Here is a 56,646-nt window from a genome sequence, read left to right as displayed (position 1 = left end):
ACTTTTCGGCCTCGGACCGGGATTGCTGGCTCGGCTTGGGACCGACGTCGGGATTCATGTTTTCCAGCCTACGCGAGCCGCCCATAAGCTAGTGCAATGCGCATTGTTGTCCTCGTCTCCGGTACCGGTTCCAATCTTCAGGCAGTCATCGACGCCGTGAAGTCAGGTGAACTGGATGTCGAGATCGCCGCTGTGGGCGCTGACCGGCCCGATACCTACGGCGTGGAGCGTTCCGACGAAGCGGGCATTGAGACGTTCGTGGTGAACTTCAACTCCTTCGAAACCCGCGCCGAGTGGGACGCGGCCTTGCGCGACAAGGTGCTTTCCTACAGCCCGGATGTGGTGGTTTCCTCCGGTTTCATGCGGATCGTGAGCGCCGACTTCATCGATGCCTTCGGCGGCAAGTACGTCAACACCCACCCGGCGCTGCTCCCGTCCTTCCCCGGCGCCCACGGTGTCCGCGATGCGATGGCCTACGGCGTTAAGGTCACCGGCTGCACCGTGCACTGGGCCGACGCCGGCGTGGACACGGGCCCCATCATCGCCCAAGAGGCCGTCTCTGTGCTTCCGGATGACACCGAAGAAACCCTCCACGAGCGCATCAAGATCGTGGAGCGCCGACTGCTGGTCCAGACGCTGCGGGACCTCGCGGCCCACTAGCCCGCCCCCGCCCGGGTCAGGAGAGCTCGCGTCAGGAGAGCTCGCGCTGCTTGGTCTCCGGGGCGAAGAACGCCATCCACAGCACCGACAGGAGCACCAGGCCACCGGCGAGGGCAAAGGACGTCGCCAAACCGAACTCCGGCCAGAAGAATGACGCAAACACCAAGGGCCCAAAGCCCGCGCCGATGCGGGAGAACGTCGAAGCCCACCCGAATCCGGAGCCGCGAAGCTCGGTGGGATACAGCTCGGACACGTAGGCGTACAGCACCGGGATGGCCACCTGGACCACGAACCCGAACACCAGCAGCCAGAACACCGCAGCCGAGGGAACGTCCACCACGAGCGCCACAATCACCAGCGTCACCGCGGACAGGGGACCGGTGATAGCCAAGATCCACTTGCGGCCCACCCGTTCCACCAGGAGCGCAGCAACCACCACGCCCAAAAGCCCGACGGCGGCCATACCCGCCGTCGTTACGAACGCTTTGTACTCCTCGAACCCGGCGCCGATGAGAATGCGCGGCATCCACGTCAGCGACAGGTAGTAGACCAGGAGCACGGAGAAGAACAAGGCCCAGGCCGTGGTGGTGATCTTCCAGTTGAACTGCCAGATCTTCTGAAGCTGCGACCACGCACTGCCGGCGGAGAGCCGGGGTGCGGCCTCCGGCTCGGGCAGGCTGTAGGCGCGGGGTTCAGCCCCTGTGGCGTCGACCAAGCCGTCGATCACAGCCGCAGCTTCAGCGCGACGACCCTTCCGGATCAGGAACAACGGCGATTCGGGGACCGATCGGCGCACCCAGAACACGAGCAACGCGGGCAGCACCATGATCAGCATGGTGAGCTGCCAGTCTCCGAAAGCCGCCACCAGCCAGGCGGACAGGAAACCACACAGTGCTGCCCCCACCGGCCACCAACCATCCATGGCGGTAAGGACTTTGCCTCTTTGCTTGCGGGGCGTGAACTCACCCACCAAGGCGTAGTCCACGGGGATGCAGCCGCCCAAGCCAAAGCCGGCCATGAAACGGAAGATGCAGAACCACACAATGTCCGGCGAAAACGCGCCAAGGACCGTAAAGATGCTGAAGATCAGGAGGGTGGCCGTGAACGCCTTCTTGCGACCGATGGTGTCGGCTATGGTGCCCCATGCGAACGCACCTACAGCCATGCCAATCAGGTTGGCCGTGCCGATCCACGCCGCGTCAGCGGGTTGCAGGGACCAGTGCTTGGACAGCAAGGGGATCAGGATGCCGTTGAGGGTCACGTCCCAGGCGTCGAACATGAATCCAAGGCCGCCGATGACGAAGATCTTGCCTTGAACCTTCCAGCGCCATGGCAGTTCCTGCACCACTTGTTCGCCGCTGGGCACGGTTGTGTACGTATTCATAGGGCCTCCTGCATGCAACTTTAGGCCCTGCCGGGCAACACCTTTGGCCTGGCGGCCGACGTTACTTCTGGTTCTCGATGGCCCTTCGCAGGAAACCGCCCGCTTCCTCAAGCGCGCCCTTCGCTGCGGAGGCTTCGATTCCCGTGAGGAGCACCAGGATTGCCGCCTTAACAGAGCCGCCCACGGAGTCCAACGCCGCTGCCGCTTCCGCCGCGGAAACACCGGTGGCGTGCTGCACGGTCCGCTGTGACCGGGCCAGCAATTTCTCGTTGGTGGCACGCAGGTCAACCATGAGGTTCCCGTAGGTCTTGCCGAGCTTGACCATCACCAACGTGCTGATCATGTTGAGGACAAGTTTCTGGGCGGTGCCCGAGTTCAGCCGGGTTGAGCCGGCGATGAACTCCGGACCCACAACAACCTCGATCGCAGCATCGGCCACATGGCTCACGGCCGATCCCTTATTGCAGGCCAGCGACGCCGTGAACGCACCGCGCTTACGTGCCTCCTCAAGCGCGCCGATCACGTACGGCGTCCTCCCGGAGGCAGTGATACCGACGACGGCGTCCGCTTCCGTCACGTTGATGTCGTGCAGGTCCCGCGCGCCGGCCGTTGCGTTGTCCTCGGCGTACTCCACCGGGTGCTGGATCGCTTTGGTGCCACCGGCGATCAATCCGACGACGAGTCCCGGCGGTGTGCCGAACGTTGGCGGGCACTCGCTCGCATCGAGCACACCCAGCCGCCCGGCGGTCCCGGCGCCCACGTACAAAAGGCGGCCGCCGCGCTGGAGCCGCTCCGCAACGGCGTCGACCGTTTGGATAATCGCGGGACTGGCCGCTGCAACGGCAGCGTGCACGCCTGCCGTGTGGGCCAGCATTGCGGCCACGAGTTCTTCGGTGCCAAGGATGTCCAGGTTCTCCAGGCCCTCCGCGGTGGCTTCGGTCTGCAATCCGGCGAGTTCCGTGCGCAGGCCCGCAAGTTTGTCGGCGTCAGTCGGGCCAGTTTGTTCCGTCACGGTGGATGTACCTTTCCTGGATGAGCCCGCGGCGCGTCGCAGCGAGGGCGGCGCCGTCCAGGCCATCGCCCAGCGGGGCCACCACCTCAATCCCAGCCGAAGCGAGGGACTTCCGCAAGAGCGACGCGAAGAAGTCCGACCCCACCACGCCGCCCAGCAGCGCCACCCGTTGCGAGGTGTCGTCGCCGGAGGCTCTTTGCACCGTAGCCGTCAGGATGCGGCACGCCTCACCAACGATGTTAAGTGCGACGGCGTCACCCGCCTCCGCTGCCTGCAGAACCAGCGGTGCGAAACGGGCCATCGCCCGGTAGGGGTTTTCCTGGTCGGCCAGCCACCCCGGGAGCATCTCCGGCGACTCAACCAAAGCCCCGGCCGCAACGGACAACGAGGTGGCCGGGCCGCCGTCGTGCGCTTCAAGAACTGCCTGCAGACCCTGCTGGCCTATCCAACGGCCGCTGCCGCGATCACCCAGGTAAGGTCCCCAGCCGTCGGCCCGGTGCAGGACACCGAGCTCGTCGAAGCGGAAAGCGACGGCGCCGGTGCCCACGATCAACGTCGTGCCGGGGGCGCCCTGGAGTGCGCCGAGTTGGGCGGCTGTGGCATCGGAGAGGACCGCCGCGGGAACTCCGAAGCGTAGGGACAACATGGTGGCAAGCTCCTGTGACTTCTGCGCCGAAGCCTCGACGCCGGCCACAGCAGCGCCGATACCCGTTACCGTCGTCAAGGGCAGGCCCGGCGGCAGCAGCGCAACGGTCTCAAGCAGGAGGTCGAACGCGAGGGTAGGGCCGTTGTCCACGTGAACTCCCGGGAACCCGTGCTGGTCCGCGGCACCCAGCAACTCCGAACCGCGGCGCAACTCCACGCGGCACCGGCTCTTCCCTACATCGGCAACAAGAACCACATCCTGGGGGTCTTCCATGGCACAACCCTATGTTGCGGGGCCCGCTGTGCGTGTTTGGTTGTGGGTTTGCCCCGCAGAGCGGGCCTCCCCCAGTGCTGCGATCACGCGTTGTGGGGCCTGCTGTGCGTGGCACTTCGGGTGTTTGGGGCGCAGAGTGGGCCTCACAACAGCTGTGGAGGAGTAGACAGAGATGCCTCTGGCAGCGTCTTCTGTGGATAACCGAATGTGAGCCATCGTTTCCGGCAACTATGGACCCATGCGAAATCTCACCCCTTTGCCGCCGGAGGTCGATCCCCGAGGTTTTCTCGTCGCAGACGCATATGCCGTCGGTGTGCCGCGATGGCGGCTCCAGACGAAAGGGCTCCTAACGCCGAGTCGGGGCCTTCGTGTTGCAGAGGCAAACGAACGCGACCTCGAACTGCTCGGACGGCTGCACACCACAGTCACACCCCGCTGCGCAGTGAGCCATGTCACGGCGGCACTCTTGTGGTCTATTCCGCTTCCTATCTACCTCGAGGAAGAGGGGAGGGGCGGGCTGATCCACGTGACGCGTCGGCAAGAAATTGGGAGGGTCAAGCGTCGCGGAGTGATAGGTCATCGGGCACCTCTGCTCGCTCGGGATGTGCGGGTGCTAAACGGAGTTCAACTGACGTCGCCGGAATGGACATGGGTAGATTTGGCCAGGCATATGGGCAGGTCATCTCTGGTGGCGGCAGGGGATTCGCTGCTGGCCAGGAAGAATCCTTTGTCCTCGATCGAAGCGCTCCAAGAAGTTGTTGATCGGCGCCCGAAGGTCAAGGGGATCCGTATGGCGCGGGAAATTTTGCCATTGTTGCGGTCGGGCGTCGACTCGCCGCAGGAGTCAAGGCTGCGCCTGAAGATAGTCGACGCCGGGCTGCCGGAGCCAGCAGTAACCCAACCAATCTTCGATGATCATGGCCGTTATGTCTCAACGCCCGACCTCCAGTACAAGGAGTACAAAATTGCCATGGAGTATGAGGGGGACCATCACCGCTCCGACCCTGTGCAGTGGGGCAGGGACATTGAGCGCGACGATCGGCTTCGGGCCATGGGATGGATTGTTCTGAAATTTTCTGAGGTCCAAATGAAGGCCGGGTGGGCCAACGCAGAACGCAAAGTACGAGACGCGTTGACATCGCGCGGTTGGCGAGGGCCGTCTGCGTAAGTCACGTCTGGGCGCGCACTGGGGCGCGGAGCGGGCCTCGCAACGTGGGGCAACGCGGGGCAACGATTTGTGGGGCCTGGTGTGCGCCTTTCGTGCTCGGGGTGGCACGCAGAGCGGGCCTCGCAACGCGGGGGCGCACTTGTGGGGCCTGGTGTGCGTGTGAGGTCCGGAAGTTGGGGCGCGGAGCGGGCCTCGCAACGCGGGGGCGCACTTGTGGGGCCTGGTGTGCGTGTGAGGTCCGGGAGTTGGGGCGCGGAGCGGGCCTCGCAACGCGGGGGCGTGATTTGTGGGGCCTGGTGTGCGTGTGAGGTCCGGGAGTTGGGGCGCGGAGCGGGCCTCGCAACGCGGGGGCGTGATTTGTGGGGCCTGGTGTGCGCGCTTAGGTGCGCGAGTGGCACGCAGAGCGGGCCTCGCAACGCAAGGGTCCCCAAAGACGCAAAACGAGCCAACCAACGAAACACGATAAACTGCCCGTATCCCACCACCCGCGATATCTACGCGAACTAAGACGGAGACTTTTGTGAGCTTGACGCAGCTTGACCGTGTTCCCATCCGCCGTGCACTGATCTCGGTTTACGACAAGACGGGACTGGAGGAGCTCGCGAAGGGCCTGCACGCAGCAGGCGTCGCAATCGTCTCCACCGGATCCACCGCCAAGAAGATCGCCGCCGCAGGCATCCCGGTCAAGGAAGTCGAAGAAGTCACCGGCTCCCCGGAAATGCTGGACGGCCGCGTCAAGACCCTGCACCCGCGCGTGCACGGCGGCATCCTGGCTGACCGCCGCGTCCCGGCCCACATGGACACCCTGGCCGGCATGGAGATCGAAACCTTCGACCTCGTGGTGGTTAACCTGTACCCGTTCGTCGAGACCGTGAAGTCCGGCGCAGCGCAGGATGACGTTGTTGAGCAGATCGACATCGGAGGCCCCGCCATGGTGCGTTCGGCTGCGAAGAACCACGCCGCCGTCGCCATCGTCACGGACCCGAACTTCTACGGTGCTGTTGTCGACGCCGCAGCCCACGGCGGTTTCGACCTGAACACCCGTCGCCGCCTGGCCGCCAAGGCCTTCGCGCACACGGCAAGCTATGACAACGCTGTTGCTTCCTGGACCGCCAGCCAGTTCCTAGACGAAGACGGCGACGGCATCATCGACTGGCCCGCATACGCCGGCCTGGCACTCGAGCGCTCCGAGGTCCTCCGCTACGGCGAGAACCCGCACCAGCAGGCTGCACTTTACGTAGACAAGGCTGCTCCGGCCGGCATCGCCCAGGCTGACCAGCTGCACGGCAAGGCCATGAGCTACAACAATTTCGTCGACGCCGATGCCGCCCTCCGCGCTGCGTTCGACTTCGCCGAGCCCGCAGTTGCGATCATCAAGCACGCCAACCCGTGTGGTGTTGCTGTTGGTTCTGCAGACTCTGCGGACCCGATCGCCGACGCACACGCCAAGGCCCACGCCTGCGACCCCGTCTCCGCTTTCGGCGGTGTGATCGCGGCGAACCGTACGGTTACTGCTGGCATGGCCCGCACGGTTGCGGACATCTTCACGGAGGTTGTCATCGCCCCGGACTTCGAGCCCGAGGCCGTGGAGATCCTCTCCAAGAAGAAGAACATCCGCCTGCTCGCCCTGCCCGAGGGCTACGGCCGCTACCCGTCCGAGATGCGCCAGGTTTCCGGCGGCGTCCTGGTCCAGATGTCCGACAAGGTGGACGCCGACGGCGACAACCCCGCCAACTGGACGCTCGCTGCCGGAGAAGCTGCTGACGATGCAACCCTCGCTGACCTCGCGTTCGCGTGGACCGCGTGCCGCGCGGCCAAGTCCAACGCCATCCTCCTAGCCAACCACGGTGCTGCTGTGGGCATCGGCATGGGCCAGGTCAACCGCCTCGACTCCTGCCGCCTCGCCGTCGAACGCGCCAACACACTTGGCGTCCAGGTGGAGTCCGACGTCGAAGGTGCTGGCGGCGCGTCCAACGCCAGCGGTGCCGACGCACCCGAGCGCGCACGCGGCGCCGTTGCAGCGTCCGATGCGTTCTTCCCGTTCGCCGATGGACTGGAAATCCTGATCGAGGCAGGTGTCCGCGCAGTGGTCCAGCCCGGCGGTTCCGTCCGTGACGAGGAAGTCATCGCCGCAGCCAACGCCGCGGGCATCACGATGTACTTCACCGGCGCACGCCACTTCTTCCACTAGGAACCCAGGTGCGTTCCACTAGGAACCCAAGCGTGTCGAAACCACGCGCCCTATAAGCACCACAACGCAACGGCGGCCGCCCCCGGTAGGGGACGGCCGCCGTCGTACTTAACAGGGACGTGCTATTGAGGAACCGTTACGAAGCCGCCGCGGTGTTGTAGGTGGACTGGATCACGGTGCCCCAGTAGGGGCCGTACATGGTGGTGGAGTTGCTGCCGTAGCCGTAGCTGTTGATGGAGTTCTGGTAGCCGGTGGAGCTGTTGCCGATGAACCACGGACCGCCTGAGGAGCCACCGGTCATGTTGCAGGGGATGCCCTGGGTGTTGAACTGCGGGTTGTTGGGATCGTTGGTGGCAGTGCCGGAGCAGCTCTTGAGTGATTCGCCGTTGAACGGGGAAGCTGCCGGGTAGCCGAAGGACTTGTAGCTCAGGCCGCGTGCGGCGTTGAACTGGACTCCGGAGGAGCCCACGACGTCTGCGAGCTTCTGGCCGTTGAGGGTGTTCATGACGGCGAAAGCGGTGTCGTACTGCATGTTGCCGTTGGAGGCCCACTGGGTGGGGGAGTACAGCGCCTTTGCCGTCCACTTCCCGTAGGGTGCTGCGCCGTTGAGGTAGGCCGGCACGAAGACGAAGTTGGTGGCGTAGGCGCCGGGTCCTTCGTTGACGCAGTGGCCGGCGGTGGACACCGTGCTCTTATTGGCGGCGGTCACGGAGTTGCCGGAGCAGACGTAGTTGGAGCCACCGAGGGTGAAGAAGATCTTGCCGATGTGCTTGACCGGGGTTTCGCTCTGGTTGACCTTGCGGTCGATCGTGGTGGAGTCGGCGGCTTGCTGCCCGGGAATGCTGCTGACAGCGCCCGGGGCTTCGGTGACCTGGGCTTTGCCGAGGTTGAGGAGCTTGCCGCGTTCCAGTGCCTTGACGCCGAGGATGTCGCCGGACTTGGCGTTCTTCATGCGCTCAGGCGTCCAGTAGTCTGCAGCGCCGGTGTCGGACGCTGCATGGCTGCTGACCGCAGCGCCGCTGGAGTCTGTGGTGTTCACCGGTGCCGCGTTGGCACTGGTGGTTCCAACCAGCGCCAGGATTGCGGCAGCGGACAGACTCAGCAGGCTTGTGGCCAGGGTCTTGGTTTTCGTCACGTTGTTCCTACCTATCGAGGGAGTGAGGCGGCCAGTGATGGCGACCGCCGACTGACGGAATCGAAGGTATCGCGCGTATGACAAGTTTGTAAAGAGATGTTTCAGAGTTTGTGATATTTGGCTGTCACTTCTTGTCGTGCTACTGGAGGGGGCGTACGACGGCGGTGCGCAGCGGCGGCGGGCAGGTCACCGCCCGGCATAAATCGTTTTCCCGGCCGGTAACCAAAGGAGTGATCCCGGACACGAAGAGCCGCCAAAACGGCCTACTCGGGTAAGTTAGGAGATGTTGAAATCTGCAGACTTTCAGGGAGAACCCCGCCAATGGCCAAGATTATCTATACCCACACAGACGAAGCGCCGATGCTGGCAACCTACTCATTCCTGCCGATTGTGGAAGCGTATGCCTCGACCGCAGGTGTAGAGGTGGAGACCCGCGACATTTCGCTGGCCGGCCGCATCATCGCCGTCTTCGGTGATTTCCTGACCGAGGAGCAGCGCACGGGCAACGCCCTGGCTGAACTTGGCGAACTGGCAAAGCAGCCGGAAGCCAACATCATCAAGCTGCCCAACATCAGCGCCTCCGTGCCGCAGCTCAAGGCTGCCATCGCCGAGCTCCAGGCCCAGGGCTACGCCCTCCCGGACTACCCGGACAACCCCTCCTCGGACACCGAGACGGACATCCGCTCGCGCTACGACAAGATCAAGGGCTCCGCCGTGAACCCGGTACTGCGCGAAGGCAACTCCGACCGCCGCGCACCCCTGTCGGTGAAGAACTACGCCCGCCAGAACCCGCACTCCATGGGTGCCTGGAGCGCAGATTCCAAGACCAACGTTGCCACCATGGGCGAGAATGACTTCCGCTCCAACGAGAAGTCCGTTGTCCTGGACAAGGATGACTCCCTCACCATCCAGCTCGTCCGCGAAGACGGCTCCGTCAAGGTCCTGAAGAAGGGTTTCCCGGTCCTGGCTGGCGAAATCGTTGACGGCACAGTCCTCCGCGCAGCAGCCTTGGACGAATTCCTCAAAGCACAGGTTGCCCGCGCCAAGGAAGAGGGCATCCTCTTCTCCGCGCACCTGAAGGCCACCATGATGAAGGTCTCGGACCCCATCATCTTCGGCCACGTGGTCAAGGCCTACTTCTCCGAGCTGTTCGAGACCTACGGCAAGCAGCTCGCCGCAGCTGGCATCAGCCCCAACAACGGCCTGGCCGCTATCCTCAACGGTCTCGAAGACCTTCCGGAAGACGTCCGCGAAGGCGTCAAGGCTGCCATCACCAAGGGCCTCGAAGATGGTCCGGCGCTGGCCATGGTGGATTCCGACAAGGGCATCACGAGCCTCCACGTCCCTTCCGACATCATCGTGGACGCTTCCATGCCCGCCATGATCCGCCAGTCCGGCCACATGTGGGGCCCGGACGGCAAGGAAGCCGACACGCTGGCCGTCCTCCCGGACAGCTCCTACGCCGGTGTCTACCAGGTTGTCCTGGACGACTGCCGCGCCAACGGTGCGTTTGATCCCACCACCATGGGCACCGTTCCCAACGTGGGCCTCATGGCGCAGGCTGCCGAAGAATACGGCAGCCACGACAAGACCTTCGAAATCGAGGTTCCGGGCACGGTCCAGCTGGTCAACGGCGCCGGCAAGGTCCTGATCGAGCACGAAGTTGCCCCGGGCGACATCTGGCGCGCCTGCCAGACCAAGGACATCCCGGTCCGCGACTGGGTCAAGCTGGCCGTCACCCGTGCCCGCGCGTCCCAGACTCCGGCCGTGTTCTGGCTGGACAAGACCCGCGCGCACGACGCCAACCTGATCGCCAAGGTGAACGAGTACCTCAAGGAACACGACACCGAAGGCCTGCAGATCGAGATCCTCTCCCCGGTTGAGGCCACGGCCTTTACCCTGGAGCGCATCCGTAAGGGCGAGGACACCATCTCCGTTACGGGCAACGTCCTCCGCGACTACCTCACGGACCTGTTCCCCATCCTCGAGCTCGGTACCAGCGCCAAGATGCTCTCCATCGTTCCGCTGATCAACGGTGGCGGGCTGTTCGAGACCGGTGCCGGTGGCTCCGCTCCGAAGCACGTCCAGCAGCTGGTCAAGGAAAACCATCTGCGTTGGGACAGCCTGGGTGAGTTCCTTGCCCTGGCAGTGAGCTTCGAGCACCTTGCCACCACCACGGACAACGCCCGCGCACAGGTCCTGGCTGACACGCTGGACCGCGCAACGGGTACGTTCCTGCTGGAAAACAAGTCCCCGCGCCGCAGCGTCGGCGAGCTGGACAACCGCGGCAGCCATTACTACCTGGCCACGTACTGGGCCCAGGAACTGGCCAAGCAGACCGAAGACGCAGAGCTGGCCAAGGACTTCGCAGCAATCGCTGAAGCCCTGACCTCCAACGAGGACACCATCGTTGGCGAGCTCGCCGCAGTGCAGGGTCACGGCGTCGACCTGGGAGGTTACTACCGTCCGGACGCTGCCAAGGCCGCTGAGATCATGCGCCCGTCGGCGACGTTCAACAAGGTTCTCTCGACCTTGGGCTAAGCCAAGCGAAAAGACCCCGCAAGCGTCAAGCTTGCGGGGTCTTTTTTGCGTTCGTGCCCCGGTTGGCGGTCGGCTTAGCGGTCGGCGTGGAACCTGGCGGGTGCGGTGCCGCCGTCGACGATGTCCTTCAGCACCCGGCCAATGGCCGGCGTGAACTTGAAACCGTGACCCGAGAAACCGGCGCCCACCACCAGCGGCCCGAAACTGTCCAGCACGAAGTCTTCGGTGGGGGTGGTGGTGTAGGTGCAGCTGATGGGAACCGCAGTGGAGGGGTCGACGCCGGGAAGCCACTCTTCTGCGTACCGCACCAAGGCTTCGAGCTGCTGGGGGATGGGTTCGAATGTGCGCTCATCGGGGTCCATGACGGGGCCAACGCCATGCCAGCCCGCTTTGACGCCTTCGCCCGGTGTGAGCATGCCGTACACGGGGCTGAACCAGTATTCGTAGAGCTCGTTGTTGGGGTCGGGGTCCGGGCTGTGGTTGAAGCTGGGCCACACCAGGGTGTTGTCCGTAGGGGTGAAATGGGCAGGTTGCTCCTGCGTGACCACCAGGGACGGAAGCTTGGCGAGGCCGTTCAGGACTTTGGGGGTCCACGCCCCGGCAGTGACCACCACCCGTTTGGCTCTGTACTCGGTTTCCTCGGTCACCACGACCACAGATTCCGCGCCGTCCACGCGGATGTCCCGGACCGGCGTCGAATACTTGAAAATGGCTCCCCGGGCCTCGGCACTGTTCCGGAGCGCCACCAGGGCATCTGCTGAGCGGATCCGTCCGGAACCTGGCACGAACAGGACGTCGGTGGCGAAGTTCATGCCCTGCCAGCGATTGGCGGCCTCGTCCGCGGAAATGAAGTAGCTCTCGATGCCGCGTTCCTGGTGGGCTTCGCGGACCTTTTCCAGCTTGGGGATGTTGCCGTGGTTCGCCAGCCCCACCAGGTCCAGCAGGGGTGCGCCGTGCTCTGCGGCGAGTTCGTCCCAGAGGGTCTTGGACTCAGCCAGGAGGTCCAGGTAGTCGGCCTCGGCGTAGGCGGTGTTGAAGTTGCGGGTTGCGCCATGGGATGCGCCGATGTGGTGGCCGGCCTCGAACCGTTCCAGGAGGACCACTGAGCGTCCGGACCGGGAGAGTTGCCACGCGGCAGCCGATCCCATGGCTCCTCCACCAACAACTACAACATCAACTTCCATGCCTGCTCCATCCACCGTGGCCCTCTTGAAACGCGGCCCCGAACAGGGCCACCTCCCATTCTGCCCCCAAGCGCCCGACCAAGTGACGGTTCGCATCGTTCTGCGCGTTGGGAACGCCCTGATGCAGGCCCTGGTTGGCGCCTGACACGCGGACGTGGAAGATTGGGACGGTGAAATTCCTTCACCCCACTCCCCAGTCCTCCTCCCGCGGTGTCGCCATCCTGCGCGTGGTGTTCGGTGCGCTCATGGTGGTCCACGGCCTCCAGAAGCTCATGGCCGGACACGCAGCTTTCGCCGCGTCCGTGGCCGCCATGGGTGTCCAGAAGCCCGAACTCATTGCCTGGTTGGTCATCGCGGGCGAGCTTGGCCTTGGCACGCTGTTGGTCCTGGGTGCGCTGACCCGGGTGGCCGGGTTCCTCGCGGCGATCCTGTTTGCCTCGATCTGGTTCGTGACGGAGGCGGGCAAGCCGCTGCTGACCGACGCGGCCGGGGTTACGGCCGAGCTCCTGATTATCTATTTCGCCATTTCCGTGGCGTTCGTGTTCCTGGGCCCCGGCGCGCTGTCCTTGGACCGCAAACTGGCGCGCCAGCCGGCTCGCGGTCGCTAGCGCACGTGACGTTAGCTCACCTGGGTTAAATCACGCCGGCGGTTCTCGTCGAGGGGCGACGTCCCGGCGCTTGAACCCAATGCCAAAGCCCCGAGAGCTAACCCCTCACGACGGCGGCACTCACCGTGCGTCGTTCGGGTACCGGATACCCAGCTGTGAGCGCACTCCGTCAAACAAGCGCATCACGTTGACCGAGTCCTCCAACGGCATCACGGGACTTTCGGTGAGGCCTTGCTGGACGCATCGCGTCACTTCGCGGAGCTCGTACGTGTAGCCGATGCCCACCACGTCGAAGTGCTCGTGCCGGGGCTCGTCCCAGCCAACCCTGATGAGCAGTTCGCGGGGGTTGTTCACCGACCCGACCGTTTGCAGGAAGCCCAATCCGCCGGCAACTGTGGCAGTCCGTGGCCCGTGCGCCATCAAGGACGACGTCAGCTGGGCCTGCGCGCCGTCGGCGTACCCGAGTGTCAGTGCGTTCTGGGTGTCCACGCCGTCCTCGTTCAACGATCCGATGGCAGTGACAGAATGCGGAAAGCCAAGGGTTCCCAGCGCCCAGAGCAGGGGATAGACGGTGATGTCCAGGAGCGCCCCGCCGCCATCGTTCAAAGCCCAGATCCGGGCGGCGGGATCATAGGGCGCCGGGAAACCCAGATCTGCGCTGACCCACTGGATGCTCCCAAGCTCACCTGAACCGGCGATCTCGAACGCGCGCTGCATGCTGGGCAGGAACCGGCTCCACACGGCCTCCATGAAAAACACCTTGTTTTCCTTAGCCAGCTTCACCAATTCCGACGCTTCGCGGGCGTTGATGGTCAGGGCCTTCTCGCAGAGGACGTGTTTGCCGGACCGCAGTGCGGCGGAGGCGATCTGGAAGTGCTGGGCATGCGGAGTCCCGATGTACACCACGTCCACCGCGGGGTCGGCGAACATCCGCTGGTAGCCGGGAACACCGCCGTCGTCCCCGTAACCCTTGGCGAAGCCGAGTGCACTGGCGAAAGCATCCGCTGCCTCTTGAGTCCGTGAACTTACGGCGTAGAGTTCCGCGTCTTCCAGCATCGCCAGGTCCTGGGACACGCTGTTGGCGATGTTGCCCGTGGACACCACGCCCCACCGCAACGGCTGTCCGGTCGCTGCCCGGGGATCTTGGTTGGTTTGCTCGAACAGCCACGGCCTGGCGATGGGGAGGGTCATGAGTGCCATCCTCTCATTTGGCACAAGTCATTCGGCGCAAGGGTTGGGCGGCCAAGCCGCTGCGGTGCGCACCCTTTCGCGCCGCTCGCTCCCGGAACCTCTGGTGCGCCGGGCGGGAACGGGTGCGGCCGCCGGGAACGTGGGGTGCGCCCGGCGGCAACGGGTGCGCTGTGCACGATGCAGCCAGGGCTCGGCCTGGGAGAGTGTGGGGCTTGGAGTGTGAGGGTCTCGAGCGTGGTTGGTGCCGCACCCTTTTGCCCCGCTCGCACCCGGAACCTCTGGTGCACCGGGCGGGAACGGGTGCGCACGCGCGGAACAAAGGGCCCGACACGGTAAGCCTTCTGTCAAGTCACACGAATGCCCGGAGCCGTGGATTTCCTCGCCTAGGCTTAGGCCATCATCCCTCGCAGAGGTTCTGTGGGGAGTTACCGAAATGGAGCAGGGATGGGTATTTTTCGGCGCGTCATTTTGCCGGTTGCCTGGTTGGCCATATTCGCCGTTATCGCGGTGGCCTTGGTCAAGATCGCTTTTGTCGATGGCATGGAGTCAGCGGCATCGGAGCCGGCACCGCTGGCCCAAGTGGACATTCCGGTGGTCCCGGCCACCCGGGCCACGGTCACCAACACCGTCCAGATCAAGGGCACCGTCCAGAGCGACGCAGCCGCCATCGTCCGCAGCACCTCGGCCGGAAAAGTTATCAAGGTCTTCGTTGATCAGGGTGCCACCGTTGCCAAGGGTGACGCGCTGTTCCAGGTCAAGGCCGAGCGCGCTGTCACCGGCGCACCGTCCAAGGACGGGACCCCGCCGAAGCCTGTCTACGACTACTTCGACATCCTTGCCCCCAGCGCAGGAACCCTGCAGTCACTCTCCACACTCGTTGACCAGCAAGTGACCGTTGGTGAGCCCGTGGGCAAGATCGATCCCGGAACCTACACTGTGGCGGGTTCAGTTACCGCCGCCCAGCAGTACCGGCTGCTCGGCAAGCCCGGTCCGGCAGAAATCGCCCTGGTGGGCGGCCCGGCGCCGTTCCAGTGCACCGAAGTGACGCTCAAGAACAACGCGTCCGACGACGGCGGCAGCGGCTCCGGCGGTTCTGTCGCCAGCGGTGGAGGTGCTGGAATGGGCGTGGGCATGGCTGTTGCCGGCCCGGGGGCGCCGAGCCAACCGGAAGAAGGCGGCAGCCCCACAGGAACGTTGAGCTGCCCCGTCCCGTCGGGCCAGCAGGTCTTCCCTGGTTTGGGAGCCACCATGACGGTCAGTGCGGGCGTCGCACCGGATGTGGTGACCGTTCCGTTGACGTCGGTGAAAGGAAGCGTGAAGGACGGGATCGTCTGGATCGCAGGGCCGGGTGGGGCAGCGGCCGCACCCGAGCAGCGCACGGTCCAATTGGGCCTTAATGATGGCTCCGTGGTGGAAGTGACGTCTGGCCTGGCCGAGGGCGAGCAGGTCCTTGAATTCGTACCCGGCGCGCCGGCTGTCCCAGGGCCCATGGGTCCTGGACAGGTTGCCGTCGCCCCGGCGGGTTAGCGGCAATGGAGCAACCCAAGGAAACACTCGTCAGCCTCCGCTCGGTCACCCGGTCCGTCACCTTGCCGGACGAACAACAACTTCACATCCTCAAAGGCATCGACCTGGAGGTCCACAGCGGAGACCACACTGCGATTGTGGGCCGTTCAGGGTGCGGCAAATCCACCCTGCTCAACCTTTTGGGCCTGTTGGACGTTCCGACGTCGGGGGAGCTGGAGTTTCTGGGCCAGCCCGCTGACAGGCTGGGCAACAACGCCCGCGCCCGCCTCCGCGGATCCACCGTGGGCTTCGTCTTCCAGCAATTCAACCTGTTACCGGGACGCAGCGCGTTGGACAACGTGATCACCCCGCTGTTTTACGCCAAAGGCCGGGAGTTCTGGCGTCGAAGGGAACTGGCCATGGATATGTTGGAGCGGGTGGGCCTCGCGGCGCGGGCCAACACCATGCCCAATATGCTCTCCGGCGGTGAGCAGCAGCGCGTTGCCATCGCGCGGGCCTTGGTCCGCCGGCCCCGGCTCATCCTTGCCGACGAGCCGACAGGCGCCCTGGACGTTGAGACCGGCCAGTCGGTCATGGCGCTGCTGGATACTGTCGCCACGGAAACCGCCGCGGCCCTGGTCACCATTACCCACGACACCAACGTGGCAGCGCTGGCCCGGGCTTGTTTCCGCCTGGATGCCGGGGTCCTCAGCCCGCTCGCGCCCGCCGACACGGGGGTGTCCGCATGACGGGCGTGATCTCCACGTTGGTGGAAGCCTGGCAGGAACTCCGGATCAACAAGGTGAGAATTCTGTTGGCGCTCATGGGCGTTGCCCTGTCCGTGGCTGCCCTGACCTCCGTAGTGGGCGTGGGAAACCTGGCCCGCGAAGGCTACAAAGTGCAGTCGGAGCGCAACGGGGGACGTGTTGCCACGCTGGCCCTCAGCGTCAACGGCCCCACCCCTCCGGACCCGGAGAAGATCGAGAAGGTGTACCAAGGGATCCAGCAGCGCTACGGCATCAGTACCTCCACCCACATGGGCCAGACCCAGGCGGGTTTCCAGTTTCCCCGCGGAGTGACCCCGGTCAGCATGACCATCGTGGACATCGGATACGGCACCATCCACCGCGTACCGCTTCTGCAGGGAAGCTGGTTCGCTGCCGACGACGGCCAAAGGCTGGCCCCCGCCGTCGTGGTTTCCGAAGCGTTCTACAACCAAGCGGGCAGGCCCAACCTGACAACCCACCCCACAGTCACCATTCCAGGTGACCAGCCGGCAACGGCCGTGATCATCGGCGTGGTGCGGGACGTTTTTCCGGACATGCCTCCGGCTGCGTTCATCCTCACCGAGGGTGCGGCCGTGACGGGGATGAAACCGCAAATGTCGGAGTTCAAACTGTGGGTGGGCGAGGAGCAGGCTGATGTCGTCATGGCCGCGATCACCGCAGACCTGCAAGGACAATTCCCCGGCTACTACGCCCAAGCCAATCGTGTCGACTACGCGGCCTGGGGCGACCCGCTTGCTCCCGTGCAGTTGGTGGTGGGCGGAGTTGCCGGGCTGGTGCTGCTCCTCGGGGCGGTCGGCATGCTGAACATCTCCATGGTCACCGTGCGCTACCGGGTGCGGGAAATCGGCATCCGGCGGAGCTTCGGAGCGACATCGGGCCGCATCTTCGTTGGCGTCATGATGGAGTCCGTGGTGGCCACCGCGGTGGCGGGCATCGCCGGAGTGATGCTCGCCGTCGCGGTGGTCAAACACCCCTGGATCGAATCTAAGGTGGCTCCGGGACTCACTGAATATCCGGCCTTTCCCGTCAACGCGGCCCTTCTGGGCTTCGGTGCCGCCGTCCTGGTGGGTGCGCTCGCCGGAGCAATCCCCGCCCTGGTGGCGGTGCGCGTCAAGGTTATCGACGCGATCCGCTTCTGACCTCCTCCGTGAGCCGGCCTTGCTGAAGCCGGAAGCAGCGTTCGGTTTTCTGGGCCAGGCTGCGGTCGTGGGTGACCACCAGGATGGTGGTGTTGTGGTCGCGGCTCAGCGAGCTGAGCAGCTCGATGATGTGCTCACCGGTCTGCTCGTCCAGGTTTCCGGTGGGCTCATCGGCGAGGATCAGCTTGGGTTCGTTGGCCAGCGCACGGGCTATGGCCACCCGCTGCTGTTCGCCGCCCGAGAGCCGGTTGGTCCTGCGCGCGTGCTTTTCCGGATCCAGTTGAACCTGCTCCAAGAGCTCTTTGGCCCGCTGCAAACGGGCCGACTTGCGGACACCGGCGAACTCCATGGGCAGCATCACGTTGTCCACGGCGCTGAGGTTGGGGATCAGGTTGAACTGCTGGAACACGAAGCCGATGTCCCGGCGCCGGTATTCGGTCAGTTTGCCGTCCGGCAGGCCCGCCAGGCTGACGCCATCCACGACGACGTCTCCCGAAGTGGGCTTGTCCAGCGCGCCGAGGAGGGACAACAGCGTGCTTTTGCCGCTGCCGCTCTTGCCGACGATGGATGCGAGCGAACCCTTCCCGAGTTCAAAGCTGACGCCGTTGACCGGCTTGATGGTCCGGTCGCCGGACTTGAACTGACGGACCAAATCCTTGACTACAATCACGGCTATTCTCCTCGGAGTACTTCGATGGGGCGGATACGTGCAGTCAGCAGCGCGGGTACCAGGGCGCCGATGATGGCTACAGCGAACACGGCTGCGATGCCTGCAGCGAGGACGCCGGGGGAGACGCTGGCCGTAACGGACGTCAGCAGTTGGGAAGCGCCGCCGAATGGACCTCCCTGACCACCACCCTGGAAGCCGCCACCACCGGGTAGTGAACCGTTCGGTACGGCCCCGGCCAGGCCGCCACCCCGCTGGGTCCTGGTGGCCGCCGTCGTGGTGGTGTTGGAACTGATCAGCGCCGAAGCGATGCCGCCGCTGGCAAGGGAGGCAATGACGGCACCCACTACGCTGCCGAGGGCCACGAGCACCAGGGACTCCAGCACAAATTGCAGGCCGATGGTGCGGTTCGGGGCGCCGATCGCCTTGAGGACGCCGATCTCGCGGCGGCGTTCGCGGACCAACATCACCATGATGAGCAGGATGATGATGCCAGCTGTGGCCAGTGCGGCGATGAAAGCGATCAGTGAGATGTTCTTCACGCTGTTCAGGGAGCTGACGGCTGTTTCGAGGTTGCGCTGGCCCTGCGTGACGTCTGCTTTGTCCGTACCCAGAGCGTTTTGGACGGCGGTCTTGGTGCTGTCCACGTTCTCCATGCTGTTGACCGTGACGATCATGGTGGAGAGTTCATCCGGGGTTGCGGCAAGGGCCTGGGCTTCGGGCAGTGTCACGTAGACGGCGTTGTTGCCGAACGTGGTTCCTGCGTCGAAGATGCCAGCTACCGTGAACGTTTTGTCCTGGACGGTGAAGGTTGAGCCCACGGTGAGGTTGTTCTTCTCGGCAAGCGAGCTGCCCACCAGGGCTTTGGCTTCGGCCGCGGTGTAGTCGCCCAGGCCGGTACCGCTGGTGATGTTCAGCGCCTTACCCGTGCTGTCCACCTCGGCGCCGGTCCCTGTTGCGGTGATGGGCAAGGTGCGTGTCGGCTGGGTGGTGGAACCGGTGGAGCCTGTTGTTCCGGTGGAGCTGTTGCGGTTGCCAAGAGTTCCGGCGTCGACGGCGGCCGTCAGGTTGGTGCTCACCGTCGCCTGCTGCCCGCCCGGACCAAACCCGCCACCCGGGCCGGCCTGCTCGGTAGTGCCGGTGGTCGCACCGGTGCTTCCCGTCGTCGTGCTCGCGGTTTGGAGCCGCAGCGCCTTGGTTCCCACCACGGACGTGACGTTGGCTACCGAGGCCACGGTCTGGGCTTCCGTCGTCGTGAGCGGTTCGCCGCCGCCTTCAAAGCCCTGGCCGCCTGCAGGGTTGACGGTCAGGGTGGTCCCCACGGAGGCGTTCAGCTCCTGGACCTTGGCACCCACGGCCTGGTTGGCCACGAGCATGGCCAAAGCCAAGCCGATGGCTACGGCCAGGACGGCAACAACCGCCGCCGTTCTGATCTTGTTGCGGAAGGCATTGCCTACGCTTCGGGCAAGGACGCTCACGTTTCTCCTCTGGACCTGCAGATTGTCCGGCCCGCTCAGGCGCGGGCCGCAGGTCCAACATTGCTCAGCACTGCTGTGCGGCGCACCAGCCGAAGCTATGTGTGGGCTGTGAAAGCGTGTTGGCAAAGCGTGGGTTGCAAAGCAAAAGCCCGGCCCGCCTGTTTGGCGGACCGGGCTTGCTGTAAAGAGGTGTTACTTGGTGATCGGGCCCAATACCGGATCGTCAACGTAAGCCGTCTTGACGTTCTCCTTGGTCACGATCTGTGGCGGCAGGAGGAATGCCGGAACGGTCTTGACGCCGTTGTTGTAGGAGTCCTTGTCGTTGATCTCCAGCTGCTTGCCTGCCTGGAGGTCCTTCACCATGGTGATGGCGTGCTCAACGAGCTTGCGGGTGTCCTTGTTGATGGTGGAGTACTGCTCGCCAGCCATGATCGACTTGACGGACTCAACTTCGGAGTCCTGGCCGGTGACAACGGGGAGCGGCTTGCCGGCGGCCTTGACGGACGTCAGCACTGCACGGGCCAGGGTGTCGTTCGGGGACAGGACGCCGTCCAGTGAAGCGGTGCCGTAGCTGCCGGTGAGCAGCGTGTCAGCGCGACGCTGGGCGTTTTCAGCCTTCCAGCCCTGGGTAACAGCCTGCTCGAACGAGGTCTGGCCGGAAACTACCTTCAGGGTGCCATCGTCCATCTTCGGCTTCAGGACGCTCATGGCGCCGTCGAAGAAGACCTTGGCGTTGGCGTCGTCGGGGGAACCGGCGAAGAGCTCAATGTTGTACGGGCCGGACGGCTTCTTGGCCTTCATGCCGTCCAGCAGGGCCTGGCCCTGGAGGACACCAACCTTGAAGTTGTCGTAGGCCACGTAGTAGTCCACGTTCTCGGTGTTCAGGAGCAGGCGGTCGTAAGCGATGACCGTTGCGCCGGAATCCTTGGCCTGCTTGAGCTGCGTACCCAGCTGGGCGCCGTCGATGGCACCCACAATGATCACCTTGGCACCCTTGGTGACCATGGCACTGATCTGGTTCTGCTGCTCGGACACGCCGCCGTTGGCGAACTGGACGTCGGCCTTGAAGCCGGCGCCGGTGAGGCCGTCGTTGAACAGCTTCTCCGCCAGGACCCAGTTCTCACTGGTCTTCTGCGGAAGTGCGACGCCGATCAGCGAGTCCTTGGGGAACGCTTCCCCGCCAGCTGTGCTGCTGCTTGAGCCGCTGTCAGTGCGGCCGCAGGCCGTCAGCGCCAGTGCCGCGATGGCAGCGACTGCTGCTGCCTTTCCTGCTTTACCAAACATTCGCATATCTTGGTTCACTTTCTGTGTGGGTGGGGTGGAGCGAGTCGTGCGGAAACCGGTCAGGCTTCCTTGGAAATGACCTCTTTGGTGGAGGTGGCTTCTTCGGGCTTGAGCTCGTTGTTGCGCTGGAAGTTCTTCATCAACAGTCCGGTGATGGAGCGCTTGCCCTGGGACTTGTTGTAGACATCGAAGGCCACGGCGGCCAGGAGCACCAGGCCCTTGATGATCTGGGTGAGGTCGGCGCCAACGCCGAGGAGCTGGAGGCCGTTGTTCAGGACAGCCATCACCAGGCCACCGACGATCGAGCCGATAACCGTACCAACACCACCGGTGACGGCAGCGCCACCGATGAAGACTGCGGCGATGGCATCCAGTTCCCAACCGACGCCGTCGAACGGACCCGATGCGGTAGAGCGGGCTACGAAGATCATGCCGGCCAGGCCAGCAAGGATGGACATGTTCATCATGACCATGAAGTTGACCTTCTTGGACTGCACACCGGACAGTTCCGCTGCGTGGCGGTTGCCACCCACCGCGTAGACGTGGCGGCCGAGGACGGTCTTGTCGGCGATGAAGCCGTAGATGAGGACCAGGACAGCCAGGATCAGGCCGGGGATGGGGAAGGAGGTCCCGGGACGGCCTGTGGCGAACAGGTACGTTGCGTAAAGAATGGCGCCACAGATCAGGACCAGCTTGGTGACCTCAACCCAGAGCTCCGGAACTTCGGCGCCAAGGGCCTTGGCGGCGGCACGGGCACGCAGGGACATGATGATCACGAATGCGACGGCTACCAGGCCAATAAGCAATGTGAGGTTGTTGAAGCCGGTGTTCGGCCCAACCTCGGGAAGGTACCCCGAGCCAATGAACTGGAATTCCTTGGGGACTGGAATGGTGTTGGACTTGCCCACGAACTGGTTGAAGCCACGGAAAAGCAACATGCCGGCCAGTGTCACGATAAAGGCAGGTATACCCACGTAGGCCACCCAGAACCCTTGCCAGGCACCGATCACCGCGCCCAGGAACAGGCCGAAGAGCACCCCGACCCACCAGGGGAATCCCCAGTCCCGCATCGCGAGAGCCACGAAGACGCCCACGAAAGCGGCTACCGAGCCCACAGAAAGATCAATGTGGCCGGCGATGATGACCAGCACCATGCCGATGGCCAGAATCAGGATGTAGGAGTTGCCGTTGAACAGGTTGATCACGTTGCCGGGGGTGAGCGTGCGTCCCTCGGTGAAGATCTGGAAGAAGACGATAAGTGCCACCAGGGCGAAGATCATGCCGAACTGGCGGGTATTGCCACCAAATAGCTTCTTGAGCGCGTTCATTGTTTTGGTCCTTGTGTCAGGAAGGGGTAAGTCTGGGCCAACGGGTCAGGCGGTCTTGCGGGCGGAAGTCATGAGTTTCATGAGGCTTTCCTGGTCTGCTTCGTTCTTGTCCAGGACGCCTGTGATGGCGCCTTCGAAGATGGTGTAGATACGGTCGGACAGGCCCAGGAGCTCAGGAAGCTCAGAGGAAATGACAATCACTCCCTTGCCCTGGTTCGCGAGCCTCTGGATGATGCCGTAAATCTCGTACTTGGCGCCCACGTCGATTCCGCGGGTGGGTTCGTCCAGGATCAGGAGGTCCGGATCGGTGAACATCCACTTGGCCAGCACCACCTTTTGCTGGTTACCACCGGAAAGCTTGGCTACGCCTTCCTCAACCGAGGGGGTCTTGGTGCGCAGTGACTTGCGGTATTCCTCCGCGACGGAGAACTCCTTGCGGGTATCCACCACCGAGTAGTTGCTGATCTTGTCCAGCGCCGCTGCCACAGTGGTGGTCTTGATGTCATCCAACAGGTTCAGGCCCAGGGACTTGCGGTCCTCGGTGACGTAACCGAGTCCAGCGTCGATCGCCTGCTTGACGCTGCGGAGGTTCACCGGCTTGCCGTCCTTATAGACCTGGCCCTTGATGAAGCGGCCGTAGGAGTGGCCGAACAGGGAACGGGCCAGTTCGGTCCGCCCCGCACCCATCAGGCCGGCGAAGCCGACAATCTCGCCGCGCCGTACGTAGAAGTTGGAGCCCTTGCAGACCAGGCGTTCCTGGATCTGCGGGTGGCCCACGGTCCAGTCCTTGACCTCGAAGAAGACTTCGCCGATCTTGGGCTCGTGGTCCGGGAAGCGGGACTCAAGCGTCCTGCCCACCATGCCCTTGATGATGCGGTCTTCGTCCACGCCGTCGCGTTTGACGTTCAAAGTCTCGATCGACTTGCCGTCGCGGATGATGGTGATCTCATCGGCGATCTGTTCGATCTCGTTGAGCTTGTGGGAAATGATGATCGAGGTGACGCCCTTGCCCTTCAGGCCAAGGATCAAGTCGAGCAGGTGCTGTGAGTCGGATTCGTTCAGCGCCGCCGTTGGTTCGTCCAGAATCAGGAGCTTTACCGACTTGTTCAGCGCTTTAGCGATTTCCACGAGCTGCTGCTTGCCGACGCCGATTTCCTTGATGGGGGTATCGGGGTCGTCCCGCAGGCCTACGCGGGCCAGCAGTTCCAAGGAACGCTTGCGGGCTTCGGCCCAGTCAATGACGCCCCACTTGGTGGGCTCGTTGCCCAGGAAGATGTTCTCCATGATGGACAGTTCCGGGATCAGTGCCAGTTCCTGGTGGATGATCACGATGCCTGCGGCCTCGCTGGCACGGATGTCCTTGAACTGCTGCGTCTCGGCTTGGTACACGATGTCGCCCGTGTAGCTCCCATAAGGGTAAACGCCGGAGAGGACCTTCATGAGGGTGGATTTCCCTGCTCCGTTTTCACCACAGATGGCGTGGATTTCGCCAGCCATCACCCGGAGGCTCACATTGGACAATGCCTTCACGCCCGGGAATTCCTTCGTGATCGAACGCATCTCCAAAAGGACGGGATCACCTTGCGTGTCGAGGGATGTCATCAGCCCTTACGCCTCCAATGCATGACTTCGTTGTCGGCCCCGCAAACGGCGGAGCTGTCTGATGAAAAAGTAAACTGGATCACCCGGCTTGTCGTCAAGACTTGAACGCATCATCCAGCTAACGATTTCGTTACCTGCCAGTAATACCCGCGTGTTGGAACACCAAAGCGGCCGCTCCGAGTGCCTCTGCACGTGCCCCCAGCGAGGACATGGCCAGATGTGTCGTCTCGCCCACAACGGGCACTGCGTGCCTGACGAGTCCGCGGCGGATAGGGTCCAGCAGCAGGTCACCGAGCCCCGCGAGAGGACCACCCACCACGATCACCTCCGGGTTGATCAGGTTGGATACGTTGCCCAAAGCGCGGCCGACCGCCAGCCCGGCGTCGTCCACCACCCGCTGCGTCGCGGAGTCCCCGGCGAGGCAATTGCGGACAATATCCTGGGGTGTCAGGAGCGACTCTTGCCCACGCCCCAGCAACTCGATCATGGTGGTTGTGGAGGCGATCGTTTCGAGGCAACCCCTGTTCCCGCACCGGCACACCAGTCCATGCTCGTGGATGGTTGCGTGGCCGATCTCCCCGGTGATTCCCACGTTGCCGTAATAGGGAAATCCATTCAGGATCAGGCCCGCGCCGATGCCGGATCCGATCTTGAGGAACATCAGGTTGGAGACGCCGCTGTGCGGTCCCCATGTCACTTCGGACAGCGCGCCCAAGTTCGCGTCGTTATCAACGAATACGGGGCAATTGAGTGCTTCCTCCAGCCGGTGGAGGATGTCGATGCCCACCCATTCAGGCAGGATGGCACCTTGGGCCACGGTGCCTGTGCGCCGGTCGATTGGTCCTGGAATGCCGGCGCCCGCTCCCACCACGGCAGTGCGGTCGATACCGTTTTCGCGGAGCAGTTTTTCCAGCAGTTGGACGGCCGCTTCGATGCCTTCCTCTGCCTGGTGACCCAGCGGCAGTTCGATGTAATCCTCGGCAATGACGTGATAGCCCAGTGACGCCAGGACCACCCGAAGGTGGCGGCGCCCAAAGTCGATTCCGACGGCGACCGCACCGTTGCTGTTCAGCCTCACGTTGGTGGCTCTGCGGCCGGAACTGGTGGTGGGTTCCGTCGAGACCAAGCCGGCGTCCTGCATGATTTTGACGATGTTGGACACCGTTGCCGTTGAGAGCCCGGTCTGACGCGAGAGCTCTGCCTGCGTGGATGGCCCGCTCAGCAAGCACTCGATGATGCGCTGTTGATTAAGGTGGCGGAGCGCCGACTGCGAGCCGGGTTTTCGAGGGTGGCTCTTCGTTGAGCGCTGTGTAGCGGGCATGACAAGAAGATTGCCCCACAAGCATCCTTGTAGTCAAGAAGTGAACACAGTGAGTCAACTTTCACCGAGATACTCCAACACAAGAGCAATTGCTATGTACCCCTTGTGAAGCCCTCTAAGCATTGCGGGGCCCGGTTTGCAGGGTTAGTGCGCGCCATACCGTGCAGAGCGGGCCTCACAACGCGACGGGGGCGGGCAATGCGTCCCATTTTGGAAGTGTGCGGGTCCAATTGCCTCAATCATCAGGACGGGTCCCGGCCTAGGCTTGAATCAAGAAACTTCCCGGCCTTGAGATGAGCCTCCGGGATTTAGCGAAAACCTAGGTGGTAATGATGCTGCTATCCGTCCTGCAGGCCAACGCTTCCGTCATGGATGTCGAAGCGAACCTGCGCACCATCGACGACGCCGCGCAGCGAGCCGCCCACGCCGGTGCCGGGCTGCTCCTCACGCCGGAGCTGTTTCCCGTTGGATACGCACCACTGCGGCTCCATGCTGAACTTGATCCCGCCACGCTGCCAGGCATCCGCGCACGGCTGGCGGCGATTGCGCAGTCCCACGGCATTGGCTTGGTCTACAGCCTTCCTGCCGTAGCGTCGGGCCAGGAAACGCACGACGGCGCAGAGTCGCCTGCAACTCATGGCGCCTGGAACATCACGGCTACTTTGCTGGACGCAACCGGCTCAGAGGTCCTCAACTACGCCAAGGTCCACCTTTTTGGCCAGGATGAACACAAGGCGTTCGTCGGCGCCAAAGAACCTCCCGCCGTCGTGGATTTCAATGGAATCCGGACGTCGATGCTGATCTGCTACGACGTCGAATTCCCGGAAGCCGTCAGGGCCGCAGCAACCAGGGGTGCCGAGCTTCTGCTCGTGCCAACAGCCCTGTCCGCCGGATTCGAGAACGTCCCGCAGGTCCTCATCCGGGCCCGCGCTTTGGAAAGCCAGTTAAACGTGGCCTACGCCAACCACTCCGGACACGAGGACGTCTACAACTTCCTGGGCGGCAGCGTGGTGGCCGGACCGGACGGCTCGTTGCTTGCCGCCGCGGGGGAGTCCGCGACGCTGCTGTTCGCCGAGGTGGGCACGGAAGCCGTTAAGGCGGCACGGGACGAAGTCCCATACCTGCGCGAACGACGGCCGGACCTTTATGGCAGCTGGGAACACTGAAGTTCGTCTGTGATGCCCTCGGTAGGCAGCAACTTATCCATGGCTTGCCCCTAGGCGAGCAACTCGAGGTATTGAGGCCGGCATTTCATGGCGTGGATCAGTTCTTCACTCTCGTCGTCCCATACCAGCACGAGGAGTTCCAGAAGCCGACCGTGCGTATCGAAGCCGAGACGGAGGAACCGCCGCGGATCCTCGTCATCAAGCGGAACTGAAACCAAGGGCCAGGTCGCTGCCTCGATGCCGTCCTCGGTACTGATCCCATGCTTGCGTGCGGAGCTGCGCGCAATCACGCTGCGTTTGCCCAAGCCGCGAGGGCGGCCCGGAATGCCTCGGACCGGTTCAGGTGCTCGCGCTCGGCTCGAGCCATGACCGCAGCCAATTCGTCGACTGTCAGTCGAACTGGAACCACCTGCGAGGCCTCGGCGCCCCGGGCAGGCCGCCCCATTCGTGCCTTCAGTTCCTTGACGTCGAAACCGGCTTCGGCCTCGTCAGCCCATTGGTCGATCTCAGTATCTGAAACCTCACGTCCGTGCATCTTTCGTTCCATGCGGTCTATCGTATTACGAAACTGTTTGCTGCGGCTAGATAGACGGACGCCCAGCATCCGGAAAAGTGCGCTTTGCGATGCGCCCCACCTGTAGGCAGCCGCGCGGACTAGTAGCCCCCGCCTGTGCCGTCACTCGGGTTGGCGTTCCTGTACGTACCGCCGTCCCGGTAAACCCGGCCACGCTGGGATTGGAACGTCCCCCTGTGGGCGGGTGGCTTGTCCTTCGCCTTCCTCTTTTGGCGGAAGCTTCTCCAAACGACGCCGAGGGCAAGGGCGATCGGCACCGCTATGACAGCCAAGGTTTCCATAGGGTTGAGCCTAATCTGAAGCGGTGGCGCCCGCTGTCAGGAGATCGTCCACGTACTGCAGCGCAAACCACAACTCGGCCCGTACCTGTGCCTGGTTGAGGTCCATCTCCAGGAGTTCCCCGAGGACGCCGATCTGGCGACGCACGCTGTTGCGGTGCAGTCCCAGGAGTTTGGCCGAACCGTCCCAGCTGCCATTTTCACTGAGCCAGCCGCGCAGGACGCTCAACAGCGGGTCCCTGCGGTCCGGCTCCAGCGACAGCACGGGAGACAACAGCCGTGACGCCAACATGGTTCCCGCATCACGACCCAAGAGACCAGCCACGGTCCACGAAATCTCATCCACGCGGGCACTTACACCGCTTGTCACGACACGGCTCCGCAACGAGCTTGCCCGCTGGTACGCTGCCGTGAGCCCGGTCAGTTCCGTTGGCTCTCCGATCACCAGCCGCCAACCGAGTTTCTCGACATCTGCCAGCAAGGAATCGTCAACGCGCAGCCGGGTGATGGCCGCGAAACCATAGTCGGTAATCTCCACGAGTTTGGTGTCGAACAGCCGCCTCCATTGCAGCAGCTCCCGCACGGGCCCTTCATCCGCCGCGCCGTCCACCCGGACCCCCTGCACAACCCGCATTTGCGCGGATCGCGTGGAGGACAGGCTCTGCGCAAGCAGGTCCTTCAAACCGTTGACATGCTTGGTCCCGCCCGTGGCCAGCGATTCCGGGTGCAGGAGGACCGCTGTGGCCAATTGGCTCGGGGCGAGGGAGCCGCTGGTCCGCTGCCTCACCAGCAGCTCCAGCAACCCCACCGCAGCTTGCACAACGTTGTTCTGCGCAGGGGTCAGGGGCGTGTCCGAGCCGAGGATCAAGGCACCCAGGTTCGCGTCCTTGGTGCTGCGCAGCGGATGCCCGAACACCAGTGCCGACCCCGGCTGTTCGAAGCCGTCCATCTCCACCCGCGGCCCGCTTCCGGACAGCAACCTGCCCAGCATCGGTTCCAGGAGGGAATGTTCGACGCCGGTGCTGCCGCCGGCATTGTGCCCGCGCGCCCGGACCCGTCCGTCCGCGCCCACCAGCACGGCCCACACCGGCACCCGCTGCACGAGTGCGGCGAGCAGTTCGTGTTCGGGCCTGGGGGAGAGGACGGCCCGCATGAGTTGTCGGTTGGTGTCGGCCAGATGGCGGAACACCCGTGCGTTGTCGCTTTCCAGGAGCTGCGAGAACTCCAAGCCGATCGCCGCGAAGGGAACGGATTCGGGCACCTCGAACAGGGTGAGGTTGTGCCTGCGGCAAGCGTCCAGCAGCACGTCAGGAACGCCGTCGAAATAGGGCCTGATCCCGAATCCAAGTGCCGCCACCTTCGCTTCCACCAGCCGCTGGACGTAGGCGTCAACCTTCTCCGCCGAGCCGCCCTCCCCAAGGAAAGGCAGCCCGGCAGTCAGGAGGAACTCGCCCTCGGGCAGGTAGGGCGTGGGGTCCTCAAGCTCACTCGGTTCCACCCATCGCAGCAGCGAGGAGCCGCTGCCGCCGTCGTGAAGCATTTTCAACTCCGGCGGCAGTTGCTCCAGGAACTGTTCCAGCGTGACGAAACTCAGGCGGGCGGTGGCGGGCTCAGGCGACATTGCCCGGCCCGGCGGCAGCCGGCTCCTGGTAGTCGGGGCACTGGTAAGCGGCTGTGGCGTAGGCCCGCGGCAGGCGAGGGGCGATCCTGTTGATGATTTCGTCCCCGTGGCTGCCGATTGCGGCGCCCCAATCGTCGGCGCTCGCCGCCCCGCAGGCAGGGTCCCCGAACAGCACAGCTGTATCACCGACGTCGATTCCGGTGGCGTCCGGGCCCAGGTCGACCATGAACTGGTCCATGCAGACCTTGCCGATCACCGGTACGGCGCGGCCTGCGATATTCACCACCGAGCGTCCGCTGATGCCTTTGGGGATGCCGTCCGCGTAGCCGAGCGGGATCAGTCCGAGGTAGCGGGGTTCGTAGGTGATGGCCTGGTGTTCGTAGCTCACGCCGGTGCCGGCCGGGACTTTTTTGACCATCACCAGCGGGGCAGTGACGCTGAGTGCGGGACGCAGCCCGAAGTCTGCCGGGTTCAGGTGGTCGGCGGGGGCGAGGCCGTAGATGGCCAGCCCTGCCCTGACCATGTCGAAGTGGAATTCGGGCCGGTCCAGGATGTTGGCGGAGCTGGACACGTGCCGGAGATCGGGGGTGAGCCCGGCTTCCCGGGCCTGACGTACCGCGTCTTCGAACTCGGCGACGGCGGTGGCGTTGCCGGGGTGCGCGGGAACATCGGCCCAGGCCAGGTGGGTCCAGAGGCCGCGAACGCGCAGGGTCCCGTCGAGTTCGGCCTCCCGCGCCCGGGCCACCAGTTCGGCCCAATCCTCCTTTCGCGCGCCACCGCGGCTGAGGCCGCTGTCAAGCTCCAAATGCACGACGGCGGGCCGGCCAAGGCGTCCAGCGATGCCTACCAGCACCTCCAGTTGGCCGACGCTTCCAAGCGAAACATCAACGTCGTTTTCGAGGGCTTCAAGAATGGTGGCGCTTGTCTGGGATGCCAGATAGAGCCAGGAAAGGATGGGGACGGTGACTCCTGCTTGCCGTAGCGCGATGGCTTCGGTGAGCTGGGCGGTTCCCAGCCAGTCCGCGCCCGCCGCAATGGCTTCGCGGGCCACTTCCACGAGTCCGTGACCATAGGCATTGCCCTTCACGACGGCCATGAAATAGGGCGCTTCGCTGCGCTCTTTCAAGGACCGGACATTGTCTGAAATTGCGGACAGGTCTACGGTGACCTGTCCGGAAAGGGCGGCCGGGGCTGCCCCTTGATACTGTGCATTACGTCTCATGGTTGAACACTATAGGTCATTTTGCACCGCAGTGAGAGGTGGCTCACATGCCAGTCTTGTGGAGGGGAAATCGAAACTACTTTGAAGGGACGTCAAGGGTGACCGTGCCTGTGAACACCGAAAACGAAGCGGCGGTGAGCGTGACGAGGCCGAGCCTCGGTGCGCAGCTCCTGCGCCGCAAGCCCATCGGCCAGATGGTCGATGAAGCCGGAGGCGGCGAGGGCGGTACGCCGTTGGTCCGCAGCTTCGGCGTACTCCAGCTGACCATGATCAGTGTTGGTGCCACGCTTGGCACCGGCATCCTGGTGATCCTGGGTGAATCCGTGCCGTTGGCGGGACCGGCCATTTGGATCTCCTTCGTCATCGCCGGCGTGGCCGCGCTCCTCTCAGCTGTTTCGTACGCCGAAATGGCCGGCCTCGTCCCCGTGGCAGGATCCAGCTATTCATATTCCTACGCCACCATGGGTGAGGGCATGGCCTGGATTTGCGGGTGGTGCCTGGTGCTGGAGTATGCGGTCTCTGTCGCAGCTGTAGCCGTGGGTGCGGGGCAGTACGTCAATGAGACGTTGGCAGCGTTTGGGCAGGTCCTGCCTGATGCCATCAGCCAGCCCCCGGGCGATGGGGGCGTTCTCAACCTCCCCGCGCTGATCATCGTGGTGCTTGCCATGATCCTGCTGGTGCGGGGTGCACGGGAAAGCGCCTGGATCAACACCACAATCGTCATCATCAAGGTGGGTATCCTGATCTTCTTCTGCGCTGTGGCCTTCACTGCCTTCAACGCAGGGAACTTCGAGCCGCTCATGCCCATGGGCGCAGCCGGTGTTTCTGCCGCAGCGTCGAGCGTCTTCTTCTCCTACATCGGCTTTGATGCCGCCTCCACCGCCGGCGAGGAAGCCAAGAACCCCAAACGTGACCTTCCCCGCGCCATCCTGCTCTCCATGGTGATCGTCACCAGCATCTATGTCCTGGTTTCCGTCGCCGCCATCGGAGCCCGTCCCTGGGGTTGGTTCGATGGGACCGAAGCCGCACTGGTTCAGATCCTCCACGAAATCACCGGCCAGCCGTGGATTGCACTGGTCTTCTCGGTGGGTGCCGTCCTGGCGATCGCCAGCATCGTTCTCACCGTCCTCTACGGACAGACTCGCATCATGCTGTCCATGTCCCGCGATGGCATGGTGCCCAAGGTCTTTGGCCGCGTCTCCCGCCGAACCGGCACCCCGGTGGCCGGGACCCTGATCATCGGCTCAGTCGTCGCCCTCACCGCCGGGCTTGTCCCGCTCGGGGCCCTGGCCGACGCCACCAGCATCGGCACGCTCTTCGCTTTCGCCCTGGTCAATGTCGCCGTCATCTACCTCCGGCGCAACCGCCCCGACCTTGAGCGCAGCTTCCGGGTTCCGCTGTACCCCATCACGCCGATACTGGGCACCCTGATGTGCGCATACTTGATGCTCAACCTCGGCGCCGACACCTGGGTGACATTCGGCGTATGGATGTTGGTGGGCATCGCCATCTACTTCGGCTATGGACGCCGGAACTCCAAGGTAGCCGCGCTCAGTGAGCAGGACTACCGTGAAATGACCACCAGGGCCGTCCGCCCGGAACCTGTGAAAGCAGTCAACCCATGACCATTGCCACCGAACTCCCTCACGTCGATGACGCCGGAGCGCCCGGAGAAGCACCGATCACCATGCTGAATCCGGACTTCCCCTTCAGCTACGACCACTACCTGGCCCACCCGGACGGGCTGGGCTCCGTTCCAGAAGAGCTGTACGGCACCGAAGTGGCCATCATCGGTGCCGGCCTGTCCGGACTGGTCACTGCCTATGAACTGATGAAGCTCGGCCTCAAACCGGTCATCTACGAGGCCGACCAGATCGGTGGCCGTCTCAGGACAGCCAGCTTCCCGTCCGCCCCGGGCGTCACAGCCGACCTTGGCGGCATGCGCTTCCCGGTCTCGGGTAAGGCGTTCTACCACTACGTGGACCTGCTGGGCCTGGACACCAACGACTTCCCCAACCCCATGGCCCCGGCCACGTCCAGCACCGTCATTGAGCTCGCCGGCAAGAAGCACTACGCCACCACCGCTGATGAGCTGCCGGAGTTCTTCCGTGAAGTCGCCGATGCCTGGAAGGCCGCAGTGAACGACGGCGCGGCCTTCGCCGAAATGCAAGAAGCCATCAAGGCCCGCGACACCCGGCGGATCAAGGAGCTGTGGAACGCGCTCCTGCCGGAACTGGACGAGCAGACCTTCTACGGCTTCATCGCTGCCAGTAAGTCCTTCAAGGAAGCCGGCTTCGCCCACCGTGAAGCGTTCGGCCAGGTGGGCTTCGGCACCGGCGGCTGGGACACGGACTTCCCCAACTCCATCCTCGAAATCCTCCGGGTTGTTTACACCGACGCCGACGATCAGCACCGCTCCATCGCGGGAGGAGCGCAAAGGCTCCCCGAGGCACTTTGGAACCACGCGCCGTCGGGCATTAAGCACTGGCCGGAAGGAACGTCCCTTTCGTCCTTGCACTCCGGCTCGCCGCGCGGAGCGGTGGACAACATCCGCCGCGCAGAAAACGGCGACCTCCTGGTCCGGGAGAACTGGGGACGCGAAGCGACGTACCAGGCCGTAGTGACCACCTGCCAGTCGTGGCTGTTGTCGACGCGCATCCACACCGAGGAAGCGCTGTTCCCGGCCGAGCTGTGGACGGCGATCGAGCGCTCGCACTACATGCAGTCGTCCAAGACGTTCGTCATGGTGGACCGGCCGTTCTGGAAGGACATCGACCCGGAGACCGGGCGCGAAGTTTTGTCGATGACACTCACCGACCGCCTCAACCGGGCCACGTACCTGCTCGACGACGGCCCGGACAAGCCCGCTGTCATCCTCCTGTCCTACACCTGGAACGACGATGCCCTGAAGTGGCTGGCGCTCAGCGCCGAGGAACGCGTGAAGCTGATGCTGCACTCCTTGGAGCAGATCTACCCGGGCGTGGACATCGCGAGCCACATCGTTGGCCAACCCATCACCGTGTCTTGGGAGGCGGATCCCAACTTCATGGGCGCCTTCAAAGCCAACCTGCCCGGGCACTACCGGTACCAGCAGCGGCTTTTCACGCACTTCAAGCAGGACAAGTTGCCCGAGCACCAGCGCGGCATCTTCCTTGCCGGGGATGACGTGTCCTTCACTGCGGGCTGGGCCGAAGGAGCTGTGACCACCGGCCTCAACGCTGTGTGGGGCGTGGTGAACCACCTCGGCGGTTCGTCCGTTGCCGGCAACCCGGGCCCGGGTGACCTCTTGGATGAGCTCGGTCCGATCAGCCTGGATTAGGCTCTGTTGCGAGGCCCGCTTTACGCGCCAAAACCCTTGGTTGGCGCGTAGAGCGGGCCTCGCATTCGCGTTTAAGCCGAGTGCATGTCCCGGTGCGCCGCCGCGAGTTCCTTGTAGTGGGCTGCGTTGTGCTTGACGCCCTCAAACTCGTCGTCCGTCAGTTCCCGCCGGACCTTCGCCGGGACACCCGCCACAAGTGAGCGCGGGGGAATGACCGTGCCCTCCAATACGACGGCACCGGCGGCAATAAGGGAGCCGGTACCAATCACGGCGCCGTTCAGGATCGTGGCGCTCATGCCAATCAGGCAGTCGTCCTCCACAGTGCAGCCATGGACCACAGCGCTGTGGCCGACGGAGACGCGCTCGCCCACGGTGCAGGGGAACCCGGGGTCGGCGTGGAGGACTACGTTGTCCTGCAGATTGGACCCTGCGCCGACCTTGATGGCGGCAGTGTCAGCGCGGACGGAGACGCCGTAGAAGGCGCTGGAGTCCTCGGCCAGCGTGGCCTTGCCAATGATGGACGCAGTGGGTGCCACAAAAGCAGATTCATGGATGTCCGGGGTGTCCCCGGCGAACGTGTAGGAAGGAGCCATGCGCCCAGCTTAGTTGGGCGCGGCGGGCCCTTAGTTGAACACTACGGTCCGGGTGCCATCGAGCAGCACGCGGTGTTCGGCCTGCCACTGCACCGCCTGCACCAGCGTACGGCCCTCGACGTCCCGGCCCATCTGGACGAACTGCTCCGCCGTACGGGCGTGGTCAACGCGGATGACTTCCTGCTCGATGATCGGGCCCTCATCCAGGTCGGCTGTCACATAGTGGGCCGTGGCGCCAATGATCTTCACACCGCGGGCATGGGCCTGGTGGTAAGGCTTGGCGCCCTTGAAGGACGGGAGGAAGGAGTGGTGGATGTTGATGGCCCGGCCGTTCAGCTCCTTGCACAGGTCATTGGAGAGGATCTGCATGTAACGGGCCAGGACCGTGAGTTCAACATCGTGTTCGGCGATGAGCTTGAGCAGCGCGGCCTCGGCGTCTGCCTTGGTATCGGCCGTCACGGGAATGTGGTGGAACGGGATGCCGTAGAACTCCGCAAGGGACTCCAGGTCACGGTGGTTGGACACGATGGCCGGGATCTCAATGGGCAACGTCCCGGCGCGCTGTGCGAACAGGAGGTCGTTCAGGCAGTGGGCGTCTTTGGAGCACAGGATCAGGGTGCGCACCTTTTGCCCGACGGGATTGATCTGCCACGTCATCCCGAACGATTCAGCCACCGGCTGCAGCGCGGCTGTCAGTTCCGCCTGCGTGCTCGACGTCGTTGCCTCCACACGCATGAAAAAGTTGCCGGTGCTGGGGCTTCCGTATTGCTGGGAGTCAGCGATGTTGCATCCCGCCTCGAGCAAGGCGCCGGCTACCGCATGAACGATGCCGGGGCGGTCAGGGCAGGACAGTGTTACTACGAAAGCGGTGGATTCAGTCACACGATCAAGCCTACCTGTGCTGCCTTGTTGTACTGTTAACGGGTCGCAACTGGCGTTGGGTGGACTACCACCAGGGAGCGGCAATCATGAAGACCACGGATCGTACGCCTGGGCCGAGGGTCATGTCTTACCGCTGCACGCACGTGACCAATCCCTCTGTAATTTACGGGACGCGGGAATGCTGCTGCCGGTAGCCTGACCTGTAGCACCACCGTTGCCTAGCCAGGAGATCTCCGTGACTACCACAACCACTTCCGCGTCTGTCAGCAACCAGTCGCTCGCCGATCTCGATCCCGAGATCGCAGCAGTCCTCAACCAGGAACTTGGCCGCCAGCGCGGCACCCTGGAAATGATTGCGTCCGAAAACTTCGCTCCCCGCGCCGTCATGGAAGCCCAGGGCTCTGTCCTGACCAACAAGTACGCCGAGGGCTACCCGGGCCGCCGCTACTACGGCGGTTGTGAATACGTCGACGTCGCCGAGCAGCTCGCCATCGACCGCGTCAAGGAACTCTTCGGCGCAGAGTACGCGAACGTCCAGCCGCACTCCGGTGCTCAGGCCAATGCCGCCGCCCTTTCGGCCATGATCACCCCGGGCGACAAGATCCTGGGCCTGTCCCTGGCTCACGGTGGACACCTGACCCACGGCATGAAGCTGAACTTCTCCGGCAAGCTCTACAACGTAGCGGCATACCAGGTTGAAGAAGACAACTTCCGGATCGACATGGACAAGCTCCGTGAGCAGGCCATCGCCGAGAAGCCGCAGGTCATCATTGCCGGCTGGTCCGCGTACCCCCGCCACCTCGATTTCGCTGCTTTCCGCTCCATCGCCGACGAGGTTGGCGCGCTTCTCTGGACGGACATGGCGCACTTCGCCGGCCTCGTTGCAGCAGGACTGCACCCCAGCCCGGTGCCGTACTCCGACGTCGTCACCTCCACGGTCCACAAGACCCTGGCCGGCCCCCGGTCCGGTGTGATCCTGGGCAAGCAGGAGTGGGCCAAGAAGCTCAACTCCAGCGTCTTCCCGGGCCAGCAGGGCGGCCCGCTCATGCACGTGATCGCAGCCAAGGCTGTTGCGTTCAAGATCGCCGGCGGCGAGGAGTTCAAGGAGCGCCAGGAGCGCGTCCTCGAGGGCGCAAAGATCATCGCTGACCGCCTGAACCAGTCCGATGTTGCCGAGGCCGGCGTCTCGGTGCTCACTGGCGGCACCGATGTGCACCTGGTCCTGGTTGACCTGCGCAACTCGCAGTTGGACGGTCAGCAGGCCGAAGACCTCCTGCACTCGGCTGGCATCACCGTGAACCGCAACTCTGTTCCGTTCGACCCCCGCCCGCCGATGGTCACCTCCGGCCTCCGCATCGGTACGCCCGCCCTGGCTACCCGCGGTTTCGGTGCCACTGAGTTCACCGAGGTTGCGGAGATCATCGCCACGGCGCTCAAGGCAGGCTCGGCTACGGACGTAGAAGCCCTCCAGGCCCGCGTCGACAAGCTCGCCGCCGACTTCCCGCTGTACCCGCAGCACGAGCAGTGGTAACCAGCCCCTTTAAGGCTGAACACGCATTACCCGGGCATTGAACCGGAGCCGACGGGATCCGCCGCCATATCTACGGCGGTGGGTCCCGTTGGCATGAGCCAACAGGTCACCCACCAGAAAGAGCAGATGGAATGACACAGTCCACCGCACAGATCCTCGACGGCAAGGCCACCGCCGCAGCCATCAAGGCAGAACTGACCACCCGCGTTTCCGTCCTCGCTGCCAAGGGAATTGTTCCGGGCCTGGGCACCATCCTGGTGGGTTCCGACCCCGGCAGCACCTGGTATGTGGGCGGCAAGCACAAGGACTGCGCCGAGGTTGGCATCCAGTCCATCCGCCGCGACCTTCCTGAGGACATCTCCCAGGAGGACCTGCTGGAGGTTGTCCGCGAGCTCAACGACAACCCGGAATGCACCGGCTACATCGTTCAGCTTCCGCTGCCCAAGCACATCGACCAGGACGTCATCCTCGAGGCCATGGATCCGGACAAGGACGCCGACGGCCTGCACCCCATGAACCTTGGCCGCCTGGTGGCCAACGTCAACGGCGAGATGAAGTCCCCGCTGCCTTGTACCCCCAAGGGCTGTGTGGAACTGCTGCGCCGCCACAACATCGAGCTCAAGGGCAAGCGCGTCCTGGTGGTCGGCCGCGGTGTCACCATCGGCCGCCCGATCGGTTTGCTGCTTACCCGCAAGGAAGTCAACGCAACCGTCATCCTCGCCCACACCGGGACAGTGGACCTGCCCGCTGAAATCAAGCAGGCCGACGTCGTGATTGCTGCCGCCGGTGTGCCGCACATGATCAAGGCCGAAGACCTTAAGCCGGGCGCAATAGTGCTCGACGTCGGCGTCAGCCGCGTGGACGACGGCAACGGCAAGGCTGTTGTCACCGGAGACGTGGACCCGGCAGCTGCCGACGTCGCGGCCTGGTTGTCCCCGAACCCGGGCGGCGTGGGCCCGATGACCCGGGCCATGCTCCTCGCCAACGTGGTGGAGAGCGCCGAACGCCAGGCCGGAATCGCCTAAGGTTCCGCGAGCACAGCGTTCCCGCGAACACAGCAGGGCGCCTACTCCCCACGGAGTAGGCGCCCTGCTCCGTTAACCCGACGACGCCGCACAACAACCACGGCTAGGCTCTGAGTATGCAGCCCCGTTCCCCTGAGCCCACACGGCGTCCGGGGCCACCGCCCATCGCAGGCCCCCGCCGTTTCGCAGGCCCGCCCACAAGTTTCATTGTCATCACGGTCGCTGTGGTCCAGGTTGTGGGGACGCTGTTTTCCGCAGGCCACCAGGATGCGCCCCGGCCTTTGGACGGGCTGGCGATCCTGCTGCTCCTGGCTGGCCCGGCCGGGTTGGCCCTCCGGAAACGCGCTCCCCAGGTGATGCTTCCGCTCGGTCTCGTCGCCACCGGGGCCTATTTGGTGTTGGGTTACGCCTGGGGGCCGATCGTTTTGTCCTTGGCGCTGGCAATCGTGCTCACGGCAGCTGCCGGACTGCGGTGGCAGGCGTGGGCAGGCGCCGCAATCGCGGCTGCGGCGGTCATCGCCGGGTCGGCAATGACGGGCGACGAGAACTGGCCGGTGCGTGCGTCCGCGGGGGTCGCGTGGGCCGCGATCCTGGTCCTGTTGGGGCAGGGCTTCCGACGGCGGAGCGAACGGTTCGCCGAATATCGTCGTCGCCGCGAGGAAGCGCAGAAGGCGGAACGCGACGAGTACAGGCTCACCCTGGCCCGGGATATCCACGATGTCGTGGCCCATTCCCTTTCCATGATCAACGTCCAAGCATCCGTGGCCCTGCACGTCGGTGCTGATGATCCGGAAAAGCTCAGGCCCGCCCTCGAAGCCATCAAGGCCGCCAGTAAAGAATCACTCACCGAGGTACGCCAGCTCCTGGGCGTGCTGCGCGAGGACGTCCCGCTGGCTCCCGCCGCACGGCCCACGTTGGCCCGTGTCCCCGAGTTGGTGCGAAACGCGCAGGTCGGTGGTCTTCGGGTCACGCTGGAGGACAATGCCGACCACCCAGGTGTTGGCCCCGCCCAGCAGGAAGCCGCCTACCGGATCATCCAGGAAGCACTCACCAACGTCGGCAGGCACTCAGGCGCCCGGTCCGCCGTCGTACGCATTGCCCAAACCGACAGGGAGCTGGAGGTGACCATTGACGACGACGGCGCGGGCATGGGTGGCGCGCTCCCCGGCAACGGCCTCACGGGCATGCGTGAGAGGGCGGTCGCCTTGGGCGGCTCGTTTACGCTTCACAGCCTTGAGCCAGGCTTGCGAGTCCAAGCGACCTTGCCGACACATCACGAAGGAACCCGCCCATGATCCGCATCCTCCTGGCCGACGACCAGACCCTCATCCGGGCGGGCTTCCGGGCGCTCCTGGATGCCGAACCGGACATGGAGGTGGTGGGTGAGGCAGGCACCGGCCGCGAGGCTGTCCGCGCCGCGGCCCGGGACAGGCCCGACGTCATCCTCATGGACATCCGCATGCCGGACGACGACGGCCTCACCGCCACCCGCACAATCCTGGGCGATCCTGCCATGGCCGGCACGCGCATCATCATCCTCACCACCTTCGAGCTGGATGAGTACATTGCCGAAGCCGTGCGGGCCGGCGCCGCAGGCTTCCTGGTCAAGGACACGGAACCGGCTGAGCTCATCCGGGCCGTCCGGGTGGTGCACGATGGAGACGCGCTGCTCTCCCCGTCGGTGACCCGGCGGATCATGGCCCAGTTGGCGTCCCAGAGCCGCGCTGCCGGCAAGGTGGTCCCGCTGGACCAGGTGACCGAGCGCGAACGCGAGGTCCTGGCCCTGGTGGGCGAGGGCCTGAACAACGCCGAAATCGCCGAACGCCTCTTCATCACACCGCTCACCGCCAAGACCCATGTTTCGCGCATCATGACCAAGCTGATGGTCCGCGACAGGTCCCAGCTGGTAGTCCTTGCCTACGAATCAGGCCTGGTGAAACCGGGCTGGAGCAGCTGACCCCCGGGCGGGACTCCGCCGGGAGTAGGCGGCCGCGGCAAGGTGACTCCCGACGGCGGACGCCCCACCTGCCGCTCCCGGGCAGACTCAAACCAGAGCCGAAAGACGGTTCACGCCGGGCACCGGCGACGCAGAGTTTGGATCAAACACATGTTCACCGCATTGACGTCAATCGTCGGGGAGACCACCACGCTTGGGGGAGCGGTGGCACAGTTGCCGGCCGCCGTCGCCACCCACGGACCGTGGGGCGACGGACCGTTCTGGCCGTTCTTCATCATCTTCCCGCTGTTCTGGATCATCGTGATCGGCCTGTTCATCTTTGTGGGCCGGCGTACGTGGCGCCGCAACCACCACTGGGCCGCAACCCAAGGCGCCGAGGGGGTGCTGCGGGAGCGCTACGCCCGCGGCGAGATCGATGAGACCGAGTTCCGCCAGCGGCTGGAGGTGTTGCGCTCGCAGCCGGGCAGTTGACCAGCCGCCAAACTGAAACGAGAGGGCTCTTGCAGGAATATCTGCAAGAGCCCTTTCACATATTCCCTGGCGCTACTAGTCTGCTGAGGGTGCACAATGAAGCCATCCGCTCCTCGACACAGTCCCTGACACCATCAGAATCGTCGCGAACCAACCCCGACATGAACCCGCAAACCGTCATCAGCGCCCGGAACCTCACCAAGGCCTATGGTGACCTCACCGCCGTGGACAACATCTCCTTCGACGTACCCGCGGGGGAGTCCTTCGGCCTTCTGGGGCCCAACGGTGCCGGGAAGTCCACCACCATGAAGATGATCGGCGGTGTCTCCCAGCGCACCTCCGGCTCGCTCAACATCATGGGCCTGGACCCCGAGTCACATGGCCCGGAGGTGAGGGCGCACCTGGGCGTGGTCCCGCAGCAGGACAACCTGGACGAGGAACTACGGGTCCGCGAAAACCTGATCGTGTACGGGCGCTACTTCGGGCTCCCGCTGAGCTACCTGCGGCCCAAAGCCGACGAGCTCCTGGAATTCGCGCAGCTGACGGACAAAGCCAACTCGAAGGTGGATGCGCTGTCCGGTGGCATGAAAAGGCGGCTCACCATCGCGCGGTCGCTCATCAACGAGCCACGGATCCTCCTCCTCGATGAGCCCACCACAGGCCTTGACCCGCAGGCCCGCCACATCCTTTGGGACAGGCTTTTCCGGCTCAAGGAGAGTGGAGTGACGCTGATCCTCACCACGCACTACATGGACGAGGCCGAGCAACTCTGCGACCGGCTGATCGTGGTGGACAAGGGGCGGATCATGGCCGAAGGGTCGCCGGCCAACCTGATCCGCGAGCACTCCTCGCGCGAAGTACTCGAACTCAGGTTCGGGTCCGAGCGGAACGCAACAATCGGCGTCGAACTCCAAGGCATCGGTGAGCGGCTGGAGACGCTGCCCGACCGCGTGCTCATCTACGCGCACGACGGCGAGGCCGCGTTGGAGCAGGTCACGTCGCGTGGGCTGCGGCCCATGACGTCGCTGGTGCGCCGTTCATCGCTGGAGGACGTGTTCCTGCGGCTGACCGGAAGGAGCCTTGTTGACTGACTCACCGGGTAAACCGCTCACGACGGCGGCGCAGCCGTTGCCGGCCCACTCACCTGAGGTTTCGGCTGCCAGGGCACGACGCTGGGGTTCCTTCTTCTATGCGGAACAGGTGCTCCGCGTCATGCGCAATTACGGCTGGTCCGTGGTCCTTTACAGCGTAGGCCAGCCGGTGGCGTACCTGTTCGCCATGGGGGTTGGGCTCGCCAGCTTGGTGGACGCGAACAGCGAGGCAGCGTTCGGCGGCGTCAGCTACCTGGAGTTCGTGGCTCCGGCCCTGTTGGTTTCCGCAGCGGTGATGACGGCGTCGGGAGAGTTCTCGTACCCCATCATGGACGGCTTCAAATGGCGCCGGGTGTTCTACGGTCCGCATGCTTCACCGTTGATACCGCAGCAGATCGCCAGTGGCCACATCATGGCCAGCACGGTCCGGTTCCTGCTGCAATCGGTGGTCTACTTCGTGGTGGTGGCCTTGTTCGGTGCCGCACCGGGCCCGTGGGGTTGGGTGTCGGCCCTTGTTGCCACAGTGTCTGCATTGTCTTTTGGGCTGCCGTTGATGGCCTACGCCGCGAGCATCACCCAAGACAAGGGGCAGTTCGCCTTGGTCCAGCGGTTCATCGTGATGCCGTTGTTCCTGTTCTCCGGCACCTTCTTCCCGCTTGATACCTTGCCGCTGGCGGTCCGCTGGATCGGATGGATCTCGCCTGTTTGGCACGGAACGGAGTTGGGCAGGGTCTTCACTTACGGCATGGACCAGGACCCGTTGCTGACCATCACACACGTCGTGTTCCTGCTGGCGACAGCCATCATTGGATGGGTCCTTGTCCGACGCCAGTTCGTGAAAAGGATGGGCTCATGAGTGTCCTGACAGGTGGCCACAGCGCCACGGATCTTGCGCGCGAGCGGAAGTTCGGCTCGCTCTACTCCCGCAACGCACGGGCCGTTGTGGGACGCGGGCTCATGGCGGCCAAGTCGAGCACTTGGCTGGTGATGGTGTCCGGGTTCTTCGAGCCGGTGCTGTTCCTGCTGGCCATGGGCGTGGGGATGGGTTCCATTGTGGGTACCGTGCAGGGCCCGGGAGGCGGAGAGATCAGCTACGCGGCGTACATTGCGCCCGCCCTGCTGGCGGTCTCGGCCATGAACGGGGCCATCTACGATTCCACCTGGAACGTGTTCTTCAAGATGAACTTCGCCAAGCTCTACCAGGGGATGCTCTACACATCGCTGGGGCCGCTGGACGTTGCCATCGGCGAGATCTTCCTGGCCCTGCTGCGGGGCCTGCTGTACGCCACCGGGTTCACCGCCGTCATGGGGGTCATGGGGCTGCTTACCAGTTGGTGGGCCATCCTGGTCATCCCGGCATCGGTGTTGATCGCTTTCGGCTTTGCCAGTTTCGGCATGGGTATTACCAGTTTCATGAAGACCTTCCAGCAGATGGACTGGATCAACTTCTTCCTGCTGCCCATGTTCCTGTTCAGTGCCACGTTCTACCCGCTGAGCGTCTACCCGCAGGTCATCCAGTGGTTCATCCAAGCCATGCCCCTGTGGCACGGCGTGGAGTTGCTGCGGCAGATCAGCGTGGGCTCGTTCAGCCCTGCCACGGCCATCCACGTGGGGTATTACGTGGTGATGATCGGGCTCGGGATCATGTTGACCACCGGACGGCTGCGCCAACTGTTCCTCAAATGACGCCTCTGTGTTCGCCGTCCGTGGAAGCCGGCACAGGCACCATTGGTCTTTTGAGAGAATAGAGCCATGCAATCTCTCGGTGACCCGCGCCCGTCCACGTCCCCCGCCGGCAAAGGCATGTTCAAGGGCTTCCGCATCGGCGGCCTGGGGATGACTGTCGTCATCATCGCCTTCCTGGTGGCCGTCATCTTCGCGGCCAACAAGAACGACGTCGTGGGCTGGGTCGTCGCCGCAGTGGCCTTCGGCTGGCTGGCACTGGCCACCTTCGTAGTCCTGAGCATTCGCAAGGCCGCGCAGCGGGCCGGGGCGAAGCTGAGCGAAGCGCAAGCGGCATTCAACTCCGCAACCGGCCGCGCGCCGTCGTCGGGTGTTGCTGACAATGGCGGCACCCGCGTGGTCGCTGAACGCAGCCAGGCAGACGAAGTCCGCGACCTCAAGTTGGACCACTCCTTCAAGATCGTCCAGGTGCAGGTGCGTGTGGTGGACGAGGAACGCGCCAAGGGAGCCGCTGCGGACCAGGACACCATCAACCGGGCACTGGAAACCATCGCCATCACGGCCACCAACGCCCGGGACATGATCAAGTCCCCAGGTGGCTCGGAGGAGCCTGTAGCCGGAACCATCATCGACTAGAGTGGACCGGGTGAGTACGGCATTGAAGAAGGATTTCCTTCGCATCGCATCAGTCAACGTCAATGGCCTGCGGGCTGCCTACAAGAACGGCATGGCGGAATGGCTGGAGCCCCGCGAGGTTGACATCCTGTGCTTGCAGGAAGTGCGGGCCCCTGATGACATCGTCAGGAAGCTGATCGGCGAGGGGTGGCACATCCTCCACACCGAGGCTGAAGCCAAGGGCCGGGCCGGAGTAGCCATCGCCTCCCGCCAGGAGCCCACAGCTACCCGCATCGGGATCGGCGACTCCTATTTCGATACCTCAGGCCGTTGGGTCGAGGCGGATTACACCGTGCAGACCGCTGCCGGCGACTTCACCACTCTTTCCGTCGTCAGCGCCTACGTGCACTCCGGCGAAGTGGGGACGCCCAAGCAGGACGACAAATTCCGTTTCCTGGATGCCATGGCCGTCAGGCTGCCCGAGCTCGCCAAGCACAGCGATCATGCCTTGGTGGTTGGCGACCTCAACGTCGGACACACAGAACTCGACATCAAGAACTGGAAGGGCAACGTCAAGCGTGCCGGCTTCCTCCCCGAGGAGCGGGCATACTTCGACCGCTTCCTCGGCGAAGAGATCGGATGGAGGGATGTCCACAGGGGCCTGGCAGGAAATGTCGCCGGCCCCTACACCTGGTGGTCCCAGCGCGGTAAGGCCTTTGACACTGACACTGGCTGGCGCATCGACTACCACCTGGCCACCCCGGGCCTTGCAGCAGCCGCTTTCTCGGCCGTTGTTGACCGGGCGCCTTCGTGGGACACCCGCTTCTCTGACCACGCACCGCTGGTAGTCGACTACCGGCTCTGAGCTTCCGAAGGTATTTTCTCCATGACCAGTTCCATCACGACTGAAACCGGCACCGCGGCCACAGAACGCGCCGCAGCGTCCACCAAGCTGGCCGTCGGCGCCAAGCACCGCGTTCTCTCAGGCATGCAGCCGTCCGCTGACTCCCTGCACCTGGGCAACTACCTGGGTGCCTTGGTCAACTGGGTCCGGATGCAGGACGAGTACGACGCCGTGTTCTTCATTCCGGACCTCCACGCCATCACCGTGCCGCAGGATCCGGCCGAGCTGGCCCGCCGCACCCGTGTTACGGCCGCGCAGTACATTGCAGGCGGCGTGGACGTGGACAAGTGCACGTTGTTCGTCCAGTCCCAGGTTCCTGAGCACGCCCAGCTGGCCTGGGTCCTGAACTGCATCACGGGCATGGGTGAAGCTGCCCGCATGACCCAGTTCAAGGACAAGGCACAAAAGCAGGGCTCGGACCACGCGAGCGTTGGCCTGTTCACGTATCCCATCCTGCAGGCCGCGGACATCCTGCTCTACCAGCCGCACGGCGTGCCCGTCGGTGAAGACCAGCGCCAGCACGTGGAGCTGAGCCGCGACCTCGCGAACCGCTTCAACAGCCGGTTTGGCGAGACGTTCCAGGTGCCCGAAGCCTTCATCCAGAAGGAATCGGCCAAAATCTACGACCTCCAGAACCCCACGGCCAAGATGTCCAAGTCTGCCGAATCACCGGCCGGGCTGATCAACCTCCTGGACGATCCCAAGACAGTGGCCAAGCGCATCAAGTCCGCTGTCACGGATACCGAAACCGAGATCCGCTACGACCGCGAAAACAAGCCTGGTGTTTCCAACCTGCTGACCATCTACTCGGCCATCAGCGGCACACCCGTGGAAAAGATCGTGGCCGACTACCAGGGCAAGATGTACGGCCACCTCAAGGTGGACCTCGCCGAGCTCGTCTCCACCCACCTCGCACCCATCCGGGAACGGGCCAACGAGCTCCTGGCGGACCCGGCAGAACTGGACCGCCTGTTGGCCCTCGGCGCGGACAAGGCCCGCGGGATCGCCTCAGCCACCCTGGCCGATGTCTATTCCAAGGTCGGCTTCCTGCCGTACCGCGGAGACGCCGTACACGGCGAGCAGGGAGTCCGCTAAGCCCATGTGCTCTGCTGGCCAGCTCAACGTCGAGACCGACGCCCGGAAGGGTGTCGGTCCGGACGATTCTCGCCAGCCGGCTGTCACCGGCGCCGATTGTGGTGCCGGTGACACCATGTGCGTGGGCGTGATTCTCGGCTTCCCGCCTGAGATCGCCCAAGAGCTCCAGGAATGGCGGGCATCGTTCGGTGATCCCATGGCGGCTGTCATTCCTGCGCACATCACCCTGATCACCACTACGCCCACCCAGGACTGGGCAGCAACCCGCGAGCACGTGCGGGCGGTCGCCAAAACGCAGGAACCGTTCAACATCACCATCTCGGGTACTGGTTCCTTCCGGCCCGTCTCGCCCGTGGTGTTCGTCAACGTCGAAGAGGGCTTTGAGGAGTGCGTGCAGCTGCACGAGAAGCTGCAAAGCGGCCCGCTTGAGCGGATGCTTCCCTTCCCGTACCACCCGCACGTCACGGTGGCCCACGACGTCGCCCAGAAGAACCTTGATGAGGCCGAAACGGTGCTCAGGGATTACCGGGCGACGTTCCCAGTGGTTAGCATGGGACTTTACGAGCACGACACCAATGGAATATGGCAGCTACGGGAAGAGCTCGACTTTGGCGGCGATACTGACGAGGAACAGCAAGCGGATCCAAGCCACGGCGGCGGACGCTCCTCCGCTGCCAACTGAGCTGGCCAAGCTCAAACTGGAGCTTCTGCATAAACGGCAGGAATTAGGCCACGCCAAGCGCTCCGGCGCGGGCTTCCCGGCCAGGGCAGGTGCATTCTTCGCCGTTTTCATGGCCAGGCTGAACACCAACCGCGCCATGCGCTCGTTCCAGCATTACTCGCGGCAGCACGGGCCTTTGCTCAGCGCGGGCATTGGCTTCAACATGTTCTTTTCGGTGACAGGTCTCCTCACTACCGGTTTCGCGATCGCCGGAATCGTCCTGGGCGGCAATCCGGTCCTCGAAGACGCCGTCATCAGCAGCGTGGCCGCCGCCGCTCCAGGGCTCCTGCAGGTCGACGGCGGTAAAGGGCTGGTGGATCCACAGACGCTGCTCAACCCGTCCGGGCTGGGGTGGACGGCGCTCATCGCGGCGGCGGTCACCATTTTCACATCCCTGGGTTGGATTGCCAGCGTCAGGGAAGGTCTTCGGGGGGTTTTGAACGCTGGCCCCCTGGTGCGAAATGTGCTCCTGCAGAAGGCCATCGACGCCGGTACGCTCCTGCTCCTCGGCGTCATCCTGGTGATCAGCGCCGGAGCCTCGCTGATCTTTGGAACCGCGGCGGACTGGTTCATCGGCTTGCTGAAGCTAAACGAGGAGGTGGCAGCGCCCATCGCCGCCACCGTCAAGATCGTGGTTCCGCTCCTTTTGAACTGCGCGACGGCGGCAGTACTGTTCCGTGTCGCCGCTGGCCTGAAGTTGGGGCGCCAGGCCTTCCTCGAAGGGGTGGCGCTGGCCGGGGTCGGAACCACCGTCCTCCAGTTCTTCAGCACCGAGCTCCTTGCCCGGTCCGGGAACAATCCCGTCCTGGCGTCGTTCGCCATCATCATCGGCCTGCTGATCTGGTTCAACCTGGTGAGCCAGGTTTATCTTGTTTCGGCGTCGTGGGCGGCGATCCGCGAGGCTGATGCCGAATCGGGGGAGGCGCCGCGCACGAAGGTCCTCGGTTCGCGCCGCGTAGCGCCCCGTACCTGACTCTTTTCTGGCCCCGGGAGGCGCGAATGAACAACCAGCTGTGGATCGCCTGTCTCGTCGGTGCTGCGGCAGGTCTCGTCGTTGGGCAGCTGATCTTCAACTCACCCTTCCTGGGCATCCTCATCGGTGTGGGGCTGGGGGCTCTTGTGGGTGCCGCCGTGGGTCCCCGCCGCAACTAAGAGCAACGCGGGAGGCTACGGGGCCTTGGCCAGCCCCTCCCACTTCACGGTCCAGTCCGAAGGGAATCCCGGGGCGTGCTGCTCAGGTCCGTTGTCCCAACCCGCTGCCATCAAAGCGACTGCAGCCAACAATCCGCCGTTGCCGGGAAGATACAACGGCAGGGAGTCGGTTTGGCGGTTGTGTCCATTGGCGAGGAACGTGTTCTTCCCGGCGTCCAGCAGGAGTGCGTCCACCGCAGCTTCCGGGTCCTCCAGCCGCGCAGCCGTCATGGCCATCACGGGGTAGTCCCAGCCCCACGTGCTGCCCCAATCCCAGTCGGCAAGCACAGCCGTCAGGGTTGCCCGCATGGTCGCTGGATCAATCACGTCCGTCTGCGGGAGGACGCCGAGTGCGCACAACATGGAGGGGTGGTCGGTGCGGATGGTGAACGGCTCGACGTCGATGGCCGCGTACACGTCGTCGATCACCCGTGGCTTGACCATGCCGTCCGCTACCACCGACCATTCCTCCACCGGTTCCAGGCCCAACCTCTCCCGCCAAGCGGCAGCTGTTCTGAGCCCCCACTGCCAGTACGCCAACTCGAAGGTGGGGTTGGCGACCGTAGCCCTGATGGAGCCGTAGCTTTCCTGGGCCGGCACGAGTGGAGGACCCAATTCAAAGCCGCGGGACGTGGGATGCGCGAAGCTGGCCATGAAGGCGGCCGACTCGAAAACAATCTCCTCGAACTCCTCCAGCACCTCGCGGCTGGGGTTGGCCCTATACACCAGCTCTGCGAGATAAATCGGGTGTGGCTGCTGCCAGAGGAGGAAGGTGCCAATGGTGCTGGGGCTTTCCCGGCCGTCCGGACCCACCTGCTTGGGCCATCGCACGCCGTCCAAACCCTGTGCCTTGGCGGTCTGCCGAGCGCTGTCCAGGACTGTGGAGTACCACCGCAGGGACGGCAGGAGCAGCTCCACCCGGTTCCAGTGCGCGAAATGCGCGGCATGCCACCAATGCATTTCCAGGTGGAAGCGGCCACGCCACGAGTTGCACACCAGCCCTGTTTCCTGCGGAGGCAACGAACCAGCGCAGTTGACCGCTGTCAGGTATTGCGACAACACAATCCTGCGTTCCAGTTCCTTCGCCCGGGGATCGTCCGTGGCCTCCAGTTCCAAGGCACCGCCGGAGGACCAGAACTGCGGCCAATACTGCGCGGAGGCGGCGATGACGATTCCAGCAGTTGAAAGCACGACGCCGTATCCCGCCGCCGCTTGGAGGCCGGGCTGGGGTGCCGCTGGGGTTGAGCGGATAGAGCCACGTGGAATGCAGTCGCCGTCTCCGGAAGGGGTGAAAAAGACGGCGAAGTCCAGCACGTCTGGAGCTCCCGGATCCCTGTCCTCCGCGGACACGCGGATAGTGTGTTGCCCTGTCTGTTCAACTCCCAGGCGTTGCCCGGTGATCAACGCCTGGTACCGGGAGTTGTCCAGTGCACGGAAGACCGGCCAAGCGGTTGTCCCTTGGTCATCGGCAGAGGACATGGGCACGCCCACAACGGTGGAATGTGCGTCCGGCCTGGTCCAGTCAGCGGCGTCATGCCAAGCTTCGGAACCGTAAGGGAAGTCCACGCCTATTACCAGGCCGGACCGGAGGGCGGGCGACTCAATGCGGAAGGCGACTTCGTCGCGGTACGGGTGGCACGCCGTCGTGATTTTGACGGGGTAACCGGCCAGTGTGAAGCGACTGGTCACCACGCCTGTCCACAGGTCCAGCGTTTGCTCGGCGTCTGTGATGTCCGCCTGGTCCAGCGGGCGTTCAGTGCCGTGATCCAGCCAGCGCAGTCCGATGCGGCCCAAGTCCAACCGGTGTGCGTTGGCCCGCAACCAGTTTTCTGCCTCTGACGTGCCCGTTTCCCGGTCGTTGACGATGTCGCCCACCATGTCCACGTAGGGGACAGGACCCCGTGGTGAGTCATACATGACGGTGGAACCTGCAAGGTCGTGCGGCTGCTGGGAGGGAACGGAGTGCCAGCCCCACTGCGCTTGGGTCCCCAGCAGGGTCCCCGGTGGCAGCTCGTCGCGTGCGCCAACGGGATAGGCGCCCGGAAACGACTGCAAGCCGGTCAGGTCCATGGTGAAGGCGAATTCGCCGTTGCCGACGGACACAGGGCTTCGCGGGTCGAGCTGGTGCTGCCGGACGTTGTGGCGGCGGACGAGTTTCTCGCGGTCGATGGGTTTGTTGTTACGCACGGTGCGGATCCCGTTCCTGGGTTGCTGGTTGGAGGACAACGGTGTCTTCAAGTTCCCGCAGTGGGAAGAATGCGGCCCGCTCATACGGAGTCTTGTTGGGTTGGTGGAGGGTAAGGAACAAGCCGCCGTCGAGCCTGCGGCCGATCATGCCGTGGCCGCCGTCGGTGTTCCACAGTGGTTCTTCCTCCTGGATCCACGGGCCAAGCACAGTCCCGGAGGTGCTGCGCGCTATGCCCATGGCATAGCCGTTGTCACCGAAGCTGGACCACAGCATGATCAGTTTGCCGCTGCTGAGCCGGAACAAGAACGGGCCATCGGTGACATGGACAGGAAGCTCCCGGTCCTTTGCGGACGGAACATCCAAGGCCCGGGACCATGGCGCTTCCGAGGCGCTGAAAAGGAACACCGGCACGCCCTCGGCGGTCCGCAGGTCCGGGCTGAGGCGCTGGGCCATCATGGCGCCGTCATGCACCTGCTTCCATTCGTGGCAGAAGACCATCCACGGCGTCCCTTGCTGGTCCACGTGGAGGGTCCCGTCCAGGCACTGCCAGTTTGCCGGAGTGAGCGGACCGTCGCTCCACGGTTCGAACGGTCCTTCCGGCGCTTCCGTGGCAAGAACCTGGGTTCCACGGAGCCGGCCGGGTGCAATGAATGTGGCAAACATGAAGTACCGGCCTTGATACTGGTGCACTTCGGGGGCCCAGTACTGTTCTTGGCTCCAGAATCCGGGAGACGGGCGGAAGGCTGCCACTGGTCCCTCCCAGCGGATCAGGTCACGGCTCGCGTAGCAATCGAAACCCGTTGCCTGGCCGGACCAGATGTTCCGGTCGGTACTGCCAAAGAGCAGATACCGCCCGGAGGCGGGCAGTGTTAGTACGAATGGATCCCTGATTTGGATGTCATCCAAGCTGTGCGACACGGTGGTTTCCTCTGCTGCAGATATAGTTCATGCCCCAAACTATTGACGAATATACACCGCCTTGATACGTTTCAGGAACCGTTTTCTTGAGTCTGAAAGAAGCTTACCCAATGGCGCGTAAATCTCTCCGTATCATCCAAAAATCCATCGCCTTCGTCGCCGCTCTCGGCCTGATGGGCCTCACTGCGGCCTGCTCCAGCCCGTCCTCAAACCAGCCGGAGAACGGCCCAATGGAAATCAGGTTCTCCTGGTGGGGCAACGCAACCCGGGCGGACATCACCAGCAAAGCCATCAAGGAGTTCGAGGCCGCAAACCCCAACATCAAGGTGAAGCCCGAATACGGCGATATCAGCGGTTACTTCGACAAGCTCGCAACCCAAGTAGCTGCAAACGACGCTCCCGACGTTATTACCATGGGTGGAGCGTACCCCGCCGAATACGCAAACAGGGGAGCGCTGCTGGACCTGTCCAAGGTCAAGGATTCCCTGGACCTCTCTAAACTGGACCCGGGTGCCCTGGAGAATGGCCAGGTCAAGGGCGCGCAGTACGGTGTGTCCACTGGCGCGAACGCACTGGCAATTGTGGCTAACCCCGCCGTGTTCCAGGCGGCCGGCGTGGAACTTCCCGACGACACCTCATGGACCTGGGACGATTTCGCCAAGACCGCGAAGGACATTACCGATAAGAGCCCGAAGGGAACCTACGGTACAGCCACCGTCCTGACCCACGATTCACTGGACGCCTTCGCCCGGCAGCACGGCAAGTCGCTTTACACGCAGGACGGACAGCTTGGCTTGGAGAAGGACACGGTTCAGGCCTACTTCGATTATTCGTTGAAACTCAGCGAAACCGGTGCGGCCCCCAGCGCATCGGAGACCGTTGAGAAACTCAATGTCAGCACCGAGCAGACACTCATGGGCATGGGGCAGGCCGGGATGATGCTCACTTGGAGCAATTCGCTGACTGCGCTGAGCAAAGCCTCCGGTGCCGAGCTGAAACTGCTCAAGCTGCCGGGTGAGACGCCCACTCCCGGCATTTGGCTCCAGTCCTCGCAGTTCTACACCATCTCCGCCCGCAGCAAGCACACTGATGCAGCAGCCAAACTGGTCAATTTTCTGGTCAACAACGAGGCCGCGGCTAAGATCGTTCAAAGCGACCGCGGTGTGCCCAGCAATGCCGGCATGCGTACCGCCATTCAGGATCTCCTGACGCCACAGGGCAAGACCGAGGCAGCGTACATCGACCAGATCGGCAAGATGGAGTTCGCGCCGACGTTCATCGGTCCCACCGGTTCAACGGCGGTCTCCGAGATCACGGCCCGCATCAACACCGATGTCCTGTTCAAGCGGCTCACTCCCGAGAAGGCTGCGGAACAGTGGCTCAGCGAAAGCAAAGCCGCCATCGGCAAGTAGCCAAGAGCAACGCGGGGTCACTTTTGGCCCGTCCAGGGGTGGAACATGGGCCACAAGTGACCCCGGGTTGCTTTAGGAGACTTCGAGGTAGGGGTCGGCCCACGCGGCAATGATTCGTGCAACCCGTGCTGCTTGGCCCTTCCCGGTGAGGAGGTGTTCGCTGCCCTCCAGGGAAATGAAGCTGCGGGGGTGCCGGGCGGTGCGGAAAATCTCGCTGGCGTTATCGATCCCCACCGTGTTGTCGGTGGGGGAGTGCATCACCATGAGCGGCTTGTGGAGGGTCCGGATGCAGTCGCGCAGGTCGGCCCGCTCCACGTCCTCCACGAAGTGCCTGCGGACCTCCATGGGCCGTCCGCCCAGATCCACCACGGCACTGCCATCGCGCAGGATCGATTCGATCTCGGCGTCGAACATGTGCTCGACGTGCTTGGGCTCGTAGGGGGCACCAACGGTCACCACTGCGTTGAGCCCGGGGATATCGCGGGCCGCGGCCAGGACAGCGGCACCGCCGAAGGAGTGGCCTACCAGCAACGAAATCGAGCGGCCCTGTTCGCGCATGAACCCGGCGGCCAGGATCGTGTCAGCCACCTTGACGCTGAACGAGCCCGCAGACCACTCTCCCTCGGATCCACCCAGGCCAAGGTTGTCGAAGCGCAGCATCCCGATTCCCTGCTCAGCAAGGCCCTTGCAGATGCGCGAGGCGGCGGGGCTGTCCTTGCCAAGGGTCAGGCCGTGCGAGTAAAGGCCCCAACCGCGGACGGGGCCCTCAGGGACATCCACGATGCCGGCCAGCGTGTCGCCGGTGCTTCCGGTGAAACTGATCTTCTCAGAGCGTGACACGCTGGTCTCCTTGTGGTGCGATAACCGGTTTGCTGACGGTGATTAACGACGACGGCGCCGGTCACCATGTGGGGTGAGCGGCGCCGTCGTCGTGCTGTTCTTTAAGGGAACGGCTAACTAGATCTTGCGTGCCAGGATGGCCTGCTTGACCTCGGCGATTGCCTTGGTCACCTGGATGCCACGGGGGCATGCTTCGGAGCAGTTGAAGGTGGTGCGGCAGCGCCACACACCTTCTTTGTCGTTGAGGATTTCCAGGCGCATGTCGCCGGCGTCATCACGGGAATCGAAGATGAAGCGGTGTGCGTTGACGATCGCTGCCGGACCGAAGTACTGGCCGTCGGTCCAGAAGACCGGGCAGGACGAGGTGCAGGCGGCGCACAGGATGCACTTGGTGGTGTCGTCAAAGCGCTCACGGTCCTCGACGGACTGCAGGCGTTCCTTGGTGGGCTCGTGGCCCTTGTTGATCAGGAACGGCATGACTTCGCGGAAGGACTGGAAGAAGGGTTCCATGTCCACGATCAGGTCCTTCTCCACGGGGAGGCCCTTGATCGGCTCGACGGTGATGGGCTTGGACGTGTCCAGGTCCTTCAGCAGCGTCTTGCAGGCGAGGCGGTTGCGGCCGTTGATGCGCATGGCATCGGAACCACAGACACCGTGGGCGCAGGAGCGGCGGAAGGAAACAGTTCCGTCGATCTCCCACTTGACCTTGTGAAGGGCATCCAACACGCGGTCCGTGCCGTACATGGTCAGCTTGTAGTCGTCCCAGCGTGCCTCGTCCGAGATTTCCGGATCGTAGCGGCGTACGCGAAGCGTGATGTGGAACGTGGGGATTTCACCGTCGCCGGCAACGCTTGCCGGGAGCTCGATCTTGGAAGCGGGCTCTGCCATTTCGGTCGTCATTAGTACTTACGCTCCATCGGCTCGTAACGGGTGAAGATGACGGGCTTCGTCTCAAGACGGATGCCCGCAACAGATTCCGCCGAGGATGCGGCGGTGACGGTGTTGTCCAGGTAAGCCATGGAGTGCTTCATGAACTTCTCGTCGTCGCGGTCCGGGAAGTCCTCACGGTAGTGGCCACCGCGTGACTCTTCACGGTGCAGCGCACCGACGGTCATGACCTTGGCCATGTCCAGGAGGAAGCCCAACTCCACGGCTTCCAGGAGATCCAGGTTGAAGCGCTTGCCCTTGTCCTGGACCGTGACGTTCTTGTATCGCTCTTCGAAGGATGCGATGTCACGCAGGACCTGCTCCAGCGATTCCTTGGTACGGAACACCTGCATGTTGGCGTCCATGGTGTCCTGCAGTTCCTTGCGGATCTGCGCAACACGCTCAGTGCCGTTGCCGGTAAGCAGGCGGTCCAGGATGCCACGGGTCATGGCTTCGGGGTCAGCCGGCAGCTCAACAAAGTCAGCAGTCTTGGAGTACTCCGCAGCGGCGATACCGGCGCGCTTGCCGAACACGTTGATGTCCAGGAGCGAGTTGGTGCCGAGGCGGTTGGAGCCGTGCACGGAAACACAGGCAACTTCACCGGCTGCGTAGAGGCCCGGCACGATCGTGTCGTTGTCCTGCAGCACCTCGGTGGTGATGTTCGTCGGAATGCCGCCCATGGCGTAGTGCGCGGTGGGGAACACGGGAACCGGATCCGTGAACGGTTCCACACCCAGGTAGGTGCGGGCGAACTCGGTGATGTCCGGAAGCTTGGCCTCGATGTGCGCAGGTTCAAGGTGGGTCAGGTCCAGGAGGACGTAGTCCTTGTTCGGGCCACAGCCGCGGCCTTCACGCACTTCGTTGGCCATGGCGCGGGCCACGATGTCACGGGGTGCGAGGTCCTTGATGGTGGGGGCGTAGCGCTCCATGAAGCGCTCACCCTCGGAGTTACGCAGGATGGCACCTTCACCACGTGCACCCTCGGTGAGGAGGATGCCCAGGCCGGCGAGGCCGGTCGGGTGGAACTGGAAGAACTCCATGTCTTCCAGGGGGATACCGCGGCGGAACGCGATGCCCATGCCGTCACCGGTGAGGGTGTGGGCGTTGGAGGTGGTCTTGAAGACCTTGCCGGCGCCGCCGGAGGCGAACACCACGGACTTGGCCTGGAAGACGTGGAGTTCGCCGGAAGCGAGGTCGTAGGAGACAACGCCTGCAACGCGCTTCTGCTTGTACGGAGTACCGTCTTCGCGTACTGCGTCTTCTTCGACGATCAGCAGGTCCAGGACGTAGTACTCGTTGTAGAACTCAACGTTGTGCTTGACGCAGTTTTGGTAAAGCGTCTGCAGGATCATGTGGCCGGTACGGTCAGCTGCGTAGCACGCACGGCGGACAGGAGCCTTACCGTGGTCGCGGGTGTGGCCACCGAAACGACGCTGGTCAATGCGGCCCTCAGGCGTGCGGTTGAACGGCAGACCCATCTTTTCCAGGTCCAGCACGGCGTCGATGGCTTCCTTCGCCATGACCTCGGCTGCGTCCTGGTCAACCAGGTAGTCGCCACCCTTGATGGTGTCAAAGGTGTGCCATTCCCAGTTGTCTTCTTCGACGTTGGCCAGTGCTGCACACATGCCGCCCTGTGCCGCACCAGTGTGCGAACGGGTGGGGTAGAGCTTGGTCAGTACCGCTGTGCGTGCGCGCTGACCGGACTCGATCGCGGCGCGCATGCCGGCGCCACCTGCACCGACAATGACGACGTCGTACTTATGGACCTGCATACCAGATGCTCTCTCTTTCAAAATTCAGATGGTCGGCGGAGGCTGCTCCGCTACGTCCGGCGAACCGGTTTACTCCAAGGAGGGGCCGGACCGCCGCTGTGGCACAGCCCGCTACGGGGCCGGGCAGAATCCGCCAGGCAGCTGAACGCCGTCGACGACGGGGCACGGGTTGAAGGTGAAGATCACCAGAGTGCCCAGGATGATGATGACCAGGGTGGCCGCATAAAGGACCATCTTGAGCCAGAAGCGAGTGGAATCCTTCTCGGCGTAGTCGTTGATGATGGTGCGGACGCCGTTGGTGCCGTGCAGCATGGCAAGCCACAGCATGGCCAGGTCCCAGAACTGCCAGAAGGGATCGGCCCACTTGCCGGCAACGAAGCCGAAGTCGATGGCGTGGATGCCATCGCCCACCATCAGGTTCACGAAGAGGTGGCCGAAGATCAGGACCACCAGGACGATGCCGGAGAGGCGCATGAAGAGCCAGGCGATCATCTCGAAGTTGCCGCGGCTGGAACCGCTGCGGTTGTACTTCGGCGCGATCTTGCCGCTCCCGATTTTCCCGCTGCGCGGGGATTCGATGGTTGTCATGGCTTAGTGGCCTCCCAGCGCAAGGGAAAGGTGGCGGATGGCGAAGCCGGCGAACGTGACCAGCCACAGTGCAAGCACGATCCACAGCAGCTGGCGCTGGTACTTCGCGCCCTTCTTCCAGAAATCGATGGCGATCACACGCAGGCCGTTGAAGGCGTGGAAGATGATCGCTGCGACCAGGCCCGTTTCACCCAGGGCCATCAGGGGGTTCTTGTATGCGCCGATGACGGCGGTGTAGGCCTCAGGGGACACGCGCACCAATGAGGTGTCCAGCACATGGACCAACAAGAAGAAAAAGATCACTACACCGGTAATACGGTGTCCAACCCAGGACCACATGCCTTCACGGCCGCGGTACAAGGTGCCAGCTGGTTTTGTCGGCACTGATTAAACCTTCCTGCAACACAGCGGCGCTGGCATGGGATCCATGCGGGGGGAACGCCTGCTGCGAGAGCACTCGTAGCTCACGCCTAAATCTAGGCTTCGCTCACAGCATATTCAATTTAGGGCGGACTTCTCTGCTTGTTAATTCCATGTTTCCTGCCCGGATTCAGGCGATTTTGGGAACTGCCTGAGACGAACGCCACATGCGTGGCGTTCTGCGGGGCTTCCTGCTTGCACAGGATAAAGTGTTGCGGTGAGTACAGAAGACGCGAAATACCCGGAATCGCCATTGGACCGCTTTCACGCGGTCATTCCGGCGGGCGGTGTGGGGACCCGGCTGTGGCCACTCTCGCGTGCCGCTGCGCCCAAGTTCCTCCACGACCTGACCGGTTCGGGCAGCACGTTGTTGAGGGCCACCTATGACAGGCTCGAGCCGCTGGCCGGAGACCGCGTGCTGGTGGTCACCGGTGAAGCGCACCGTGCCGCCGTGTGCCGCCAACTGCCTGAGGTAGGGGATGACGAGCTCGTCCTCGAAAGCGAGCCCAAAGACTCCGGCGCTGCCATCGGGCTGG

General features: G+C 63.9%; 54 protein-coding genes (2 of these 54 only partly in view). 27 read left to right on the top strand and 27 right to left on the bottom strand.

What is annotated here, in order from left to right:
- Positions 1 to 85: the beginning of a hypothetical protein gene (locus tag NEK97_RS04695; protein WP_257368774.1), read on the bottom strand. Its footprint begins 365 nt before the window's first position; only the first 85 of its 450 coding nucleotides appear in the window; its start codon is at positions 83 to 85; its stop codon lies off the left edge, out of view.
- A gap of 11 nt (positions 86 to 96) precedes the next feature.
- Here NEK97_RS04695 and purN point away from each other — a divergent pair, with 11 nt between their 5' ends.
- Positions 97 to 660, top strand: a complete 564-nt coding sequence (gene purN, locus NEK97_RS04690) for a phosphoribosylglycinamide formyltransferase (protein ID WP_235519162.1) — start codon at positions 97 to 99, stop codon at positions 658 to 660.
- Positions 661 to 691: 31 nt separating this feature from the next.
- On the opposite strand, the gene NEK97_RS04685 is transcribed toward purN, so the two are convergent.
- The 3 genes from NEK97_RS04685 to NEK97_RS04675 form a co-directional block, all read right to left on the bottom strand.
- Positions 692 to 2,044, bottom strand: a complete 1,353-nt coding sequence (locus NEK97_RS04685) for an MFS transporter (protein ID WP_257368773.1) — start codon at positions 2,042 to 2,044, stop codon at positions 692 to 694.
- A gap of 61 nt (positions 2,045 to 2,105) precedes the next feature.
- Positions 2,106 to 3,056, bottom strand: coding sequence for an N-acetylmuramic acid 6-phosphate etherase (murQ, locus tag NEK97_RS04680; protein WP_257368772.1), 951 nt, complete (start codon positions 3,054 to 3,056; stop codon positions 2,106 to 2,108).
- Positions 3,031 to 3,975, bottom strand: a complete 945-nt coding sequence (locus tag NEK97_RS04675; protein WP_257368771.1) for an N-acetylglucosamine kinase — start codon at positions 3,973 to 3,975, stop codon at positions 3,031 to 3,033. The genes murQ and NEK97_RS04675 overlap by 26 nt, the downstream gene beginning before the upstream one ends.
- 238 nt (positions 3,976 to 4,213) lie before the next feature.
- Between NEK97_RS04675 and NEK97_RS04670 the strand changes: the two genes are divergently transcribed.
- Together NEK97_RS04670 and purH are read left to right on the top strand one after the other, a co-directional pair.
- A complete protein-coding gene (locus tag NEK97_RS04670) occupies positions 4,214 to 5,143 on the top strand; it encodes an endonuclease domain-containing protein (RefSeq protein WP_257368770.1) in 930 nt (309 codons plus the stop codon).
- Between the two features lie 520 nt (positions 5,144 to 5,663).
- Positions 5,664 to 7,334: a bifunctional phosphoribosylaminoimidazolecarboxamide formyltransferase/IMP cyclohydrolase gene (purH, locus tag NEK97_RS04665; protein WP_257368769.1), complete on the top strand. Its 1,671-nt coding sequence runs from the start codon at positions 5,664 to 5,666 to the stop codon at positions 7,332 to 7,334.
- 136 nt (positions 7,335 to 7,470) lie between these two features.
- On the opposite strand, the gene NEK97_RS04660 is transcribed toward purH, so the two are convergent.
- On the bottom strand, positions 7,471 to 8,574 hold the full coding sequence (locus NEK97_RS04660) for a hypothetical protein (protein ID WP_306672847.1): 1,104 nt from the start codon (positions 8,572 to 8,574) through the stop codon (positions 7,471 to 7,473).
- Between the two features lie 216 nt (positions 8,575 to 8,790).
- Here NEK97_RS04660 and NEK97_RS04655 point away from each other — a divergent pair, with 216 nt between their 5' ends.
- Positions 8,791 to 11,010: an NADP-dependent isocitrate dehydrogenase gene (locus tag NEK97_RS04655; protein ID WP_257368767.1), complete on the top strand. Its 2,220-nt coding sequence runs from the start codon at positions 8,791 to 8,793 to the stop codon at positions 11,008 to 11,010.
- Between the two features lie 74 nt (positions 11,011 to 11,084).
- Here NEK97_RS04655 and NEK97_RS04650 read toward each other — a convergent pair whose 3' ends face one another.
- Entirely contained in the window at positions 11,085 to 12,194 is a 1,110-nt protein-coding gene (locus tag NEK97_RS04650) for an FAD-dependent oxidoreductase (RefSeq protein ID WP_257368766.1), read from the bottom strand.
- A 170-nt stretch (positions 12,195 to 12,364) separates the two neighbouring features.
- Between NEK97_RS04650 and NEK97_RS04645 the strand changes: the two genes are divergently transcribed.
- Positions 12,365 to 12,802, top strand: coding sequence for a DoxX family protein (locus tag NEK97_RS04645; RefSeq protein WP_257368765.1), 438 nt, complete (start codon positions 12,365 to 12,367; stop codon positions 12,800 to 12,802).
- 120 nt (positions 12,803 to 12,922) lie between these two features.
- Here the strand turns inward: NEK97_RS04645 and NEK97_RS04640 are convergent, their stop codons facing one another.
- Positions 12,923 to 13,993 (bottom strand): Gfo/Idh/MocA family protein, encoded by a 1,071-nt coding sequence (locus NEK97_RS04640; protein ID WP_257368764.1) that lies wholly within the window; start codon positions 13,991 to 13,993, stop codon positions 12,923 to 12,925.
- A gap of 444 nt (positions 13,994 to 14,437) precedes the next feature.
- On the opposite strand from NEK97_RS04640, the gene NEK97_RS04635 reads away from it, so the two are divergent.
- The 3 genes from NEK97_RS04635 to NEK97_RS04625 are packed head-to-tail and all read left to right on the top strand — an operon-like array spanning position 14,438 to position 17,426.
- Positions 14,438 to 15,520 carry an efflux RND transporter periplasmic adaptor subunit gene (locus tag NEK97_RS04635; RefSeq protein WP_257368763.1) on the top strand — a complete coding sequence of 361 codons (1,083 nt, stop codon included), beginning with the start codon at positions 14,438 to 14,440 and terminating at the stop codon, positions 15,518 to 15,520.
- Positions 15,521 to 15,525: 5 nt separating this feature from the next.
- A complete protein-coding gene (locus tag NEK97_RS04630) occupies positions 15,526 to 16,248 on the top strand; it encodes an ABC transporter ATP-binding protein (RefSeq protein WP_257368762.1) in 723 nt (240 codons plus the stop codon).
- On the top strand, positions 16,245 to 17,426 hold the full coding sequence (locus NEK97_RS04625) for an ABC transporter permease (RefSeq protein ID WP_257368761.1): 1,182 nt from the start codon (positions 16,245 to 16,247) through the stop codon (positions 17,424 to 17,426). The genes NEK97_RS04630 and NEK97_RS04625 overlap by 4 nt, the downstream gene beginning before the upstream one ends.
- Here NEK97_RS04625 and NEK97_RS04620 read toward each other — a convergent pair.
- The 6 genes from NEK97_RS04620 to NEK97_RS04595 all read right to left on the bottom strand — a co-directional run bounded on the left by NEK97_RS04620 (position 17,404) and on the right by NEK97_RS04595 (position 25,106).
- Positions 17,404 to 18,096 carry an ABC transporter ATP-binding protein gene (locus NEK97_RS04620; RefSeq protein ID WP_257368760.1) on the bottom strand — a complete coding sequence of 231 codons (693 nt, stop codon included), beginning with the start codon at positions 18,094 to 18,096 and terminating at the stop codon, positions 17,404 to 17,406. The two genes, NEK97_RS04625 and NEK97_RS04620, sit on opposite strands and share 23 nt — an antisense overlap.
- A 2-nt stretch (positions 18,097 to 18,098) precedes the next feature.
- Positions 18,099 to 19,571, bottom strand: coding sequence for an FtsX-like permease family protein (locus NEK97_RS04615; protein ID WP_257368759.1), 1,473 nt, complete (start codon positions 19,569 to 19,571; stop codon positions 18,099 to 18,101).
- Positions 19,572 to 19,763: 192 nt separating this feature from the next.
- Positions 19,764 to 20,861, bottom strand: a complete 1,098-nt coding sequence (locus NEK97_RS04610) for a sugar-binding protein (protein WP_257368758.1) — start codon at positions 20,859 to 20,861, stop codon at positions 19,764 to 19,766.
- A gap of 53 nt (positions 20,862 to 20,914) precedes the next feature.
- Entirely contained in the window at positions 20,915 to 22,183 is a 1,269-nt protein-coding gene (mmsB, locus tag NEK97_RS04605; RefSeq protein WP_257368757.1) for a multiple monosaccharide ABC transporter permease, read from the bottom strand.
- Positions 22,184 to 22,228: 45 nt separating this feature from the next.
- A complete protein-coding gene (gene mmsA / locus NEK97_RS04600) occupies positions 22,229 to 23,785 on the bottom strand; it encodes a multiple monosaccharide ABC transporter ATP-binding protein (protein ID WP_257368756.1) in 1,557 nt (518 codons plus the stop codon).
- A gap of 130 nt (positions 23,786 to 23,915) precedes the next feature.
- A complete protein-coding gene (locus NEK97_RS04595) occupies positions 23,916 to 25,106 on the bottom strand; it encodes an ROK family transcriptional regulator (protein ID WP_235519187.1) in 1,191 nt (396 codons plus the stop codon).
- A gap of 329 nt (positions 25,107 to 25,435) precedes the next feature.
- Here NEK97_RS04595 and NEK97_RS04590 point away from each other — a divergent pair, with 329 nt between their 5' ends.
- A complete protein-coding gene (locus tag NEK97_RS04590; RefSeq protein ID WP_257368755.1) occupies positions 25,436 to 26,272 on the top strand; it encodes a carbon-nitrogen hydrolase family protein in 837 nt (278 codons plus the stop codon).
- Between the two features lie 50 nt (positions 26,273 to 26,322).
- Here NEK97_RS04590 and NEK97_RS04585 read toward each other — a convergent pair whose 3' ends face one another.
- From NEK97_RS04585 to alr, 5 genes are all read right to left on the bottom strand, one after another.
- Positions 26,323 to 26,562 carry a hypothetical protein gene (locus NEK97_RS04585; protein WP_257368754.1) on the bottom strand — a complete coding sequence of 80 codons (240 nt, stop codon included), beginning with the start codon at positions 26,560 to 26,562 and terminating at the stop codon, positions 26,323 to 26,325.
- Positions 26,559 to 26,819, bottom strand: a complete 261-nt coding sequence (locus NEK97_RS04580; protein WP_257368753.1) for a ribbon-helix-helix protein, CopG family — start codon at positions 26,817 to 26,819, stop codon at positions 26,559 to 26,561. Before NEK97_RS04580 ends, NEK97_RS04585 begins: the two co-directional genes overlap by 4 nt.
- 107 nt (positions 26,820 to 26,926) lie before the next feature.
- Positions 26,927 to 27,127: a hypothetical protein gene (locus NEK97_RS04575; RefSeq protein WP_257368752.1), complete on the bottom strand. Its 201-nt coding sequence runs from the start codon at positions 27,125 to 27,127 to the stop codon at positions 26,927 to 26,929.
- Positions 27,128 to 27,137: 10 nt separating this feature from the next.
- A complete protein-coding gene (locus NEK97_RS04570) occupies positions 27,138 to 28,745 on the bottom strand; it encodes a PucR family transcriptional regulator (RefSeq protein ID WP_257368751.1) in 1,608 nt (535 codons plus the stop codon).
- Positions 28,735 to 29,967, bottom strand: coding sequence for an alanine racemase (gene alr / locus NEK97_RS04565; protein WP_257368750.1), 1,233 nt, complete (start codon positions 29,965 to 29,967; stop codon positions 28,735 to 28,737). The genes NEK97_RS04570 and alr overlap by 11 nt, the downstream gene beginning before the upstream one ends.
- Before the next feature lie 194 nt (positions 29,968 to 30,161).
- Here alr and NEK97_RS04560 point away from each other — a divergent pair, with 194 nt between their 5' ends.
- Together NEK97_RS04560 and NEK97_RS04555 are read left to right on the top strand one after the other, a co-directional pair.
- The gene (locus NEK97_RS04560; RefSeq protein WP_257369018.1) at positions 30,162 to 31,592 is read left to right on the top strand and encodes an amino acid permease; all 1,431 of its coding nucleotides are present in this window, start codon (positions 30,162 to 30,164) and stop codon (positions 31,590 to 31,592) included.
- Entirely contained in the window at positions 31,589 to 33,286 is a 1,698-nt protein-coding gene (locus NEK97_RS04555; protein WP_257368749.1) for an NAD(P)/FAD-dependent oxidoreductase, read from the top strand. The genes NEK97_RS04560 and NEK97_RS04555 overlap by 4 nt, the downstream gene beginning before the upstream one ends.
- A gap of 71 nt (positions 33,287 to 33,357) precedes the next feature.
- Here NEK97_RS04555 and NEK97_RS04550 read toward each other — a convergent pair whose 3' ends face one another.
- On the bottom strand, positions 33,358 to 33,879 hold the full coding sequence (locus NEK97_RS04550) for a gamma carbonic anhydrase family protein (RefSeq protein ID WP_257368748.1): 522 nt from the start codon (positions 33,877 to 33,879) through the stop codon (positions 33,358 to 33,360).
- A 30-nt stretch (positions 33,880 to 33,909) separates the two neighbouring features.
- Positions 33,910 to 34,761, bottom strand: a complete 852-nt coding sequence (gene purU, locus NEK97_RS04545) for a formyltetrahydrofolate deformylase (RefSeq protein ID WP_257368747.1) — start codon at positions 34,759 to 34,761, stop codon at positions 33,910 to 33,912.
- 235 nt (positions 34,762 to 34,996) lie between these two features.
- Between purU and glyA the strand changes: the two genes are divergently transcribed.
- From glyA to NEK97_RS04475, 14 genes are all read left to right on the top strand, one after another.
- Complete coding sequence (gene glyA, locus NEK97_RS04540; protein ID WP_257368746.1) at positions 34,997 to 36,292, top strand: serine hydroxymethyltransferase; 1,296 nt, start codon at positions 34,997 to 34,999, stop codon at positions 36,290 to 36,292.
- 131 nt (positions 36,293 to 36,423) lie between these two features.
- A complete protein-coding gene (locus NEK97_RS04535; RefSeq protein WP_257368745.1) occupies positions 36,424 to 37,317 on the top strand; it encodes a bifunctional methylenetetrahydrofolate dehydrogenase/methenyltetrahydrofolate cyclohydrolase in 894 nt (297 codons plus the stop codon).
- A 116-nt stretch (positions 37,318 to 37,433) separates the two neighbouring features.
- A complete protein-coding gene (locus NEK97_RS04530; RefSeq protein ID WP_257368744.1) occupies positions 37,434 to 38,612 on the top strand; it encodes a sensor histidine kinase in 1,179 nt (392 codons plus the stop codon).
- Positions 38,609 to 39,274 carry a response regulator transcription factor gene (locus NEK97_RS04525; RefSeq protein WP_257368743.1) on the top strand — a complete coding sequence of 222 codons (666 nt, stop codon included), beginning with the start codon at positions 38,609 to 38,611 and terminating at the stop codon, positions 39,272 to 39,274. The genes NEK97_RS04530 and NEK97_RS04525 overlap by 4 nt, the downstream gene beginning before the upstream one ends.
- A gap of 150 nt (positions 39,275 to 39,424) precedes the next feature.
- The gene (locus NEK97_RS04520; protein ID WP_235519214.1) at positions 39,425 to 39,745 is read left to right on the top strand and encodes an SHOCT domain-containing protein; all 321 of its coding nucleotides are present in this window, start codon (positions 39,425 to 39,427) and stop codon (positions 39,743 to 39,745) included.
- Positions 39,746 to 39,906: 161 nt separating this feature from the next.
- A complete protein-coding gene (locus NEK97_RS04515) occupies positions 39,907 to 40,836 on the top strand; it encodes an ABC transporter ATP-binding protein (RefSeq protein WP_257368742.1) in 930 nt (309 codons plus the stop codon).
- Complete coding sequence (locus NEK97_RS04510) at positions 40,829 to 41,692, top strand: ABC transporter permease (protein WP_257368741.1); 864 nt, start codon at positions 40,829 to 40,831, stop codon at positions 41,690 to 41,692. The genes NEK97_RS04515 and NEK97_RS04510 overlap by 8 nt, the downstream gene beginning before the upstream one ends.
- Positions 41,689 to 42,522, top strand: a complete 834-nt coding sequence (locus tag NEK97_RS04505; protein ID WP_235519218.1) for an ABC transporter permease — start codon at positions 41,689 to 41,691, stop codon at positions 42,520 to 42,522. The genes NEK97_RS04510 and NEK97_RS04505 overlap by 4 nt, the downstream gene beginning before the upstream one ends.
- A gap of 66 nt (positions 42,523 to 42,588) precedes the next feature.
- Positions 42,589 to 43,155 carry a hypothetical protein gene (locus NEK97_RS04500; RefSeq protein WP_235519219.1) on the top strand — a complete coding sequence of 189 codons (567 nt, stop codon included), beginning with the start codon at positions 42,589 to 42,591 and terminating at the stop codon, positions 43,153 to 43,155.
- A 10-nt stretch (positions 43,156 to 43,165) separates the two neighbouring features.
- Positions 43,166 to 43,999 (top strand): exodeoxyribonuclease III, encoded by an 834-nt coding sequence (locus tag NEK97_RS04495; protein ID WP_235519220.1) that lies wholly within the window; start codon positions 43,166 to 43,168, stop codon positions 43,997 to 43,999.
- Positions 44,000 to 44,020: 21 nt separating this feature from the next.
- Positions 44,021 to 45,133 carry a tryptophan--tRNA ligase gene (trpS, locus tag NEK97_RS04490; RefSeq protein ID WP_235519221.1) on the top strand — a complete coding sequence of 371 codons (1,113 nt, stop codon included), beginning with the start codon at positions 44,021 to 44,023 and terminating at the stop codon, positions 45,131 to 45,133.
- A 4-nt stretch (positions 45,134 to 45,137) separates the two neighbouring features.
- Entirely contained in the window at positions 45,138 to 45,815 is a 678-nt protein-coding gene (locus NEK97_RS04485) for a 2'-5' RNA ligase family protein (RefSeq protein ID WP_235519223.1), read from the top strand.
- The gene (locus NEK97_RS04480; protein ID WP_235519225.1) at positions 45,742 to 46,827 is read left to right on the top strand and encodes a YihY/virulence factor BrkB family protein; all 1,086 of its coding nucleotides are present in this window, start codon (positions 45,742 to 45,744) and stop codon (positions 46,825 to 46,827) included. Before NEK97_RS04485 ends, NEK97_RS04480 begins: the two co-directional genes overlap by 74 nt.
- Positions 46,828 to 46,853: 26 nt before the next feature.
- A complete protein-coding gene (locus tag NEK97_RS04475) occupies positions 46,854 to 47,006 on the top strand; it encodes a DUF1269 domain-containing protein (RefSeq protein WP_235519229.1) in 153 nt (50 codons plus the stop codon).
- A gap of 15 nt (positions 47,007 to 47,021) precedes the next feature.
- Here NEK97_RS04475 and NEK97_RS04470 read toward each other — a convergent pair whose 3' ends face one another.
- Positions 47,022 to 49,115 (bottom strand): hypothetical protein, encoded by a 2,094-nt coding sequence (locus NEK97_RS04470; protein ID WP_257369017.1) that lies wholly within the window; start codon positions 49,113 to 49,115, stop codon positions 47,022 to 47,024.
- A 109-nt stretch (positions 49,116 to 49,224) separates the two neighbouring features.
- Positions 49,225 to 50,151 (bottom strand): glycoside hydrolase family 43 protein, encoded by a 927-nt coding sequence (locus NEK97_RS04465; protein ID WP_257368740.1) that lies wholly within the window; start codon positions 50,149 to 50,151, stop codon positions 49,225 to 49,227.
- A gap of 110 nt (positions 50,152 to 50,261) precedes the next feature.
- Between NEK97_RS04465 and NEK97_RS04460 the strand changes: the two genes are divergently transcribed.
- Positions 50,262 to 51,563: an ABC transporter substrate-binding protein gene (locus NEK97_RS04460; protein WP_257368739.1), complete on the top strand. Its 1,302-nt coding sequence runs from the start codon at positions 50,262 to 50,264 to the stop codon at positions 51,561 to 51,563.
- Positions 51,564 to 51,635: 72 nt separating this feature from the next.
- Here NEK97_RS04460 and NEK97_RS04455 read toward each other — a convergent pair whose 3' ends face one another.
- The 5 genes from NEK97_RS04455 to sdhC all read right to left on the bottom strand — a co-directional run bounded on the left by NEK97_RS04455 (position 51,636) and on the right by sdhC (position 56,074).
- Positions 51,636 to 52,403, bottom strand: a complete 768-nt coding sequence (locus NEK97_RS04455) for a carboxylesterase (RefSeq protein WP_257368738.1) — start codon at positions 52,401 to 52,403, stop codon at positions 51,636 to 51,638.
- Positions 52,404 to 52,520: 117 nt separating this feature from the next.
- A complete protein-coding gene (locus NEK97_RS04450; protein WP_211713080.1) occupies positions 52,521 to 53,303 on the bottom strand; it encodes a succinate dehydrogenase iron-sulfur subunit in 783 nt (260 codons plus the stop codon).
- Positions 53,303 to 55,102, bottom strand: a complete 1,800-nt coding sequence (gene sdhA, locus NEK97_RS04445; RefSeq protein WP_257368737.1) for a succinate dehydrogenase flavoprotein subunit — start codon at positions 55,100 to 55,102, stop codon at positions 53,303 to 53,305. The genes NEK97_RS04450 and sdhA overlap by 1 nt, the downstream gene beginning before the upstream one ends.
- Positions 55,103 to 55,213: 111 nt before the next feature.
- Positions 55,214 to 55,690, bottom strand: a complete 477-nt coding sequence (locus NEK97_RS04440) for a succinate dehydrogenase hydrophobic membrane anchor subunit (protein ID WP_257368736.1) — start codon at positions 55,688 to 55,690, stop codon at positions 55,214 to 55,216.
- A gap of 3 nt (positions 55,691 to 55,693) precedes the next feature.
- Complete coding sequence (gene sdhC / locus NEK97_RS04435; RefSeq protein WP_211713083.1) at positions 55,694 to 56,074, bottom strand: succinate dehydrogenase, cytochrome b556 subunit; 381 nt, start codon at positions 56,072 to 56,074, stop codon at positions 55,694 to 55,696.
- Positions 56,075 to 56,327: 253 nt separating this feature from the next.
- Between sdhC and NEK97_RS04430 the strand changes: the two genes are divergently transcribed.
- A protein-coding gene (locus tag NEK97_RS04430; protein ID WP_257368735.1) for a mannose-1-phosphate guanylyltransferase crosses the window boundary here: on the top strand, positions 56,328 to 56,646 show its 5' portion. The gene runs 815 nt beyond the window's last position; 319 of the gene's 1,134 nt are visible here — the first part of the coding sequence; the start codon lies at positions 56,328 to 56,330; the stop codon falls past the right edge of the window.

The sequence above is a fragment of the Paenarthrobacter sp. UW852 genome (assembly GCF_024608385.1).
Taxonomy (GTDB): domain Bacteria; phylum Actinomycetota; class Actinomycetes; order Actinomycetales; family Micrococcaceae; genus Arthrobacter.
This window is presented reverse-complemented; position numbering and strand designations above follow the sequence as displayed.

What these genes read in the sequence shown, in the direction of transcription:
- NEK97_RS04635 (WP_257368763.1), top strand. Translation starts at nt 14,438, where the DNA reads ATGGGTATTTTTCGGCGCGTCATTTTGCCGGTTGCCTGGTTGGCCATA.
- purN (WP_235519162.1), top strand. Translation starts at nt 97, where the DNA reads ATGCGCATTGTTGTCCTCGTCTCCGGTACCGGTTCCAATCTTCAGGCA.
- NEK97_RS04515 (WP_257368742.1), top strand. Translation starts at nt 39,907, where the DNA reads ATGAACCCGCAAACCGTCATCAGCGCCCGGAACCTCACCAAGGCCTAT.
- NEK97_RS04685 (WP_257368773.1), bottom strand. Translation starts at nt 2,044, where the DNA reads ATGAATACGTACACAACCGTGCCCAGCGGCGAACAAGTGGTGCAGGAA.
- NEK97_RS04550 (WP_257368748.1), bottom strand. Translation starts at nt 33,879, where the DNA reads ATGGCTCCTTCCTACACGTTCGCCGGGGACACCCCGGACATCCATGAA.
- NEK97_RS04655 (WP_257368767.1), top strand. Translation starts at nt 8,791, where the DNA reads ATGGCCAAGATTATCTATACCCACACAGACGAAGCGCCGATGCTGGCA.
- NEK97_RS04555 (WP_257368749.1), top strand. Translation starts at nt 31,589, where the DNA reads ATGACCATTGCCACCGAACTCCCTCACGTCGATGACGCCGGAGCGCCC.
- trpS (WP_235519221.1), top strand. Translation starts at nt 44,021, where the DNA reads ATGACCAGTTCCATCACGACTGAAACCGGCACCGCGGCCACAGAACGC.
- NEK97_RS04580 (WP_257368753.1), bottom strand. Translation starts at nt 26,819, where the DNA reads ATGGAACGAAAGATGCACGGACGTGAGGTTTCAGATACTGAGATCGAC.
- alr (WP_257368750.1), bottom strand. Translation starts at nt 29,967, where the DNA reads ATGAGACGTAATGCACAGTATCAAGGGGCAGCCCCGGCCGCCCTTTCC.
- NEK97_RS04500 (WP_235519219.1), top strand. Translation starts at nt 42,589, where the DNA reads ATGCAATCTCTCGGTGACCCGCGCCCGTCCACGTCCCCCGCCGGCAAA.
- NEK97_RS04505 (WP_235519218.1), top strand. Translation starts at nt 41,689, where the DNA reads ATGAGTGTCCTGACAGGTGGCCACAGCGCCACGGATCTTGCGCGCGAG.
- NEK97_RS04570 (WP_257368751.1), bottom strand. Translation starts at nt 28,745, where the DNA reads ATGTCGCCTGAGCCCGCCACCGCCCGCCTGAGTTTCGTCACGCTGGAA.
- NEK97_RS04470 (WP_257369017.1), bottom strand. Translation starts at nt 49,115, where the DNA reads ATGGACCTGACCGGCTTGCAGTCGTTTCCGGGCGCCTATCCCGTTGGC.
- NEK97_RS04670 (WP_257368770.1), top strand. Translation starts at nt 4,214, where the DNA reads ATGCGAAATCTCACCCCTTTGCCGCCGGAGGTCGATCCCCGAGGTTTT.
- mmsA (WP_257368756.1), bottom strand. Translation starts at nt 23,785, where the DNA reads ATGACATCCCTCGACACGCAAGGTGATCCCGTCCTTTTGGAGATGCGT.
- sdhA (WP_257368737.1), bottom strand. Translation starts at nt 55,102, where the DNA reads ATGCAGGTCCATAAGTACGACGTCGTCATTGTCGGTGCAGGTGGCGCC.
- NEK97_RS04530 (WP_257368744.1), top strand. Translation starts at nt 37,434, where the DNA reads ATGCAGCCCCGTTCCCCTGAGCCCACACGGCGTCCGGGGCCACCGCCC.
- NEK97_RS04640 (WP_257368764.1), bottom strand. Translation starts at nt 13,993, where the DNA reads ATGACCCTCCCCATCGCCAGGCCGTGGCTGTTCGAGCAAACCAACCAA.
- NEK97_RS04590 (WP_257368755.1), top strand. Translation starts at nt 25,436, where the DNA reads ATGATGCTGCTATCCGTCCTGCAGGCCAACGCTTCCGTCATGGATGTC.
- NEK97_RS04575 (WP_257368752.1), bottom strand. Translation starts at nt 27,127, where the DNA reads ATGGAAACCTTGGCTGTCATAGCGGTGCCGATCGCCCTTGCCCTCGGC.
- NEK97_RS04525 (WP_257368743.1), top strand. Translation starts at nt 38,609, where the DNA reads ATGATCCGCATCCTCCTGGCCGACGACCAGACCCTCATCCGGGCGGGC.
- NEK97_RS04475 (WP_235519229.1), top strand. Translation starts at nt 46,854, where the DNA reads ATGAACAACCAGCTGTGGATCGCCTGTCTCGTCGGTGCTGCGGCAGGT.
- NEK97_RS04650 (WP_257368766.1), bottom strand. Translation starts at nt 12,194, where the DNA reads ATGGAAGTTGATGTTGTAGTTGTTGGTGGAGGAGCCATGGGATCGGCT.
- NEK97_RS04520 (WP_235519214.1), top strand. Translation starts at nt 39,425, where the DNA reads ATGTTCACCGCATTGACGTCAATCGTCGGGGAGACCACCACGCTTGGG.
- NEK97_RS04610 (WP_257368758.1), bottom strand. Translation starts at nt 20,861, where the DNA reads ATGCGAATGTTTGGTAAAGCAGGAAAGGCAGCAGCAGTCGCTGCCATC.
- NEK97_RS04675 (WP_257368771.1), bottom strand. Translation starts at nt 3,975, where the DNA reads ATGGAAGACCCCCAGGATGTGGTTCTTGTTGCCGATGTAGGGAAGAGC.
- NEK97_RS04560 (WP_257369018.1), top strand. Translation starts at nt 30,162, where the DNA reads ATGGTCGATGAAGCCGGAGGCGGCGAGGGCGGTACGCCGTTGGTCCGC.
- NEK97_RS04625 (WP_257368761.1), top strand. Translation starts at nt 16,245, where the DNA reads ATGACGGGCGTGATCTCCACGTTGGTGGAAGCCTGGCAGGAACTCCGG.
- NEK97_RS04535 (WP_257368745.1), top strand. Translation starts at nt 36,424, where the DNA reads ATGACACAGTCCACCGCACAGATCCTCGACGGCAAGGCCACCGCCGCA.
- NEK97_RS04460 (WP_257368739.1), top strand. Translation starts at nt 50,262, where the DNA reads ATGGCGCGTAAATCTCTCCGTATCATCCAAAAATCCATCGCCTTCGTC.
- NEK97_RS04630 (WP_257368762.1), top strand. Translation starts at nt 15,526, where the DNA reads ATGGAGCAACCCAAGGAAACACTCGTCAGCCTCCGCTCGGTCACCCGG.
- NEK97_RS04485 (WP_235519223.1), top strand. Translation starts at nt 45,138, where the DNA reads ATGTGCTCTGCTGGCCAGCTCAACGTCGAGACCGACGCCCGGAAGGGT.
- NEK97_RS04450 (WP_211713080.1), bottom strand. Translation starts at nt 53,303, where the DNA reads ATGACGACCGAAATGGCAGAGCCCGCTTCCAAGATCGAGCTCCCGGCA.
- NEK97_RS04595 (WP_235519187.1), bottom strand. Translation starts at nt 25,106, where the DNA reads ATGCCCGCTACACAGCGCTCAACGAAGAGCCACCCTCGAAAACCCGGC.
- NEK97_RS04440 (WP_257368736.1), bottom strand. Translation starts at nt 55,690, where the DNA reads ATGACAACCATCGAATCCCCGCGCAGCGGGAAAATCGGGAGCGGCAAG.
- mmsB (WP_257368757.1), bottom strand. Translation starts at nt 22,183, where the DNA reads ATGAACGCGCTCAAGAAGCTATTTGGTGGCAATACCCGCCAGTTCGGC.